General features: G+C 68.0%; 49 protein-coding genes (1 of these 49 running past the window's edge). 30 read left to right on the top strand and 19 right to left on the bottom strand.

Translation table 11 applies throughout. The annotated features are described in order from the left end of the window. Positions 1-78: 78 nt before the first annotated feature. On the bottom strand, positions 79-1,071 hold the full coding sequence (locus tag ACWDTD_RS15125) for a stage II sporulation protein M (protein ID WP_449747944.1): 993 nt from the start codon (positions 1,069-1,071) through the stop codon (positions 79-81). 233 nt (positions 1,072-1,304) lie between these two features. On the opposite strand from ACWDTD_RS15125, the gene ACWDTD_RS15130 reads away from it, so the two are divergent. Together ACWDTD_RS15130 and ACWDTD_RS15135 are read left to right on the top strand one after the other, a co-directional pair. Beyond that, positions 1,305-3,002: a DUF222 domain-containing protein gene (locus ACWDTD_RS15130; protein WP_449747945.1), complete on the top strand. Its 1,698-nt coding sequence runs from the start codon at positions 1,305-1,307 to the stop codon at positions 3,000-3,002. A 59-nt stretch (positions 3,003-3,061) separates the two neighbouring features. Continuing rightward, positions 3,062-3,904 (top strand): RDD family protein, encoded by an 843-nt coding sequence (locus tag ACWDTD_RS15135; RefSeq protein ID WP_449747946.1) that lies wholly within the window; start codon positions 3,062-3,064, stop codon positions 3,902-3,904. A 34-nt stretch (positions 3,905-3,938) separates the two neighbouring features. On the opposite strand, the gene ACWDTD_RS15140 is transcribed toward ACWDTD_RS15135, so the two are convergent. Then, the gene (locus ACWDTD_RS15140) at positions 3,939-5,138 is read right to left on the bottom strand and encodes an acyl-CoA dehydrogenase family protein (RefSeq protein WP_449747947.1); all 1,200 of its coding nucleotides are present in this window, start codon (positions 5,136-5,138) and stop codon (positions 3,939-3,941) included. A 72-nt stretch (positions 5,139-5,210) separates the two neighbouring features. Between ACWDTD_RS15140 and ACWDTD_RS15145 the strand changes: the two genes are divergently transcribed. Continuing rightward, the gene (locus tag ACWDTD_RS15145) at positions 5,211-5,543 is read left to right on the top strand and encodes a TfoX/Sxy family protein (RefSeq protein ID WP_449747948.1); all 333 of its coding nucleotides are present in this window, start codon (positions 5,211-5,213) and stop codon (positions 5,541-5,543) included. A 24-nt stretch (positions 5,544-5,567) separates the two neighbouring features. Here the strand turns inward: ACWDTD_RS15145 and leuS are convergent, their stop codons facing one another. Further along, positions 5,568-8,501: a leucine--tRNA ligase gene (leuS, locus tag ACWDTD_RS15150; protein WP_449747949.1), complete on the bottom strand. Its 2,934-nt coding sequence runs from the start codon at positions 8,499-8,501 to the stop codon at positions 5,568-5,570. A gap of 71 nt (positions 8,502-8,572) precedes the next feature. Between leuS and ACWDTD_RS15155 the strand changes: the two genes are divergently transcribed. Then, positions 8,573-9,151, top strand: a complete 579-nt coding sequence (locus ACWDTD_RS15155) for an SdpI family protein (protein ID WP_449747950.1) — start codon at positions 8,573-8,575, stop codon at positions 9,149-9,151. Positions 9,152-9,187: 36 nt separating this feature from the next. Here ACWDTD_RS15155 and ACWDTD_RS15160 read toward each other — a convergent pair whose 3' ends face one another. Together ACWDTD_RS15160 and ACWDTD_RS15165 are read right to left on the bottom strand one after the other, a co-directional pair. Continuing rightward, positions 9,188-9,799, bottom strand: a complete 612-nt coding sequence (locus ACWDTD_RS15160) for a DedA family protein (RefSeq protein WP_449747951.1) — start codon at positions 9,797-9,799, stop codon at positions 9,188-9,190. A 106-nt stretch (positions 9,800-9,905) separates the two neighbouring features. Beyond that, a complete protein-coding gene (locus tag ACWDTD_RS15165) occupies positions 9,906-10,580 on the bottom strand; it encodes a YqgE/AlgH family protein (protein ID WP_449747952.1) in 675 nt (224 codons plus the stop codon). 36 nt (positions 10,581-10,616) lie between these two features. On the opposite strand from ACWDTD_RS15165, the gene ACWDTD_RS15170 reads away from it, so the two are divergent. Next, entirely contained in the window at positions 10,617-12,014 is a 1,398-nt protein-coding gene (locus ACWDTD_RS15170; RefSeq protein ID WP_449747953.1) for an MFS transporter, read from the top strand. On the opposite strand, the gene ACWDTD_RS15175 is transcribed toward ACWDTD_RS15170, so the two are convergent. Next, a complete protein-coding gene (locus tag ACWDTD_RS15175; RefSeq protein ID WP_449747954.1) occupies positions 11,981-12,547 on the bottom strand; it encodes a hypothetical protein in 567 nt (188 codons plus the stop codon). The two genes, ACWDTD_RS15170 and ACWDTD_RS15175, sit on opposite strands and share 34 nt — an antisense overlap. A gap of 42 nt (positions 12,548-12,589) precedes the next feature. On the opposite strand from ACWDTD_RS15175, the gene ACWDTD_RS15180 reads away from it, so the two are divergent. Both ACWDTD_RS15180 and ACWDTD_RS15185 read left to right on the top strand, forming a co-directional pair. Beyond that, the gene (locus ACWDTD_RS15180; protein ID WP_449747955.1) at positions 12,590-13,681 is read left to right on the top strand and encodes an aminotransferase class V-fold PLP-dependent enzyme; all 1,092 of its coding nucleotides are present in this window, start codon (positions 12,590-12,592) and stop codon (positions 13,679-13,681) included. A 4-nt stretch (positions 13,682-13,685) separates the two neighbouring features. After that, positions 13,686-14,603 (top strand): diacylglycerol/lipid kinase family protein, encoded by a 918-nt coding sequence (locus tag ACWDTD_RS15185; protein WP_449747956.1) that lies wholly within the window; start codon positions 13,686-13,688, stop codon positions 14,601-14,603. Here the strand turns inward: ACWDTD_RS15185 and ACWDTD_RS15190 are convergent. Beyond that, complete coding sequence (locus ACWDTD_RS15190; protein ID WP_449747957.1) at positions 14,597-16,060, bottom strand: CCA tRNA nucleotidyltransferase; 1,464 nt, start codon at positions 16,058-16,060, stop codon at positions 14,597-14,599. The two genes, ACWDTD_RS15185 and ACWDTD_RS15190, sit on opposite strands and share 7 nt — an antisense overlap. 59 nt (positions 16,061-16,119) lie before the next feature. On the opposite strand from ACWDTD_RS15190, the gene ACWDTD_RS15195 reads away from it, so the two are divergent. From ACWDTD_RS15195 to ACWDTD_RS15215, 5 genes are all read left to right on the top strand, one after another. After that, positions 16,120-17,271, top strand: a complete 1,152-nt coding sequence (locus tag ACWDTD_RS15195; protein ID WP_449747958.1) for an NUDIX hydrolase — start codon at positions 16,120-16,122, stop codon at positions 17,269-17,271. Continuing rightward, complete coding sequence (locus ACWDTD_RS15200; protein WP_449747959.1) at positions 17,264-20,017, top strand: DUF6049 family protein; 2,754 nt, start codon at positions 17,264-17,266, stop codon at positions 20,015-20,017. Before ACWDTD_RS15195 ends, ACWDTD_RS15200 begins: the two co-directional genes overlap by 8 nt. Further along, entirely contained in the window at positions 20,014-23,880 is a 3,867-nt protein-coding gene (locus ACWDTD_RS15205) for a lipid II flippase MurJ (RefSeq protein ID WP_449747960.1), read from the top strand. Before ACWDTD_RS15200 ends, ACWDTD_RS15205 begins: the two co-directional genes overlap by 4 nt. A 75-nt stretch (positions 23,881-23,955) precedes the next feature. Beyond that, positions 23,956-25,338, top strand: coding sequence for an MFS transporter (locus tag ACWDTD_RS15210; RefSeq protein WP_449747961.1), 1,383 nt, complete (start codon positions 23,956-23,958; stop codon positions 25,336-25,338). Next, a complete protein-coding gene (locus ACWDTD_RS15215) occupies positions 25,331-26,848 on the top strand; it encodes a pyridoxal phosphate-dependent decarboxylase family protein (protein WP_449747962.1) in 1,518 nt (505 codons plus the stop codon). The genes ACWDTD_RS15210 and ACWDTD_RS15215 overlap by 8 nt, the downstream gene beginning before the upstream one ends. Here ACWDTD_RS15215 and ACWDTD_RS15220 read toward each other — a convergent pair. Further along, complete coding sequence (locus ACWDTD_RS15220) at positions 26,744-27,736, bottom strand: sterol desaturase family protein (protein WP_449748050.1); 993 nt, start codon at positions 27,734-27,736, stop codon at positions 26,744-26,746. The two genes, ACWDTD_RS15215 and ACWDTD_RS15220, sit on opposite strands and share 105 nt — an antisense overlap. A 115-nt stretch (positions 27,737-27,851) precedes the next feature. Here ACWDTD_RS15220 and ACWDTD_RS15225 point away from each other — a divergent pair, with 115 nt between their 5' ends. Genes ACWDTD_RS15225 through ACWDTD_RS15240 form a run of 4 tightly spaced genes read left to right on the top strand, consistent with a single transcriptional unit; the run spans position 27,852 to position 30,437 of the window. Beyond that, complete coding sequence (locus ACWDTD_RS15225) at positions 27,852-28,550, top strand: TetR/AcrR family transcriptional regulator (RefSeq protein WP_449747963.1); 699 nt, start codon at positions 27,852-27,854, stop codon at positions 28,548-28,550. 4 nt (positions 28,551-28,554) lie between these two features. Next, positions 28,555-28,956: a DoxX family protein gene (locus ACWDTD_RS15230; RefSeq protein ID WP_449747964.1), complete on the top strand. Its 402-nt coding sequence runs from the start codon at positions 28,555-28,557 to the stop codon at positions 28,954-28,956. Between the two features lie 2 nt (positions 28,957-28,958). Then, complete coding sequence (locus tag ACWDTD_RS15235; protein WP_449747965.1) at positions 28,959-29,387, top strand: PPOX class F420-dependent oxidoreductase; 429 nt, start codon at positions 28,959-28,961, stop codon at positions 29,385-29,387. Positions 29,388-29,438: 51 nt separating this feature from the next. Continuing rightward, positions 29,439-30,437 (top strand): 5'-methylthioadenosine/S-adenosylhomocysteine nucleosidase family protein, encoded by a 999-nt coding sequence (locus ACWDTD_RS15240; protein WP_449747966.1) that lies wholly within the window; start codon positions 29,439-29,441, stop codon positions 30,435-30,437. Between the two features lie 8 nt (positions 30,438-30,445). Here the strand turns inward: ACWDTD_RS15240 and ACWDTD_RS15245 are convergent, their stop codons facing one another. Next, positions 30,446-32,158, bottom strand: a complete 1,713-nt coding sequence (locus tag ACWDTD_RS15245; protein ID WP_449747967.1) for an alpha/beta hydrolase — start codon at positions 32,156-32,158, stop codon at positions 30,446-30,448. Between the two features lie 61 nt (positions 32,159-32,219). Between ACWDTD_RS15245 and ACWDTD_RS15250 the strand changes: the two genes are divergently transcribed. Beyond that, positions 32,220-32,990, top strand: a complete 771-nt coding sequence (locus tag ACWDTD_RS15250; protein WP_449747968.1) for a CPBP family intramembrane glutamic endopeptidase — start codon at positions 32,220-32,222, stop codon at positions 32,988-32,990. A 5-nt stretch (positions 32,991-32,995) separates the two neighbouring features. On the opposite strand, the gene ACWDTD_RS15255 is transcribed toward ACWDTD_RS15250, so the two are convergent. Next, positions 32,996-33,853 carry an acyl-[acyl-carrier-protein] thioesterase gene (locus ACWDTD_RS15255; protein WP_449747969.1) on the bottom strand — a complete coding sequence of 286 codons (858 nt, stop codon included), beginning with the start codon at positions 33,851-33,853 and terminating at the stop codon, positions 32,996-32,998. 125 nt (positions 33,854-33,978) lie between these two features. Between ACWDTD_RS15255 and sigM the strand changes: the two genes are divergently transcribed. The 5 genes from sigM to ACWDTD_RS15280 all read left to right on the top strand — a co-directional run bounded on the left by sigM (position 33,979) and on the right by ACWDTD_RS15280 (position 38,328). Continuing rightward, positions 33,979-34,539: an RNA polymerase sigma factor SigM gene (gene sigM, locus ACWDTD_RS15260; protein WP_449747970.1), complete on the top strand. Its 561-nt coding sequence runs from the start codon at positions 33,979-33,981 to the stop codon at positions 34,537-34,539. A 177-nt stretch (positions 34,540-34,716) separates the two neighbouring features. Further along, positions 34,717-35,469: an anti-sigma factor family protein gene (locus ACWDTD_RS15265; protein ID WP_449747971.1), complete on the top strand. Its 753-nt coding sequence runs from the start codon at positions 34,717-34,719 to the stop codon at positions 35,467-35,469. 177 nt (positions 35,470-35,646) lie between these two features. Next, positions 35,647-36,642 (top strand): thioredoxin-disulfide reductase, encoded by a 996-nt coding sequence (gene trxB / locus ACWDTD_RS15270; protein ID WP_449747972.1) that lies wholly within the window; start codon positions 35,647-35,649, stop codon positions 36,640-36,642. Between the two features lie 36 nt (positions 36,643-36,678). Further along, entirely contained in the window at positions 36,679-37,017 is a 339-nt protein-coding gene (gene trxA, locus ACWDTD_RS15275; protein WP_449747973.1) for a thioredoxin, read from the top strand. Between the two features lie 120 nt (positions 37,018-37,137). Then, the gene (locus ACWDTD_RS15280; protein WP_449747974.1) at positions 37,138-38,328 is read left to right on the top strand and encodes an N-acetylmuramoyl-L-alanine amidase; all 1,191 of its coding nucleotides are present in this window, start codon (positions 37,138-37,140) and stop codon (positions 38,326-38,328) included. A gap of 27 nt (positions 38,329-38,355) precedes the next feature. Here ACWDTD_RS15280 and ACWDTD_RS15285 read toward each other — a convergent pair whose 3' ends face one another. The 9 genes from ACWDTD_RS15285 to rpmH form a co-directional block, all read right to left on the bottom strand. Further along, entirely contained in the window at positions 38,356-39,225 is an 870-nt protein-coding gene (locus tag ACWDTD_RS15285) for a hypothetical protein (RefSeq protein WP_449747975.1), read from the bottom strand. A gap of 134 nt (positions 39,226-39,359) precedes the next feature. After that, positions 39,360-40,448 carry a ParB/RepB/Spo0J family partition protein gene (locus tag ACWDTD_RS15290; RefSeq protein WP_449747976.1) on the bottom strand — a complete coding sequence of 363 codons (1,089 nt, stop codon included), beginning with the start codon at positions 40,446-40,448 and terminating at the stop codon, positions 39,360-39,362. 46 nt (positions 40,449-40,494) lie between these two features. Beyond that, the gene (locus ACWDTD_RS15295) at positions 40,495-41,478 is read right to left on the bottom strand and encodes a ParA family protein (protein ID WP_449747977.1); all 984 of its coding nucleotides are present in this window, start codon (positions 41,476-41,478) and stop codon (positions 40,495-40,497) included. Between the two features lie 114 nt (positions 41,479-41,592). Beyond that, on the bottom strand, positions 41,593-42,294 hold the full coding sequence (gene rsmG, locus ACWDTD_RS15300; protein WP_449747978.1) for a 16S rRNA (guanine(527)-N(7))-methyltransferase RsmG: 702 nt from the start codon (positions 42,292-42,294) through the stop codon (positions 41,593-41,595). Between the two features lie 252 nt (positions 42,295-42,546). Further along, entirely contained in the window at positions 42,547-43,227 is a 681-nt protein-coding gene (locus tag ACWDTD_RS15305; RefSeq protein ID WP_449747979.1) for a Jag family protein, read from the bottom strand. A gap of 78 nt (positions 43,228-43,305) precedes the next feature. Beyond that, the gene (gene yidC, locus ACWDTD_RS15310; RefSeq protein WP_449747980.1) at positions 43,306-44,541 is read right to left on the bottom strand and encodes a membrane protein insertase YidC; all 1,236 of its coding nucleotides are present in this window, start codon (positions 44,539-44,541) and stop codon (positions 43,306-43,308) included. A gap of 7 nt (positions 44,542-44,548) precedes the next feature. Then, positions 44,549-44,968: a membrane protein insertion efficiency factor YidD gene (yidD, locus tag ACWDTD_RS15315; RefSeq protein WP_449747981.1), complete on the bottom strand. Its 420-nt coding sequence runs from the start codon at positions 44,966-44,968 to the stop codon at positions 44,549-44,551. Further along, complete coding sequence (gene rnpA, locus ACWDTD_RS15320; protein WP_449747982.1) at positions 44,965-45,396, bottom strand: ribonuclease P protein component; 432 nt, start codon at positions 45,394-45,396, stop codon at positions 44,965-44,967. Before rnpA ends, yidD begins: the two co-directional genes overlap by 4 nt. A 74-nt stretch (positions 45,397-45,470) precedes the next feature. Continuing rightward, complete coding sequence (rpmH, locus tag ACWDTD_RS15325) at positions 45,471-45,614, bottom strand: 50S ribosomal protein L34 (RefSeq protein ID WP_449747983.1); 144 nt, start codon at positions 45,612-45,614, stop codon at positions 45,471-45,473. 610 nt (positions 45,615-46,224) lie between these two features. On the opposite strand from rpmH, the gene dnaA reads away from it, so the two are divergent. The 8 genes from dnaA to ACWDTD_RS15365 all read left to right on the top strand — a co-directional run. Then, positions 46,225-47,745: a chromosomal replication initiator protein DnaA gene (gene dnaA, locus ACWDTD_RS15330; protein ID WP_449747984.1), complete on the top strand. Its 1,521-nt coding sequence runs from the start codon at positions 46,225-46,227 to the stop codon at positions 47,743-47,745. 536 nt (positions 47,746-48,281) lie between these two features. Then, positions 48,282-49,451: a DNA polymerase III subunit beta gene (gene dnaN, locus ACWDTD_RS15335; protein ID WP_449747985.1), complete on the top strand. Its 1,170-nt coding sequence runs from the start codon at positions 48,282-48,284 to the stop codon at positions 49,449-49,451. Further along, a complete protein-coding gene (gene gnd / locus ACWDTD_RS15340; RefSeq protein WP_449747986.1) occupies positions 49,451-50,401 on the top strand; it encodes a phosphogluconate dehydrogenase (NAD(+)-dependent, decarboxylating) in 951 nt (316 codons plus the stop codon). The genes dnaN and gnd overlap by 1 nt, the downstream gene beginning before the upstream one ends. Before the next feature lie 3 nt (positions 50,402-50,404). Next, positions 50,405-51,607, top strand: coding sequence for a DNA replication/repair protein RecF (recF, locus tag ACWDTD_RS15345; protein WP_449747987.1), 1,203 nt, complete (start codon positions 50,405-50,407; stop codon positions 51,605-51,607). Beyond that, positions 51,604-52,179: a DUF721 family protein gene (locus tag ACWDTD_RS15350; protein WP_449747988.1), complete on the top strand. Its 576-nt coding sequence runs from the start codon at positions 51,604-51,606 to the stop codon at positions 52,177-52,179. The genes recF and ACWDTD_RS15350 overlap by 4 nt, the downstream gene beginning before the upstream one ends. 354 nt (positions 52,180-52,533) lie before the next feature. After that, on the top strand, positions 52,534-54,579 hold the full coding sequence (gene gyrB / locus ACWDTD_RS15355; protein WP_449747989.1) for a DNA topoisomerase (ATP-hydrolyzing) subunit B: 2,046 nt from the start codon (positions 52,534-52,536) through the stop codon (positions 54,577-54,579). A 52-nt stretch (positions 54,580-54,631) separates the two neighbouring features. Then, complete coding sequence (gyrA, locus tag ACWDTD_RS15360; protein ID WP_449747990.1) at positions 54,632-57,118, top strand: DNA gyrase subunit A; 2,487 nt, start codon at positions 54,632-54,634, stop codon at positions 57,116-57,118. Positions 57,119-57,241: 123 nt separating this feature from the next. Further along, a protein-coding gene (locus ACWDTD_RS15365; protein ID WP_449747991.1) for a DUF3566 domain-containing protein crosses the window boundary here: on the top strand, positions 57,242-57,671 show its 5' end (the start). The gene runs 482 nt beyond the window's last position; the window shows 430 of its 912 coding nt (coding positions 1-430); its start codon is at positions 57,242-57,244; its stop codon lies beyond the right edge, outside the window.

The raw sequence follows: 57,671 nt of genomic DNA on the forward strand, positions 1-57,671 counted from the left end.
TCGCAACATCCAGATTTCCGGAGACCAGGGGCGCCTTACGTCACCGACACGCCGGTCCGCTGACCAGGCATTGCCCGCTCAACCTTGAAGAGCCGCGTATCCGCGTTCGGATTCGGTGAGATCACCGGTCTCACCGTCGTCATGGGCCCGGCGGCCGAGCACGAAGACATAACCGAGGAATCCCAGCCACACCACCACGCCGATCGCGATCCGCGCCCACGTCGGCAGACCCGACGGGGTCACGAAGGCCTCGATGAGCCCGCTGATGAGCAGCAGGCCCACCAGGCCGAGCGCCACCGCGATCGCCTCGCGGCCGCGGCGGGCCAACGACTCCGTGCGCGTCTGCTCGCCGGGCGACACCCAGGCCCAGAACACACGCAGACCCACCCCCGCGGCCACGAACAGACAGGTCAGTTCGAGCAGGCCGTGCGGTGCGATGAGCCCGAAGAACAGGTCGCCGCGGCCGTGCCGGATCATGATCGACGCCACGATCGAAACATTGAGGATGTTGCTGTACAACATCCAGATCACCGGCAGACAGAACACCCCCAGCGCGATGCACAGCACCGCGAGCCGGAAGTTGTTCGTCCAGACCTGAAACGCGAACGCCGACGCGGCATGTTCGCTGTAGTAGCTCTCGAAGTCGTTGTCGACCAACTCGTTGATCTCGGCCGGCGAACCGAGACTGCGTTCGACGTCGGGGTGCGCCAGCAACCACCAGGTGACCGCGACCGCGAACCCCACCGACACGGCCATCACCGACACCCACCACCACCGCATCGCGTAGAGGGCCGCGGGAAACGTGCGAGTCAGGTACCGGCCCACCTGCGACCAGGTGGACGCGGTGGTGCCCGCCGACCGTGAGCGGGCCCGGGCCAGCAGCGCCGACAGGTACCCCACCAGGGCGGCGTCGGGTGCGGTGGACCGGATCACCGACAGGTGGGTTGCGGTGCGCTGGTAGATGTCGAGGATCTCGTCGGCCTCCGCGCCGGTGAGTCGACGGCGACGCGAGAGTTCGTCGAGCCGATTCCAGGTGGGCGACTTGGCGCGTACGTAGGCGTCGAGATCCACCCGCCCAGACTAGCGGCGTCGCCGCGCGGAAGGGATCGCTCCCGCCCGAACGTCATTCGTGTGGAGCAGCATCCGCCGCCGGCAGACGGAGTGACGACCTTGCCCCCAGCCCGTGAGATGGTCGGCACCTGAGGTGATCGCTGTCGGCGACGCAAACGTCCGGGGTGTGATACTGTAGAACATACGTTCGATACTTTGGGTTGGGGGGTGAGGACGGGTTGGGGGGTGAGGATGTGTCGGCGACACCCGAGGTGATCACCCGGTTGCATGCGGTGCTCGATGAGATCGCCGCCACCGACGTGACCGCGTGGAATGACGACGAACTCGTCTCCGCGGCCACCGAACTCGAACGGGCTCACCACAGGATTCCGGCGGTGGGCAGCCGGGCGCTGGTGGAGATCTCTGATCGTGATATCCCTCGCAAACGCGGATTCCGCAGTGTGATCGCGTTCTTCTCCCACGCGCTGCGCATCACCGAACCGGTTCGCCGTAAACGGCTCCTCGAACACACCGCCCACTTCCATTCGGCCACCGGGCAACTGTTGGCACCGTCGTGTCCGACGTTGGCCGAGAAGTGCGCCGACGGCAGCGCCGGGATGGCCCACGCACTGGTGGTGCTCGACGTCCTCGACAAGATCCCGGCTGCAACGCCACACGACGTCACCGTCGCCGCCGAGCAGACGATGAGCAACTACGCGGCGACGCTGAGCCCGTCGGAATTGAGCCAGGTCGGGGCGCGGCTACTCGCCCACCTCGATCCCGACGGCCAACTCACCGACGACAACGACCGCGCCCGCCGTCGCAATCTGTGGCTCAACCGCCAAGACACCCAGTTGATGTCGAAACTCAACGGTCACCTCGACCCGCAGACCCGAGCCATGTTCGACGTGGTCCTCGACGCGTGGGGAAAGCCGGGCCTCAACAATCCCGACGACGACGCATCGCCACGAGGACCCGTCGGGGATGCCGACCCCCGCCAACTCGCCGACGCCGCAGGCCGCGACAACCGCTCACAAGCACAACGCAACCACGACGCGCTCCACGCCCTGCTCACCGCGGTACTCGCCGACGGAACGCTCGGCAAGAGTCACCGGGGACTGCCCGCGCACGTGATCATCAAAATCGACGAGAAAGACCTCCGCCGCCACGCCGGACTGGGTACCACCGCCTCCGGGGCGCTGCTACCGATCTCCGACGTCATCACCATGGCCGCCCGCTCACAGCAGTACCTGGCCGTGTTCGCCGACCACACCGCGGTGCCACTGTATTTCGGACGGTCACGTCGACTCGCCTCCCTGGGACAACGATTGGCGTCATTCGCCTCCGAAGGCGGCGAGATGTGTTCGGCACCCGACTGCACCCAACCGGCCACCCGCGTGGAAATCCATCACGCCCGCAACGACTGGGCCGACGGCGGACTCACCGACATCGACTCCCTGAAACCGGCCTGCCCCAAACACAATCCCATGGTCGGCCCCAACCCCGGCCAATACACCACCCGCATCATCGACGACGGCCCCGACACCGGCCGCGTGGCCTGGCAACTCAACACCCACCCCGGCATGCCCGCCAACCCCGAACACATCAACCGCCACCCCGACATCGGCACCGTCTTCGCCGAGACGTTGGATGCGGTTCGAGCCGACATCCACGGCCCACCACAGCAAGATTCGCCACCCGAGAAGGGTGTGCCACACGAGCAGGACTTGCCACCATACGATCCGGCGTCAACAAACGATCCGCCCGATCAGTCGTGGCAGGGCCCGCCAGATGAACCCAGATCGCCGGATGGGTTCACACAAGAATACGAATCCACGGTGGAATCCGCGCTGAAAATCTCACTGATCACACACGAATACACCCACGCCCACCTCACCTACATTCGCACCAACGAGGGAACCGACATAGTGCGCATTCACCACGCCAGCTGATTCCAAGGCACCGCGCAGAAGGGGTCGTGACGGTCTGAGGGTCATTCGCGTGGAGCAGCATGTACCGCTACGCACCGTACGACGTTACGCTGATCGTCATGTATCCGTCGGCGACGGTCGGGGTCGGCCGCAACGATCTCGTGTCCGGTGAGGCCGTCGCCCTCGATCTGCCCGCGGCCTCGCTCGGTCTGCGCATCTTGTCGGGGCTGATCGACGTCGTCGTGTCGGTGCTGATCCTGATCCTGTTGACGTGGCTGTCGTTCCGATTGGCGTTCGGAGTCGACACCGCGCTGCTCTACGGATTACTTTCGCTGTCGTCGATGGTGGCGTTGGTCGCCATTCCCACCACCCTGGAAACCGTGACGCACGGAAAGACGTTGGGCCACTACGCGCTCGGCCTGCGGACCGTTCGCGACGACGCCGGGCCGATCCGTTTCCGCCATGCACTGACCCGCGCGCTGGTGGGCGTGGTGGAGATCTACATGATGTTCGGGGTGCCCGCACTCGTGTGCGCCGCGGGCAGCCGCCGGGGCAAACGTGTGGGCGACCTGGTGGCGGGCACCTACGTGATCCGCGACCGTTTCACCCTGGTACTCACCGACCCGGTGCCGATGCCGACCGCGCTGGAATCGTGGGCGCGCACCGCCGACATCGCCTCGCTGCCGGATCATCTCGGACTGCTACTGCGGCAATTCGGCCAACGCGCACCCGGCCTGCGGCCGGAGTCCCGCGACGCACTCGCCGTCCGGCTCACCTTCGCCGTCGCACCGTTCGTTGCTCCCGCCCCGCCACCGGATGCCCCACGCAGCGATGTGCTGTTCGCCATCGCCGCCGAACGCCGACGACGCGACGCGCAACGCCTCGATCACGAGGACCGGTTGCGTGATCGCCTGCTGCGCTGACCGATCCCGGGCCGCAGACCCATCGAGGGTCCCGCTACTTGAGGTCGGCGCTCGACTTGCCGAGCAGGCGCCGCGCGATGATCAGCTGCTGGATCTGCTGGGTGCCCTCGAAGATGTCGAGGATCTTGGCGTCGCGGGCCCACTTCTCCAGTAGTCCGGTCTCGGAATAGCCTGCGGTGGCACCGATCTCGACGGCCTTGTTGGTGATGTCGGTGACGGTGCGCCCGGCCTTGGCCTTCGACATCGACGCCTCCAGCGAGTTCGGCTGCTTGTTGTCGGCCATCCACGCCGCGCGGATGGCGAGCAACCAGGATGCCTCCCAATCGGATTCGAGTCGGATGAAGTCGGCCACCGCCGCATGCTGTGCGGCCGCGGGCTGGTCGTAGTCGATGGTGTGCCCGGCGCTTTCGATGAGGCTGCGCAGTTCCTCGAGCGCGGCGCGACCCACCCCGATCGCCATCGCGGCGACCAGCGGGCGGGTATTGTCGAAGGTCTGCATCACACCGGCGAAGGCCTTCTTGGTGTCCACCTCCGGGGAGCCCAGCAGGTTGTCGGCGGGCACCCGGGCGTTCTCGAAGCGAAGCACGGCCGTGTCGGACGCCTTGATACCGAGCTTGTGTTCCAGGCGCACCACGGACACACCCTCGGTGTCCATGGGGACCACGAAACTCTTGATGGCGGCCCGTCCGGCGCTCTTGTCGACGGTGGCCCACACGACGACGTGGTCGGCGCGGGAGCCCGCGGTGACGAAGATCTTCTCACCGTTGAGGACATACTCGTCGCCGTCGAGGGTGGCGGTGGTCGACACGGCCGCCGAATCGGACCCGAAACTCGGCTCGGTGATCGCCATCGACGCCCAGACGTCGGAGAACCTCTCGAGCTGCTCGGGATTGGCCACCGCGGCGATCGCGGCGTTACCCAGACCCTGTTGCGGGATCGACAGCATCAGGGCGACGTCTCCCCAGCTCATCTCCACGCCGTGGAGCACGCCGCGGATGTTCGCGCCGTTGACCACGCCCGCCTTCGGCCCCGACGATTTGTCCGCGGCGTCGGCCTCACGTGCCTTCGCGCGGGCCTGCGCGGCCAGTTTGCCCAGCTCGTCGAGCTCCTTGGGGTACTCGTGCTCAGCCAGGTCGTAGGTGCGTGAGATCGGCCGGAAGAGGTGCTCGGCCGCCAGATGCGCCTGCTCGACCGCGGAATCGTACTTCTTCGGGAGCTCCAGGTTGATCGCCATGCGCACATCTTACTGTTGAGTAAGTTCTTTTCCAAGCCCCGGCTTCCACACACGGCGGTGCACAATCGACAGGTGGCCTACGACGAGGACCTCGCACACCGGATCCGGGCGCTGCTCACCAGCGAGCCGGACCTGCGCGAGAAGTCGATGTTCGGTGGGCTGGCGTTTCTGGTGAACGGCAACATGGCGGTCGCCGCCAGCGGCCACGGCGGACTCATGGTGCGGGTTCCCGCCGAGATCACCGAGTCGCTGCTCGAACACGCCCACACCGAGCCGATGATCATGTCCGGAAGACACGCGCGAGGGTGGCTGCGCGTCTCGGCCGACGGCATCCGCACCGAACGCCAGCTGCGCCGCTGGGTCACCATCGGCGCCGACCACGCCCGCAAACTGCCACCCAAGTGACGCCGACGAGCACCCGGCCCGGCGTCAGGGAACGACGTTGACCATGCGGCCGGGCACGACGATCACCTTGCGCGGCTCGCCGTCGAGGAGTGCCACGATCTTCGCGTCGGCCAGTGCGACCGCGCGCACCGTGGCCTCGTCGGCGTCGGCGGGAACGGTCACGCGGCTGCGCACTTTGCCCTTCACCTGGATGGGGATCTCGATCGAATCCTCCACCAGCCACTGCTCGTCGGCCACCGGGAACGGACCGCGCACCAGCAGTTCGTCGTGGCCCAGGCGCGACCACAGTTCCTCGGCGATGTGCGGGGCGAGCGGCGCCAGCATTAGCACCAGCGGTTCGACGGCCGCGCGCGGGGCACCGGACTCGAACTGCTTGGTGAGGTGATTGGCCAGCACGGTCAGCTTGGCCACGGCGGTGTTGTCGCGCAATCCGCCGAAGTCCTCGCGGACGCCGGCAATCGTCTTGTGCAGCAACCGAAGCGTCTCATCGTCGAGTGCGTCGTCGGTGACCCGCACCGCGCCCGACTCCTCGCCGACCACCAGTCGCCAGATGCGCTGCAGAAAGCGTTGCGAGCCAACGACATCCTTGGTGGCCCAGGGCCGCGACTGATCGAGCGGACCCATGAACATCTCGTACACGCGCAAGGTGTCGGCACCGTAATCGGCGGCGATGTCGTCGGGGGTCACCGAGTTCTTGAGCGACTTGCCCATCTTGCCGTACTCCTGGGTCACCTTCTCGTCGCCGTAGAAGAACCCTCCGTCGCGTTCGGCGACCTCTTCGGCGGGCACGTAGATGCCGCGTGAATCGGTGTAGGCGAAGGCCTGGATCATCCCCTGGTTGAACAGCTTTCGGTACGGCTCGCGGCTGGTGACGTAGCCCAGGTCGAAGAGCACCTTGTGCCAGAACCGCGAATACAGCAGGTGCAGCACCGCGTGTTCCACGCCGCCGATGTAGAGGTCGAGTCCACCCGGATCGTTCTCCCCGTGCAACGCCGGTCGCGGACCCATCCAGTAGGCCTCGTTCTCCTTGGCGCAGAACTCCTTCTCATCGGTCGGGTCGATGTAGCGCAACTGGTACCACGAGCTTCCCGCCCACTGCGGCATCACGTTGGCGTCGCGCCGATAGGTCTTGACGCCGTCGCCGAGATCGAGTTCGACGGTGATCCACTCGGTGGCCTTGGCCAGCGGCGGGGACGGCTCGCTGTCGGCGTCGTCGGGGTCGAAGGACACCGGCGCGTAGTCGTCGACCTCCGGAAGCTCGATGGGGAGCATCGATTCGGGCAGCGCATGGGCGTGCCCGTCCTCGTCGTAGACGATGGGGAACGGTTCGCCCCAGTAGCGTTGCCGCGCGAACAGCCAGTCCCGCAACTTGTACTGCACGGTGCCGTGGCCCGCGCCGTGCTGCTCGAGCCACTCGATGATCGCGGCCTTCGCCTCATCCACCCGCATCCCGTCGAGGAACCCCGAGTTCACGGCGGGACCGTCACCGACGTACGCCTTGTCGGCCACGCCGTCGGCGGAGCCGATCACCTCGACGATCGGCAGGCCGAAGGCCGAGGCGAACTCGTGGTCGCGGGTGTCGTGGGCGGGCACCGCCATGATGGCGCCGGTGCCGTACCCCATCAGCACGTAGTCGGCGATGAACACCGGAACGGCCTCGCCGTTGACCGGATTGGTGGCGAAGGTGCCGGTGAACACACCGGTCTTCTCCTTGTTCTCCTGCCGTTCGAGATCCGACTTGGCCGCGATCGACGCGCGGTAGGCGGCGATGGCCTCGGCCGGACTCGCCGCCGCCCCGGTCCACCGCTCGTCGGTGCCCGCCGGCCACTGCGCGGCGGTGAGACGGTCGACCAGCGGATGCTCGGGGGCGAGCACCATGTAGGTGGCGCCGAACAGGGTGTCCGGGCGCGTGGTGAAGACGTCGATCACCGCGTCGGCGCCCGATTCCGGACCGCTCGCTGCACTCCCGGCGCCGGGAATACCGGGTACCGGGAACCCCACCTGCGCGCCGCGGGAGCGACCGATCCAGTTGCGCTGCATGGTCTTGACCTTCTCCGGCCAATCCAGCAGATCGAGGTCGTCGAGTAACCGGTCGGAGTAGGCGGTGATGCGCATCATCCACTGCCGCAGGTGCTTACGGAAGACGGGAAAGTTGCCGCGGTCGCTGCGCCCGTCGGCGGTGACCTCCTCGTTGGCCAGCACCGTGCCCAGTCCGGGGCACCAGTTGACCAGCGAATCACTCAGGTAGACAAGCCGATAGGAGTCGACGACGGCTGCCCGATCCGTCGTCGACAGCTCAGCCCACACTCGCCCGTCGTCGAGTGGCCTTGCGCCGGAATCGAATTCGGCGATGAGCTCGTCGACGCGGCGCGCGCGGCCCGCGTCCTCGTCGTACCAGGCGTTGTAGATCTGCAGGAAGATCCACTGCGTCCACCGATAGAACGAGACGTCGGTGGTGGCCACCCGTCGCCGCTCGTCGTGGCCGAGGCCCAGGCGCCGGATCTGGCCGAGATACCGGGAGATGTTGGCTTCGGTGGTGGTGCGCGGGTGCGTGCCGGTCTGCACCGCGTACTGCTCGGCGGGCAGCCCGAATGAATCGAAGCCCATGGTGTGCAGGACATTCTTGCCGATCATGCGCTGGTATCGGGCGAAGACGTCGCTCGCGATGAAACCGAGGGGATGCCCGACGTGCAGTCCGGCGCCCGACGGGTACGGGAACATGTCCTGCACGAACAGCTTGTCGGGTGCGTCGGGTCCGCTGCCGTCGAAGGCACTCATGTCGCCGGCCAACGGGCCCACCGGGTTGGGGGCCTCGTAGGCGTGGCGGTCCGCCCACTCCCGCTGCCAGCGCGCCTCGATCTCGCCGGCCAGTTCTGCGGTGTACCGGTGTCCGGGCGTCGTCGCGGCGGAGCCGTCGGCGTCGGCGGGGGTGGTCGAGGAAACGTCGGCAGTACTCACGCCACCAGGGTAATTCGTGCGATCGGGCCACCGAAATCGACGTCACGTGCGGGCCCTCGTATGGTGATCGGGTGAGTGTCGTGTCGATCGTCGTGGCGATCTGCGCCTTTGTGCTTGCCGCACTCTGGGCGGTGGTCGGTGTGCTCGGGCTGCGCGGTGCGCTTGGGCGTAACCGGTGGTTCGGGGTGCGCGCCGATTCCACCATGCGCTCGGCCGACGCGTTCCGGGTGGCCAACCGTGTGGCCGCGCCGGGAACCCTGGGTGCCGCGGTGATCCTCGCCGCCGGCGGCATCCTGACGCTCGTGGTCGACAGCGGATGGTCGATCGTCTTCGGCCTGGCCGCGTTGTTCGCCGGTGTGGTGCTGGTGGGAGCGGTGAGCGGCTACGCCGTGCATGCGGCCGACTCGGTACCCGATCCGGGCGGCGACGACGGCTGCGGCTGCTGTTCGGGGGACGACCACGGCGGCGTCGCCGGCGCAGGCATCGACCCCGCGGGCATCGATCACCCCGCCGGCACCTCACGCGCGGACTCGCAGGCTCCGACGCCCGCATCGGACTGCGGCACCGACAGTTGCGCGTCGTGCACGCTGCGCGGCATCTGCTCCGCCGACGACGCACCGAGCGGGCTCGAACGCCGAACCCAGGCCTGACCCCGGCCTGACGATCCCGGCATTCACCCGCCGGGTCTACCCAGCCGATCTCCGTCGCCGCCACCAGCGCACTCCGTACCAGCCGACGACGAGCACCACGATGGCCACCACCACGTAGGCCAGCACCGACGCTCCGATGGCTGCCCCCGCGAAATAGCCGACCAGTAGGACGGCGGTCGCCCAGCTGACCGCGCCTATCGCGTCGGCCACCCCGAACCGTGTGAATCCCATCCCGGACATGCCCGCGATGCGGGGCATGATGGTCCGCACATAGCCCACCCATCGGCCCGCCGCGACCATCAGGACACTTTCCTCGACCCGGCCCCGCGCCCGCTCCCACCGGTCTTCGCCGAAGCGACGCCCCAGCGACGATTCCATCAGGCGCGGTCCGCCCACCTTCCCGAACAGGAAACCCGCCGCGTCACCGGCAACCGCGCACACGCACGTCACCGCGATGAGCACTCCGATGTTGGCCGGCCCGACCGCCGCGGCCACACCTGCCGCGAGCAAGAGTGCCTCGCTGGGCATGATGAGTCCGGCAAACACCACCGCCGTCTCGAGGAACACCGCTCCCCCGGCTATCAGGTACACCGCCCACACCGGCACCGACCTGACCTGGTCGATCAACCAGTCGGCGATGTGGTTCACCGACACCACGGTATCGGGTGTGCGGGACAGAAGTGGGCGTCCCCGGTTCTGGCCGACCTCGGTCCTGGCTGACGCCGGTCCTGGCCGACGTCGGTCCTGGCCGACGTCAGTTCTGGCTGACGTCGATCGGGTGGGTGGCCAGCAGCGGCATCGGCCACGGTTGGCGGCGCAGCACATCCGACCACACATCGCGGGTGGCGGGTGCCAGCAGGTCACGCGGCAGTGCCGACGCGAGCAGCCAGCTGTCCTGTTCGAGTTCGGCGTCGAGCTGCCCGATCCCCCATCCCGAATATCCGGCGTAGACGCGCACACCCTCGAGAACCTCGGCGAGTTCGTCGGGGTCGCCGTCGAGGTCGACGAGCACCACCCGGCCCGACACCGGACGCAGCGCGCTGAACGGTTCGCTGTCCACACCGTGGCGCATCACGCCGAGACACAGCGCCGCATCCTGCTTCACCGGCCCGCCGATGAACAGCGCCTGCGGCGTGGCCGACAGGTCGGTCCACTGCGGCAGCAGGTTATGCACCGCGGTCTGGCTCATCCGGTTGAGGATCACGCCGAGGCTGCCCGCATCGTTGTGCTCGATGACGTAGATCACCGTCCGCGCGAAGGTGGGTTCGTCGAGATCGGTGGACGCGATCAGCAACGTGCCCGGGCGCACCCGGTTCGCCGACTCGATGTCGCGGGCCGATCCGGACGCGCCAGGATTCTCGCCCGGCCCCTCGGGGGTGTCCGGGGGAAATTCGTCTGCGCTGTCACCGCCGCCCACAAAGACCATCATCGCATGCCGAGCCGTCCCCGTCGGTACTCTTATCCGGTGACCTCCCGTTCGACCGAAGCCGATCCGGAGACGGATGGCCGGTGGCGGGTATTCGTCTCGTCGCTGCGCAATTCGCCCGGTCTGCCGCGGCTGCTGGCAGTACGGCTCGCCAGCCAGCTCACCGACGGCATCTTTCAGGCCGCCCTCGTCGGTGGCGTGCTGTTCAATCCCGAACGCCACGCCGATCCGGTGGCGGTGGCCGGCGGAATCGCGGTGCTGCTGCTGCCCTACTCGCTGATCGGGCCGTTCGCCGGCGCACTCCTCGATCATTGGGATCGGCGGGCTGTTCTGCTGTACGCCAACCTGATTCGTGGTCTCCTCATCGGTGTGGTGGCGCTGGCGATCGCCCGCGGCGCACCCGACATGGTGGTGCTGTTCGGCGCGCTCGCGGTGACCGGGGCCAGTCGTTTCGTCTCGTCGGGCCTGTCCGCGGCGCTGCCCCACGTGGCCGAACGTGACGTCATCGTGGCGACCAATGCGTTGTTCACCACCCTGGGCGGCGCCATGCTCTCGCTGGGCGCCGTGCTGGCGGTGGGAGTGCGCGGGATGGTGGGCTCCGACAACAACGGCAGCGCCATCACGATGCTCGCCGGGATTGCGTTCGCGGTGATCGCAGCGGCTCTCGCCCACCGCTTCGCGCGGCTGCAACTGGGTCCCGATCATCCCGACGACCCGGGACGGTCGGCGGCCCACGCGGTGGCGGTGGGACTGCTGCACGGGGCGCGCGCGGTGGCCCGGTGCCGCCCGGTGGCGGCGGCGCTGAGCGCCATCGGCGCGCACCGCCTGGTGTTCGGCCTGAACACCCTGATGATTCTCGTGTGGGCGCGGCATTCGGGTTCCGGCGACGGACTCGACCGGGTGAGCATGGTCATCGGTTTCACCGCCGCGGGCGCGTTGCTCGCCGCGTTCGTCACTCCGGTCGCCGTGGACCGCATCGGCCGACGCCCGACGCTGATCGCCGCGCTGTCGGTGGGTGCCGTCGCCGAGCTGACGCTGCTGTCGTTCTCCATGCCGGTGTTCTGTGCGGCGGCATTCGTGCTGGGACTCATCGGGCAGGTCACCAAGCTGTGCGGCGACGCCGCGATGCAGGTCGACATCGCCGACGAGGTGCGCGGGCAGGTGTTCTCGGTGCAGGACGCGGTGTTCAACATCGCCTACGTGGGCGCCGTCGCCATCGCGGCATTCGTGATCGCTCCCGACGGCCGCTCCGCCGCACTGGTCGGTGTGGGGGTGGGAATCTACCTGGTCGGCGTGCTGGTGGTGCGTCTGCTGCACACGCCGCCGCACCGCGATCACCCGCACTACCGCGGCGCGCATCCGGCGCCGCACCCGACCGGATCGGACGCTCTCGCGCACGACGATCATCGCCGGAACTCCGGGGCATCGGCGTCGTAGCCGACGTCGGCGTCTCCGTCGCCGTCCCGGTCGACGAGGACGGTGTCGAGGACGCCGTCGCCATCGGTGTCGAGGTACAGACGCCGGGCACGCGCGGTGTCGGCGGTGCCCACCATCTCCGCGTCCACGCGGCCGTCACCGTCGGTGTCGACACGTTGGTGCCGCTCGGCAGGCGGCGTCTGGGGTCCAGGGGTCTGGGGTGCCGGGAGTCCGCGCCCCGAACCCGGCCTGTCGGGACCCGGTGACCCGGGGTCGAGCGCCACATCCCATACGCCGCGGCCCGAATCGCGGTAGTAGTGGTCGCCCGCCCCGTCGTCGTCCACGTCGAGGGCCACCACGTCGGCGATCGCGTCGCCGTCGGAATCCCAGAGCACGTCGTCGGTGATCCCGTCGCCGTCGAAGTCGAGACGCACACCGTCGAACGTGCCGTCACCGTCGACGTCGACATCGGCCACGCTCGACCAGCGGCTCAACGATCCGTCGCCCGTGCCGAACACATACTCGATCATCAAATCCATGTCGGTCAGACGCATCCGGGCACTCCCGGGGTTCCCGATCGCGGTAGGTTTTGCCCTATGTATGTGAGTGACCTCGGCGAGCAGTTTCACCGGGCGCGCATCAACCCGGCCGTCACCCACCTCGACTCGGCGTCGGCCGGGCGGTCGTCGAACGCCGTGATCGGCACCATCTCCGCGCACCTGTGGCGCGAGGCCGAACGCGGATCGTATGTCGCCGCCGACGACCGGGCCGCCGAGATCACCCGCGACAAACGCGATCTGGCCCAACTCATCGGCCACACCAGCGACGAACTCTCCTTCCGGGAGAGCGCGCGGGCGGCCCTGCGCGCGCTGCTGACCCACTGGAGCCTGCCGGTGTCGTCGACGGTGTGGGTGGCCAAGAACGAGTTCGGTCCGAACCTGGTGGAGTTCGAACGCCGCGGATACGGGGTGCGCGCGATGCCCGACGGCGACGTGTACGGCCACGTCGACACCGACGCACTGGAGAACATGCTGCAGTTCGAGCAGCCCGACTTCATCCACGTGTGCCAGATCGGGTCGATGTCGGGTGCGGTGCAGCCGGTCACCCGCATCGTGGAGATCGCCCACGCCGCGGGAGTGCCGGTGGTGGTCGACATGGCCCAGTCCGCCGGCCACGTACCCACCGTGACCGGGGCCGACGTCGTCTACGGAACCAGCCGCAAATGGCTGACCGGTCCGCGCGGCGTGGGATTCGTCGCGGTCCGCCGCGACGCGCTGCGCCACGTGGACATCGACAGTTCCGAGGCATTCGTCGCCGGGCGGCTCGGACTCGGGGTGGCGGTGTCGGAGATCCTGCAGACCGGGCAGCAACGGGTGTTCCGCGAACTCGCCGCCATCGGCCGCGCGGTTCGCGAACGCCTCGACGGCATCGGGAGCTGGGAGGTCCGCGAGCCGATCGACGAACCGTCCGCACTCGTCACCCTGGCGCCGCCGCCCGGATGGCAGTCCGCCGACGTCCACGCGGCGCGCGACAAACTCTTCGACATCGGCATCCTGGTGACCGCCGCCGACTCCTGGCGCGCCCCACTCGCCGGTGACGAACCCGTCCTGCGGATCAGTCCGCACCTCGACGTGACACGTGGGCAACTCGACGACCTCGCCGACGCCCTGCGCACGATGGGCTACTGATCCCATGTCCGATTTCTCGCATGTCACCGTCATCGCGAATCCGACCTCACGGCACGGCGCGGGGCGGCGCATCGCGGCCCAGACGGCCCACGCGCTCACCGCACGCGGTGTGAGCTTCGAGCTCCTGATGGGCGAGACCAGTGACGCCACCGCAGATCTGGCGGGTAAGGCCGCGCGTACCGACACCGATGCGCTCGCGGTGATCGGCGGTGACGGCACGTTGCGCGTGGTACTCGAAGCGGCGATGGGCACCGGCACCCCGATCGGATTGATCCCCGCCGGCAGCGGCAACGACACCGCGCGCAATCTCGGCATCCCGCTCGACGACGTCGACGGCGCGATCGACATCATCCTCGCCGGACGGTGCCGCTTCCTCGATCTGGGCCGCGCCACCTTCGCCGACGGCACCACCGCCGTGTTCGCCACCATCGCCGCCACCGGATTCGACGCCGCAGTGGCTGCCCGCGCCGGGGAAATGTCTTGGCCCAGTGGACAATCCCGCTACACGGTGGCCGCACTGCGGCAGCTGCCCGCACTCAACAACCACCACTACCAGGTGCGTGTGGACGACGCCGAACTCGAGGAAGACGTGGCGTTCACCGCGATCGCCAACACCACCTCCTACGGCGGCGGACTACCGATCGCCCCGGACGCCCGCATGGACGACGGCCTCTTCGAGATCACCGTGGCGCTGCGTCCCCGGCACTTCGCCCGTTTCGCCTTCGCCCGGGCGCTGGCCCGGCTCCGCGCGGGAAAGCACTCCGATCTCCCGATGGTGCGCACCCTGCGCGGCCGGGAGGTGGAACTCTACGGCGACCCGCCGGCCGAGGTGTCACTCGACGGTGATCTGCTCGGCACGCTGCCCGCGGTGTTCGACGTGGTACCGCGGGCCACCCGCATCCTGGCGCCGACGGCTCACTGATCGCCGCGCTGCGCCCACCACTCGCGCAGCGCGTCGACGGCCTCCTCGTGCGACAGCGGGCCGCGGTCGAGACGCAACTCCTTGAGATACCGCCACGCCTGACCCACCACCGGCCCGGGCGGCACGTCGAGCAACTCCATGATCTCGTTGCCGTCGATGTCGGGTCGCACCCTCTGCAGATCCTCGGCCGCCTGCAGGTGCGCGATGCGCTGCTCGAGATGGTCGTAGTCCTGCTGCAGCCGACGCGCGCGCCGCTTGTTACGCGTGGTGCAGTCCGCGCGCACCAGCTTGTTGAGTCGGTCGAGCAGCGGCCCGGCGTCGTTCACGTAGCGGCGTACCGCCGAATCCGTCCACCGGCCCTCCCCGTACCCGTGGAACCGCAGATGTAAGAAGACCAGCGTGGCGATGTCCTCGGTCACCGCCTTCGGATACTTCAGCGCCCGCAACCGCTTGCGCACCATCTTGGCGCCCACCACCTCGTGGTGATGAAAACTCACGCCGCCGTCGGGCTCGTGGCGGCGGGTGGCCGGTTTGCCGATGTCGTGGAGCAGGGCCGCCCACCTCAGCACCAGGTCGGGGTCACCCTCCTCGAGGTCGATCGCCTGCGCCAGCACCGTCAGCGAATGCTGGTAGACGTCCTTGTGCTGGTGATGCTCGTCGATGGTGAGTTTCATCCCCGGCACCTCGGGCAGCACCCGCTGCGCGAGCCCGGTCTCCACCATCACGTCGATCGCCTCGATCGGGTGGTCACCGAGGATCGTCTTGTCGAGTTCGGTGCGCACCCGTTCGGGCGTGATGCGCTCGATCTGCCCGCTCATCTCCGCGATCGCGTCGAACACCCGCGGGGCCGGCGAAAACCCCAGCTGGGAGACGAAACGCACCGCCCGCAGCATGCGCAGCGGATCGTCGTCGAAGGATTCCTGCGGCGTGGCGGGTGTGTCGATGATCCCGGCCAGCAACGCGCTCATCCCGTCGAGCGGATCGTGGAAGTCGGCGGGTCCGTCGGGGCCGATGGCCACCGACATGGCGTTGATGGTGAAGTCGCGTCGCACCAGGTCGCCGTCGAGGGAATCACCGAAGGTGACCTGCGGGTTGCGGCCCACCCGGTCGTAGGTGTCGGCGCGGTAGGTGGTGATCTCGATCATCATGTCGCCGCGGCGTGCGCTCACGGTGCCGAATTCGATGCCGGTGTCCCACACGGCGTCGGCCCACCCGGCCAGCAGTGCCGTGATGGCATCGGGACGGGCGTCGGTGGTGAAGTCGAGGTCGTTGCCCAGACGACCGAGCACCGCGTCGCGCACCGACCCGCCCACCAGGTGGAGTTCGTGCCCGGCGGCGGCGAATCGGGTACCCAACGGAACCAGGATGTCGGAGAGCGCTTGCAGCGACACCGCCGCCGCGGCGAGCAGCCGGGTACGGCGCTCGATCCGCTGATCGGCTGATGTCGGGTCGGTCACGGCTCGCCAGCCTACGGCACTGGGCAAACGCAAGGTGACCAGCAGCTAGCATCGAGATTGTGCCCGCCGACTCATCGACCAACCCCTCGGACGTCTCCGGTGACGTCTCGACGGGTGGCTCCGATGCAGGGCCGAGCACGCCGCGTCCCCGACGGCGCGGGCGGCGACGCAGGCGTGGCCAGGACAAACGCAAACGGGCGGGCAACAACGCCGACACCCGCACCGACCGTCACCAGAACCCCGACGCGCCCGGGTCTTCCGCCGGCGGGGACAAGAGCCGCCACCCGCCCTCACCCGCAGATCTGGCCAGGGCCAGCGCGCGCGGTAAACGCACCGAGGCGGGCATGGCCGATTGCGTGGATGATCCCGCCGACTGCGACGGGGAGACGTCCATCGAGGGCGCCCACGCCAAGGTGACCCCGCCCAAACCGTCGGATCTGGCGGTGGTCTCGGCCAAGATCACCAAGACGGGGCTCTCCCACGCGAGCACCGGCGGCGGGGCGAAGCCCACCCAGAATCGCAGCAGGCGACGCCCGGGGCGCGGTGAGCACAACGGCGACCGACTGCAAACGGTGCGGGAGACCTCGGCGGGCGGACTGGTGATCTCCGACCTCGACCTGCCCGTCGACGAGTTGTCGGCGGCGCTGATCGGGCGCACCGACCGGCGTGGTCGGCTGATGTGGTCGCTGCCCAAGGGCCACATCGAGACCGGCGAGACCGCCGAGCAGACCGCGATCCGTGAGGTCGCGGAGGAAACCGGCATCCAGGGCACGGTGGTGGCGCCGCTCGGCAAGATCGACTACTGGTTCGTCAGCGAGGGCCGGCGCATTCACAAAACGGTGCATCACTACCTGCTGCGCAGCACCGGGGGCGAACTGTCCGCCGAGGACTACGAGGTCAGCGAGGTGGCGTGGGTGCCGTTGCACGAGCTGCCGCGGCGGCTGACGTACTCTGACGAGCGGCGACTCGCCAGGATGGCGCGCGGCGTCATCGTCGATCTCGCCGCCGACCCCCAGCGGTTGGCCCAATCCGAGGCCGAGAGCAGCCGCACCGAACCCAACGCCTATGAGAGAGCCGCAGCCGCACGCAATCAGCGTCGCACCGAGTATCAGCACCGCACGGAGGTCACGCGTCGCGCCGACGTTCCTCCGGCGGGGCGCTCGCGACGGCGCCGCAGGCGACCGCGACGTCCGGCGTCCGGGGATGCGTGACGCGCTGCGACCCCATCTCGCACTGCCGCTGCATCCCCTCCTCGCACTCCTCGGGACGCTGGCACTGATTGCATTTCTCGCAGCCCCCGCGGCCGCGGCCCCCGGCGACACGGTGTCGGCCGGCAGCGGCGAGCGTTTCGCCGTCGTATCCGTCGACACACTCACCCCGACGATGGTGACCACCACGTCGGGTCCGGATCTGACCATCGACGGCCACATCCGCAACACCAGTTCGCGCACGCTGCGCGACCTGACGCTGCGCCTCGAGCGCGGCAACGCGGTGACCAGCGCCGCGGGTCTGCGCACCAGTCTGGCGATCGCGCATCCGCCGATCGCGGTGGCGAGTCCGTTCCGTTCCGTCGTCGACGAACTGAAGCCGGGCGCGCAGGTGTCCTTCTCGATCCGGATGCCGTTGTCGGGTGACGGCGGACTGCAGCTCGCACGCACCGGCGTGTACCCGCTGCAGGTCAACATCAACGCGGTACCCGACTACGGCTCGATGGCCCAGGTGGCCGGGTCCCGCACGCTGCTCCCCGTACTGTCGCTGCCGCCGAACGCGGACCGCGCCGCCGAGTACGCCGCCACCTCCGACGGCGCTCCGACGGCGCCGGGCGCCGGCGACGGATCGCCGGTCACGGGGTTGGGCGCGGACGGATCGATCTCGGCCGACACCTCGTCGCCCTCACGCCTGACGATGCTGTGGCCACTGGCCGCTCCCCCCCAGCTGGCGCCGGGCGGACTGGGTGCCCAGACCGAGCCGGTACGGCTGATCAGCGAGGACATGGCGCGGTCGCTGCAGTCCGGGCGGCTGCACAACCTACTCGACACCGTGCGCGGGTTCGGCGACCAGGACGCGGGATCAACCCCCACGAGCGAAACCCCCGGACCCGACGACGGCTCGTCGACCCCCTCCCCCGACACGTCCCCGACGCCGAATGCCGCCGCGCCCGCCCCACCGTCGGACCTGCAGCGCAGCATCTGCCTGGCCGTCGACCCGGACCTGCTGGTGACCGTCCGGGCGATGTCGCTCGGCTATGTGGTGACCACCGATCCGGCCGATCCCACCGCCCGCACGGTTCCGGGTACCGGGCAGGACGCCGCAGCAGCATGGCTCACGGAGCTGCAGGCGGTGGCCCAGCGGATGTGCGTGGTGGCGCTGCCGTTCGGTCAGGCAGATCTCACCTCGCTGCACCAGGTGGACAGTGCCGGCCTCACCGCCGCGGCCCTCGATTCGCCCGCCGACGTGGTGGACGCGATCCTCGGCATCCGCAGCCAGCGGGGGCTCACCATCCCGCCGCTGGGCGCACTCGACCGCTCCGGTGCGGCGGTGCTGCAGTCGTCGGGCCACACGTCCGTGCTGGCCGCGGCCACGACGGTGGGGCCCGTCGGGTCCCCGGCGGCATCGGGTGCCTACCGGGTGGGCGCATTGTCGGCGCAGACCTTCGACGAACCGGTCACCGAGGCATTCGGTGCCCTCGGCACCCGGCCCGTGGTTCCCGGTCTGACCCCACCCGACCAACGGGTCGATCTCGCGGCCGAGTCGCCGGTGAGCAGGCGCCAGGCCGCGCTCGGCGCTCTGGCGTACGCGTCGATCGGCACCAGCCCCGACTCGACAGCCGGCGCCGAATCGGGCGGTACCACGGGACGCGCGCAGGTGATCATGCCGCCGACCTACTGGTCACCGACCGCCGACGACGCTGCCGCCGTCTTCGACACGGCCACGGTGTTACTCGGGTCCAAGGCGGCGGTCGCCACGCCGGTGTCGGCGGTCACCGCCGCACTCACCACACCCGGGGCCCCGGCTCGGCTGATCGACCCGCCCGGGGTGGGACCGGTCACCGATCTCGGCCCGAATCTGCCGACCGCGCTGGCCGACCGCATCCGCGGGGCGGCCGAACTGAGCTGGCGGCTGCAGGGGTCGCTCGTCGATTCCGCCGACACCGACGCCACACCCGAGCGGTACCTGGCACCGCTCCGTGAGGATCTGCTGCGCGCGATCCGCCTGCCCGACCAGAACGACGACGCGACGCGGGCGGCCGCCGCTGCGCAACGCCAACAACGGGTGTCGGCGGTGGAGTCCACGCTGGAACGGATGCGGTCGGAGGTGTCGATTCTCGATCCCGGTGGGCGTTACACGCTGGCGTCCGAACGCAGTCCCCTGCTGCTGGTGGTGCGCAACGACCTCTCCCTGCCGGTGCGGGTACGCATCTCCAGCACCGCCCCGTCGGACCTGTCCATCGGCGATGTCGGGGTGGTGGAGATCCCGGCCCGCGGGACCCGACAGATCCAGTTGCCCACGCACGCACAGTCGTCGGAGTCGACGTCGGTGCACATCACGCTGGCCACCGCGACCGGCATCGACCTCGGGTCGCCGATCACGCTGTCGGTGTACTCCAATGCCTACGGCAAACCGCTGTTCATCATCACGCTCGTGGCCGGGGTGATCCTCGTGCTGCTCACCGCCCGACGCCTCTGGCACCGTTTCCGCGGTGAGCCCGACCCCGCCGACGCGGACCGGCCCGAACCCGACGAGGTGGAGCGGCTGCTGGCGTCGAGCACCTACCAGCAGCGGCGCCGTACCCTCCAACAAGAAGGTCCCTTCGAGGATCATCCGCCGCGGCAGCGGCCACCCGCCGAGGCGTCCGATCCCACCGGCGCCGACACCCCGGCAACCGACAACACCCCAGCAACCGACAACACCACAGCAACCGACAACACCACAGGAACCGACAGGACCGGGGCATGAGCGATCGAGGACCACGCGACGAACCGCCGCGCCGGGCCGCGCCGCGCCGCGTACCGCCCCGTGAACCGTCGACCCGCGGTGTACCGCCCCGCCAACCGTCGACCCGCGGCGTGCCGGCCCGTGAACCGTCGGGCCGGCGGGTGCCACCCGGCGCGCCCACCCGGTCGCCGACCCGTGATCGGCGGCCCGCGGCCGACGGCGCCCGTGCCGTTCCGAGCGTGCTGGAAACCACCGCCGAGAACATCGGGGTGTCCGACGAGTCGTCCACGGGGCTGTCCCGCGACTCCGACGCCAGCATTCTGCGCACCTCCGGGTCGATCGCGCTCGCCACGCTGACCAGCCGCATCACCGGCTTCATCCGCACCGTGCTGGTGCTGGCGATGCTGGGACCGGCGATCGCCTCGGCATTCCAGGCGGCCTACGTGCTGCCGAACATGATCGCCGAGGTGGTGCTCGGCGCGGTCCTCACCGCCATCGTCATCCCGGTGCTGGTGCGCGCCGAGGCCGAGGACCCCGACGGCGGGCGCGGCTTCATCAACCGCATCTTCACCCTCAGTGTGGTGACGCTGGGCACCGCGACGGTGATCGCACTCATCGCCGCACCGATACTGACCTTCCTCAACGTCGGCGACGGCGACGTCGACCGCCCGCTCACCACGGCGCTGGCCTACCTGCTGCTTCCCGAGATCCTGTTCTACGGCCTGTCCGCGCTGTTCATCGCGATCCTCAACATGAAGGGCTTCTTCAAGCCGGGTGCCTGGGCGCCGGTGCTGAACAACATCGTGCAGATCGCCACGCTGGTGCTCTACGCCGCGATGCCCGGGGAGATCACCCTCAACCCGGTTCGGATGAGCGATCCCAAGCTGCTGGTGCTCGGCATCGGTACCACCCTCGGCGTGGTGATCCAGGTGGCCATCCTGGTGCCCTATCTGCGGCGCGCCGGGGTGGCGCTGCGCTGGCAGTGGGGTATCGACGCCCGCCTGCGCAGGTTCGGCAACATGGCCGCGGCGATCGTGATGTACGTGGCGATCCTGCAGATCGGCCTGGTGGTCACCTACCGCATCGCCGCGCACGCCGACGCGTCGGGCATCAGCGTGTATGCCACGCACTGGCAGCTGCTCCAGCTTCCCTACGGCGTCCTGGGCGTCACCATTCTCACCGCGATCATGCCGCGCCTGTCGCGCAACGCCGCGGCCGACAACACAGGCGCGGTGGTCGACGACCTGTCACTGGCCACCCGGCTCACCATGATCGCGCTGGTGCCGACCGCGGCCTACATGACGTTCTTCGGCCCGGCCATCGGCATCGCGGTGTTCAACTTCGGCAAGTTCGACGCCGCGGTGGCCTCGCAGCTCGGTTCGGTGCTGGCGTGGGGTGCGTTCACGCTCATCCCCTACTCGATGACGCTGGTGCAGTTGCGGGTGTTCTACGCCCGCGAGGACGCCTGGACCCCCACCGCGATGGTGCTCGGCATCACCGCGGTCAAGGTCGGCGCATCGTATCTGGGGCCGGTGCTGTTCTCCGACCCCGACCTGGTGGTGCGGTGGCTCGCGCTGTCCAACGGGTTGGGCTATCTCGTCGGCGCGATCGTCGGCCACTATCTGTTGCGCGCGCGCCTGGGCAACGCCCACCAAACCGATGTCACCCGCACCACCATGGTTTCGCTGGTGGTGTCCATCGGTGTCGCGGGTGGGGTGTGGGCGATCGCCGAACTGTCCGGGCTGCATTTCCTCGGCACCGGCTACGGCAAGCTGGGTTCGCTGACCTATCTGCTGCTGACCGCCGTGGTGGTTTTGGGGTGTATCTACGCGGGCCTGGCGGCCGCCGGCCTCCCCGATGTGATCTCGATCTCGAATTCGGTGCGCCGCATGCTCGGTCGGTTCGTACCCGCACTGGCACCGCCCGAGAACAGCGATGTCACAGAATCGGCACCCACGATCACGGTTCAGTTTCCACGCGTCACCGGCGACGAACCCCTCCCGTACTCTGGTCAGGTACAGGTGATCCGGCGCTTCGACCGAGGCACCGCGACCTGGCAGTCCTACGCAGTGCACAGCGGCGGGGCCGCCGGTCACGGCGTTGCCGAACGGTCGCCGGCCGGGCAGCCGCGAGACATTCGCTATCGGAGGAAGGGAGCCCGTCGCGTGAGTGAGAGTGATTCGGGTCCGCTCGCTGCGCTCTCGGAGGAACCGGACACACCCGCGCCGTCGGTCGGCTCCCCCACCGAACCCGATCCGGTTGACTCCGAGCAGGTTTCGGCGGGCCCCTCGCCGACCGCTCCCGATCCCGATCGCGCCGAACCGATCATCCCGTCCCGCCTGCGGGGTCCGCGGCTGGTACCCGGTGCGGCCGTGGCCGGCGGACGTTACCGGCTGCTCGACCACCATGGCGGCACCCGCGGACTGCAGTTCTGGCGGGCACTGGACATCAACCTCGACCGTGAGGTGGGCCTGACGTTCGTCGACGCCGAGCAACTCGCTCCGCCCGCCACCCGCGACGAGCACAAGCACACCAAACTGTCCGACGAGGGTCCCCAGGCCGTGCTCACCCGCACGTTGCGCCTGGGCCAGATCACCTCGTCGGGCGTGGCCCGCGTGCTCGACGTGGTACGCGGCTCGTCCGGCGGCATCGTGGTGGCCGAGTGGGTGCAGGGATCCTCGCTCGCCGACGTCGCCCGATCCGAACCGTCGCCCATCGGTGCCGCCCGTGCGGTGCGTGCGCTGGCCGCCGCCGCCGAGGCCGCCCATCGATCCGGCGGCGCACTCTCGATCGATCATCCCGACCGCATCCGCGTCAGCAACGACGGCAACGCCGTGCTCGCGTTTCCCGGCACGCTCGCCGGCGACGACAAGTCGTCGGACGTCCGCGGGCTCGGCGCCGTGCTCTACGCGCTGCTGCTCGCCCGGTGGCCGCTCGACGGCGCCACCGGATCCCGCCTGATCACCACCGCCGAGACCACCACTCCGGTCGGCGGACTGCCCATCGCGTCCCCCGGACCCGACGGCGAGCCGATCGAACCGCGAGAGGTGCGTGCCGGCATCCCGTTCGAGATCTCCGCGGTCGCCGCCCGGGCGCTCGACGGTTCGCGCGGCATCCGCACCGCGGCCACCGTGCAGCATGTGCTCGACCAGGCCACGGTGCTCGATCTGAAGACCGACATGCTTCCCGCCATCGACTCCGATGCCCCGCCGGTACGCATGGGCACACCGGCGACGCCGGAATCACCGGAGCAGGGCCGACGCAACATGGCGCTGTTGGCGGGTGCCGGGTTGCTGGCGCTGTTCGTCGTGATCGCGCTGGTGGTGTGGATTTCCGGGGCGCTCGGTGGGGGTGGCAAGGACACCAACATCGACTCGATCCTGACCACCACCACGTCCGCACCCGCCGCGCCCGCCCCACCCGCGGCGCCCGGTGCGGGTGCGCCGATCGCGCTGCAGTCGGTGTCCGTGGTCGACGTCTCGTCCCAGCCCGCCGACGGTGCGGCGAACGTGGCGAACGTGATCAGTGGGGCACAGCCGGCCTGGCGGACCGATGTGTACCGCTCCTCCCCCAACTTCGCGGGTCTCAAGAGCGGGTTGGGTCTCATGTTCGACCTGGGTGGCGACAAGTCGGTGAAGACCGTCACCATCAACTCCCCCACACCCGGTTTCACCGTCGAGTTGCGAACCTCGCCCACCGCGACACCCACCACCCTCGGGCAGACCACGCCGGTGGCACAGGGCAGTGTGGACCAGACGTCGACGACGCTGACCATCGCCGATCCGCAGTCGAGCCCCTATCTCATGGTGTGGATCACCTCGCTGCCGGCAGCGCCGAACGGTGGATACCAGGCGCAGATCGCGCGTGTCACCATGACGAGTTGAGCCAGCGGTAACCGCACACGGATGGGGGAATCATCGGTGACCGGCGACAACAGTCATGGGGCCCGGTCTTCGGGCGTGTTGAGCGCAAGCACCGTCGCGCGCTACGGCACCGGTTCGCTGGGCACCGGCGGCTACACCACCCTGCCGGGCCTGGTGCTGGTCTACTACCTCACCGACGCCCTCGGGATCGCCGCGGTGGCCGCGGGAATCATTCTGGGTGTCGCCAAGATCTGGGATGTGCTCATCGCCCCCGCGATCGGCGCGCTCAGCGACCACTCCGCGGCGCAACGGGGCTCGCGCAGGCCGCTGATGACGGTCGGGGCACTATCGCTGCCGATCTTCTTCGCACTGACCTTCGCGGCCCCTCCGGGCTGGCCGCTCGGGTTCAAGGCCACCTGGGTCGCCATCGCATTCTTGTTGTCGGCCACCGTCTTCAGTCTCTTCCAGGTTCCCTACGTCGCGCTGCCCGCCGAGCTGACCTCCCGCTATCACGAACGCACCCGACTTCTCACCGTCCGGGTGGCCGTCCTTGCCCTGGCGATCCTTCTGTTCGGTGCGGGCGGTCCCGCCCTGCGTGACATCGGCGGTTCGGAGACCACCGGCTACCTGGTCATGGGTGTGGTCACCGGCCTCGCCATGGGGGTCGCGATGTATGTGGCATCACAGACCGCGACGCTGGCCCGGCCACCGGCGGGTACCGCCACCTCGCACCGGCACGCGCTCACCGCGGGCTACCGCGACGCCGGTGCGGTGCTCCGCCGCAGCTCGGCGTTGCGATTGCTGTTGACCGCCGGCGCCCTCCAGGCGCTGGCCACCGGCATGATGCTGGCCGCCGCCCAGTACGTGGCCACGTGGGTACTCGATTCGCAGTCGGCCATCTCGGCGCTGTTCGTGGCCCTCATCGGCCCCGCCCTCGTCTTCGCCCCGGTGTGGGGCCTGGTGGCCCGCCGGGTCGGCAAAGAGGCCGGTTTCGCCGCTGCGCTCGCGCTCTTCGCCGCTGCTGCCCTCGGCCTGCTCGCGTTGTGGTGGTCCACCGGGTGGTGGATCTATCCGCTGATCGGACTCGCCGGCGTCGCGTACGCCGGCATCCAGACGCTGGCTCTGGCCATGGTGCCCGACGTGATCTCGCACGACGAGCGCACCCACCACGCCAGTTCGGCCGGGGTGATCGGCGGCATCTGGACCGCCGCGGAAACCGGCGGTATGGCACTGGGAGCCGTCGGCCTCACCGTGATCCTCGCCTTCGGCGGATACGTGTCGTCCACCGAAGGCTCCGACGTCACCCAACCCGATTCCGCACTGCACGCCATCGTGCTCGCCTTCAGCGTGGTGCCGGCGCTGCTCACCCTCGCCGCGCTCGCATTCATGCTTCGATATCCGTTGCGGCAGAAGGATATCGACGACGACTTCGATGCCCTCCCGGGTACGGCCGCACACACCGGTGACACCCATGCGTGACGCCGACATCGAGGCGGTACTCGCCGCGCTGAGCGCGCTGCGCATCGACGACGCACCCACGCACGGGGGCCGGGTGCTCTCCTACGTCTACGACTCGGGTCTCGCCGAACTCGACGAGCTCGCCGCCCGCGCGGCCACGTCGGTGCAATCGCTCAACGGCCTCGATCCCACCACGTTTCCGTCGGTGGCACGGATGGAACGCGAGGTGATCGACTTCGCATCCGACCTCGTGCACGGCGATCCAGCCCATCCCCCCGTCGGGTTGGTGACCAGTGGCGGCACCGAAAGTTGTCTGCTCGCAGTGAAATCCGCGCGAGACCGGTGGCGGGCGCGGCAGGCCGCGGACGCTTCGCAGCAGGGAGTCACCGAGCGGCCCGTGCTGGTGGCCCCGGTGACCGTGCACGCCGCGTTCCACAAGGCGGCCCACCTGTTCGATCTCGACCTCGACCTGGTCCCGGTGGACACCGACGGCGTGATGAACGCGCAAGCGATGTATTCACGACTGCGCCCCGAGGTCGCGCTGGTGGTGTTGTCGGCGCCCTGCTACCCGTTTGCCGTCCTCGATCCGATCGGCGAGATCGCTCCCCGGGCGGCCGCCGCGGGTGTGCCTGTTCACGTCGACGCCTGCATCGGCGGCTGGGTGCTCCCGTTCTGGGGCGCTCCACATGCCGGACTCCCCCCGGAGTTGCTGCCGCCGTGGGATTTTCGGGTGGCAGGGGTCACCAGCATCTCGTTGGATGCGCACAAGTACGGCTATGCCCCCAAGGGCGCGTCGGTACTGCTGTTCGCCGACCGCGACGCCAAGCGGGCCGCCTCGTTCGCCACCACCCGCTGGCCCGGATACCCGGTGGTGAACCCGACGTTGCTCGGTAGTCGGTCGGCGATGTCACTGGCGGCGGCGTGGGCGGTGGTGGCCTACCTCGGCCGCGCGGGATTCCAGCGACTGACCGACCGCGCCCACGCGGCCACGTCCGCGCTCCGCGAATGTCTCGACGCGATCGAGGGTCTCACCGTGGTGGGCGATCCGGTGGGGCCGCTCCTGGCCGTCGCGGCCGACACCTCGGTCGATGCCGCCGCGCGCGTCGATCCGCACCATTGGGCCGATGCGGTGCATGCGCAGGGATGGACACTGCAGCCACAACCGGGACTGGATCAGCCCGGGGGAGTACACCTTCCGCGTACCACCCATCTCACGGTGACGCCGGTGACCGCCGATCACCTGCCCGCGCTCACCGCGTCGCTGACTTCCGCGGCCGACGAGGTACGCGGCCGCGAACCGGTGGATCTCAGTGGCCTGCTCGACGCGATCCCCGAACTCGGTGCCACCGGACCGCTCGATTCGGTTGCCGCCGAGAGGATTCTGGAGTCCCTGGGGCTTGCCGGGAGCAACGGAGTGCCGGCGGCGCTACCCGCTGAACTCGCGCCCGTCATGGCGTTGCTCGACGTCATCCCGGCCGAACGCGCCGAGCAACTGCTGACCGAACTGCTCGCGCGGCTCAACGAGCGCTGAGTGCTGCGGCACGGCCGCGGCGGCGGGCGTCCACCCGGGCGGCCCGAACACATACCCCAGTCGCGCCCGCCACGAGCCGGCCGTGCGTACGTCGCGGGCGATCGCGGCGTACTCGTGGGTCTGCAGCCGCCAGATGTTGTATGTGCCCACCGGTTTCGTCAAACCATAGGTGGGACGGTGGGTTTCGGGGGTGAACGAGCCGAACAGCCGGTCCCACACGATGAAGGTGCCGCCGTAGTTCTTGTCGAGGTATTCCGGATCGCTGCCGTGATGCACCCGGTGATGCGACGGCGTGTTGAAGACGAATTCGAAAGGCCGCCACAGCTTGTCGATGTGCTCGGTGTGAATCCAGAACTGGTAGATGAGGTTCAGCGAGTATGTCGCGAACACCAGTGCCGGTGGTACCCCGAGCAGGGGGAGGGGCAGCCACATCACCAGCGCCGCGGTGATGTTCCACTTCTGCCGCAGTGCGGTGGCGAAGTTGAAGTACTCGCTGGAGTGGTGCGCCTGATGCGTCGCCCACACGAGCCGCACCCGGTGGGAGACGCGATGCGACCAGTAGAAGAGGAAATCGACACCGAGGAAGGCGATGACCCAGCTGTACCAGGCAGTGGCGGGCAGATGCCACGGGGCGAGATAGGCGAAGATCGCGGTGTAGGCCAGCAGGCCGAGGAACTTCCAGGCGGCGCTGGTCGCGATGGACACCACGCCCATGCTCAGGCTCGCCCTGGCGTCGCGGCGTTCATAGGCGCCCGCCGGGCTGCGCTGCTCACCCTCGTCGTGCTCGAGTTTGGCCGCGGCGCACCATTCGATCACCAGCATGGTGACAAAGAACGGGATCGCGATCACCGTGGGTTCACGCATGGCCTCGGGCAGCAGGTCGAGCATCTCGCAATGCCTCCTCACCAGGCAGAGGATCTGACACCCCTACGTGTCAGATCGATGTGTGACACGATAGCGTGTCAGATAGGTTCCGTCTACAGCCGCACAGAAGAAGGCCCCGTTGCTCGACAACGACTCATCCACGCTCGATGGAGCGGGCAGGCGCTATGCCGGCACCGACGCCGAGCAACGCCGCACCCGTCGACGTGCCGCCCTGGTCGACGCCGGACTCGACTTGTTCGGCAGCGAAGGCTACGCCGCGGTCTCGGTGAAACGGGTATGTGAACACGCGGGGCTGACGCAGCGCTACTTCTACGAATCGTTCACCGACCGGCCCGCCCTGCTGGCAGCGGTGTACGAGCACTGCGTCGCGGTGACCCGTGGGGCCACCGTCGACGCCGCCGCCCCGTATCTCGGCGTCGATCACCGCATCAACCCGTCACGCTTGCGGGCCGCGGCCCACCACACCCTCGACGCCTTCCTGCGCTGCCTCACCGGGGATCGTCGGATGGCGCGGATCATCCTGGTGGAGGTGGTGGGCGTCGACCCCGCACTCGAACGCCTGCGGATGGGGGCGATCCACGACTGGGCGGGATTGGCCCTGGCGCTGGTCGGCGGGGAGCGCGACGTCCCGGCGCAGGCGCAGCTCACCGCGGTCGGCGTCATCGGCGCGCTCACCCAGCTCCTCGTCGACTGGTATGTCCGCACCGACGCCGACCCGGAGTCGCGCGAACCCGCAGCACAGGTGGACATGATCCGCGACGTCTGCGTCGAGCTGTTCGTGGCCGCCCACCGTCAGCTCACCACCGGCGTAGGCTGACGCCATGGCATCCCGCGCAACAACCCTGGGCCCCGACATCGCCCGCATCTCGCTCGGATCATTCCTCGCCCTCGCCGGAATAGGGCATATGACGTTCCAGCGCAAGGAATTCCAGGCGCAGGTTCCCGACGCCATCCCGCTCGACCCCGATGTCACCGTGCTGGCATCCGGGGTGGTCGAGATCGGCCTGGGCACCGCCTTCGTCGCACTGCCCCGGTATCGCCGGATCATCGGTGCGCTGCTCGCCCTGTTCTTCGTGGCGGTGTTCCCGGGCAACATCCACCAGTACGTCAACCACATCGACGCGTTCACGCTCGACACCGACCGCAAACGACTCGTCCGCCTGTTCTTCCAGCCCGTGCTCATCGCGCTGGCGCTCTACGCACGCGGACCGAAGAAGGCCTGAACGTGGGCGGCCCCGAGCTGACGCCCGAGGTGGTGGAGTTTCTCCAGTCGGGCACCCGCACCGGCAAACTCGCCTTTGTGGCCGCCGACGGACGCCCGCTGGTCGCACCCGTCTGGTTCGTCGTCGAGGGCTCCGAGCTGGTGTTCAACACCGGTGCCGGCACCGCCAAAGGCCGTGCCCTGCACCGTGATCCGCGGGCCACCCTGCTCGTCGACGACGAGCGCCCGCCGTTTTCCTACGTCCAGGTCCAGGGGACGGTGACGGTGTCGGAGGACCCCGCGGAACTGCTGCGCACCGCCACCGTCATCGCCGCGCGGTACATGGGTCCCGACCTCGCCGAACAGTACGGCAGACGCAACGGCGTACCGGGTGAGCTGGTCGTGCGATTGCGCCCCACCAAGGTGCTCGCCGCATTCGACATCGCTGAGTGATCTCCGTCGCCTCGCAGCGCACCGCCGGGCGGTCGCTGCGAGCATGAAGCGATGCGACCTGTGTTTCGTCTCGCCGCCCTGTGTGCCGCCCTGCTCTGTTCCCTGGTTCCCGCCCTGGTCGCGAGCACCGGTCCGGCCGCGGCCGCACCGGCGTCGTGTCAGCCGGTGACGGTGGTGCTGTCGGCGTATCCGGCCGAGTTGTCGGCGGTGCTGGCACGCTCCTCGGGGGTTCGGGAGACCTGGACGCACAACAACGTCAGCTTCTACCGCACCGACATCGGCGGTGCGCCGGTGATCGCGGCGATGACCGGCGTCGGCATCACGAATGCGACGAACACCGCCGACACCACCGGCAAGGTACTCACCTGCGCCGCACACGGTGTTCGAGTGCAACGAATCCTGTTCTCCGGCAACGCAGGCGGCATGCCTCCGGCCGGCATCGGCGACGTCACCGTGCCGTCGACGTGGTTCCTCGGCCGCACCGGGAGACCGCTACCGGCCGATCCCGCTCTGCTCACCGCCGCGCGCACTGTGCACCCCGCACTGAAGCACGCCACCGGCACCGCGAATCCGCTCTCCCCGTGCGCATGTGACCTGCCCTGGACCGCACCCATCGATCTGCACCGACAGCCGCGGATCGTGGTGGGCGGCCGAGGACTGTCGAGCGATCCCTACCGCGGCTACTCATTTCCGTGCGTCCCGGGCGGGGGCGCGATCACCGGGTGCCGACCCTGCGCGCTGGCCGACCGCACCACCGACCGCGCCGACCTCGACCGGCTCGCCGCCACCGATGCCCGGGTGCTGGCGACCCTGCTCGACGACGTCGACCCGGGCACGGGCTATCTCACCTCCGACATGGAGACGGCTGCGGTGGCGCAGATGGCGGCCCGCAGCCACATCCCGTTCCTCGGCCTTCGCGGCGTCTCCGACGGACCCGACGACCCCAATCGGCTGCCCGGGTTCCCGGTGAGTTTCCTTGTCTACCAGCAACTCGCGGCCACCAACGCCGCAGCCGTCGCGGCCGCGGTGATCACCTCGACCGCGCGGTGAACCCGGGATCAGTCGCGGCTGAGGTGGGGGAGTAGCGCCGCTGTCTTGGCGTCGGTCCACCCGGGAGGCTGCAGGATCTGCGCCCACGCGTAGGGAATCGCGTCAAGGTAGTGGTGCCCGTGACCGTCGGGGACGTTCACCGCGACGGCCATGTCGGCCGACACCTGCAAGAAGGTGATGAACGGAATCCAATGCACGGAATCGAGGACGTCGCGGCCGTGGGGTTTGTTCAGCCAATCCGGTTTGTTGAGGATCAGCGAGGGCGACCACCAGGTGATGGGGTCGGAGGCATGTTGGAGGTACACCACCCGACTGCCCGGCCACGGCGCATCGGGCCGGTCGAGGTCTTGCTTGTCGGCGATGAAGCGGACCTGTCGACCGCTGTCGTAGATCGGGAGCCACTGCGGGGACCCGGGGTCGCGGGCGGCGGTGGCATCCTGCCATAGGGAGTTGCTGAACGTGGGACCCGAGAGCAGTGCGCCGTCGGTGCGGGCGGCCATCGTCGGCACGGTACCGAATGCTGCTTCGGCACCGAAGGATCCGAGGCTCTCACCGAACACCACGATCTTCGGGCGTTGCGCCTCGGGTAGTTCGCGCACCCTGGCGTCGACGGCCTCGAACAGCGCGCTGCCCGCCTGCCGCGCACGTTCCTTGTCCACGAGGAACGAGATCCAGCTCGGCAGATACGAGTACTGCATGGCCACGGTCGCCACGTCGCCGTTGTACATGTATTCCAGCGAGGCCACGGTGCCCTTGTTGACCCAACCCGATCCGGTGGTGGCCCCGATGGCGATCACCTTGCGCTGCAGGCCCCCGGCCCGCACGAGTTCGTCGGCGGCCAGTTGCGCGTTCGCGCGGGCGTTGTCGCCCGAACCGAGCCCCACGTATGCACGGATCGGTTCCTTCGCGGGTGCGTTGTTGAAGACCGACAACGCCCCGGTGTCCGGGCCGCCGGACACGAACACGCGCCCCTCCCGGCCCAGCGATTCCCAACTGACCAGCGACTCGGGGCCGCCGGAGCGCATCGTCGACGGAGGTGGCGTCGAGGTGGGGCGCACCTCGTCGTTGGCCAGCGCGAAACTGCTGTTGAGCCATTTCATCGAGTATTTGGCCACCACGCCGTTGAGGATGAACACGGTGAGCAGCACGAGCACCAGCAGCGAGGCCACGGCCGAGATCCGGGGCGGCACATGACGGTTGGTCCGACGCACGAGGAAGGCCAGCGCGCTGGCCCACGCCTGACCGATGAACATCAGCACCACGAACACGATGAGCGCGATCACGATGATCTGCGGATAGGCGGTCCACGACAGGTTGGCGACACCCATCAGGTTGCGAATCTCCGTCTGCCACATCGAGTACCAGTAGAACATCACGGTGGTGCCGATCGCGAAGGTGACGCCCAGCCCGATCCACACCGCTCGTGGCGGTGTGGGCCACCGCTCATCTCGCGACAACATGAAACGGATGAGCCACGCCACGAATGCACCGATGGAGTAACCGAGCGCGGCGGCCGCCCCGCTGATGATGCCCTGAAACAGCGGACCGCGGGGGAGCAGGGAGGGCGTGGCCGACAGCCACAGGAAGACTGTGGCAAACAGCAGACCCGCGAAGCTGATCCGGGTGCGGTAGGACGACCAGAAACGACGGAACCGGCCGGGCCGGGGGGCATCGGTCGGTTCCTCGTCCGCGTTCGTGCGTTCGTCGACGACCTCGGACACCCGGTGCCTCCATATTCTCGCCGTACGCACGTGATTGCGTTCCTGTGCGAGGGTACGTGGTGTGACGTCGTCCGGACCACCGCTTCCACCCGCCTCGCATGATCCGCCTTCGGCGGTGGTGAACGCACGTGCCCGTCGTCGTCTCTGGTGGGCGCTCGGCGTCGGCGGTGCGCTGATGCTCGGCGCCGAGATGGTGGCGCATTTCGAGCCGGTCCGCGGCGCCGGTTGGGCGGTGTTGATTGCCGCCGTGCTTGCCGCGTGTATCGCCATATGGGCGGGCCTGATCGCCGCAGACCTGGGTCTCGGACGTGCGTCGTTGGGCAGGGGCCTGCGCTACGCCGCCGCGATCGTGCTGGTGGTGTCGGCGGTGGTGCTGATCGGCGTGGGTCTGCCATGGACCCGCGATCTGTTCCTCAACGACCGATACGCGCAGCTGGGGCCCGCCATCCTCGCGGCGGCGGTGATCATCCCGCTGCAGACCGTGGTGCCCGAGGAGGTGTTCTTCCGCGGGGTGGTTCTCGGATCCCTCTGCCGACTGACGACGGTCCGCCGTGCGGTGCTGGTGCAGGCCGTGCTGTTCGGGCTGTGGCATGTGGTGTCATCGCTCGACCTCACCGCAGGCAACGCGGGCTTGACGGCCGTACTCGGTCATGGCACCGGGGCGCAGCTGATCGGGGTGGTGGGTGCTGTGGTGGTGACCGCTGTGGCCGGGGCGGTGCTCGCGTGGTTGCGGCTGCGGTCGGGCAGCCTGCTGGCACCGATTGCCCTGCACTGGACGCTCAACGGCGTCGGCGCGATCGGGTCGGCGTTGGCCTGGTATCTGTCGCGCTGACCCGATCAGTCGTCGTCGGTGGGCAGCGGTGCGGTTCCGGTGGGCAGGGGGCTCACCGATACCGTTGCGGCGGAGACCAATTCGCCGTCGTCGCCGGGCATCAGCAGCCAGACGAGCAGCCTGTCGGCGTCGCGTATGCGGCGCACGGTGATGGGGGTGCCGGGCACCACGGGGCGCAGGTATTCGATCACCGCGCGATGCGGTGCCTCCACCAGATCGGGGTGATCGACGAGCTCGTCTTCGACGGCCTCCCAGTAGGCGGCGTTGTTGAGGTGTTTGAACGGGTCGAAATCGGTGATGCGCAGCACGTGCTCGCGGTCGGGAAGGGCGAGTTCCTCAGCGGCGGGCGCCTTCTCCGGATTCATCGACTTCCATCGCAGTCGGTGCTCGTCGGTCATCGACGAGAGCATCTCGAACGCCTCGTCGGTGAGGCGCGACGGCATGCCCTGCTCGTTGACGTTGATCCAGAACGCCTCGGTCTCGATGAGCCCGGGCTCGCGTGGTTCGGGGTTGAATCGGTTGGTCTCGTGGTCGGCGGTCAGGCGCACCCGCATGTTGGTCCATCGGGTCGACAGTGCCCCGCACCAACGCTGCGCGGTCAGACCCGCCGGCCAGGTGATGGGGCGGATCACGTCGATCACCGTGCGCCGGACGATCCAGAAGGGGTCGGTGGCCCCGAAGTCGGTGGCCTCGATGTTGTCGTTGGCCACGTCCTGCAGGAACCGGGCCACCCCGTCGAGACGCAGTCGCATCTCCTGGTCGATGTCGCCGGTGCGGACCCGGTAGTTGGCCTCGAAGAAGCGTGCGCCCGCCTTGCGGTCGGGCAGCGGTTGGTGGCCTCGATCGGTGGATGCAGCGCTCACCGGATTCCCTTCGGTGGAAGTACGCGGGTCACCTTACCGCTCCGGCCGGACCGGCATCTGCCGGGATTGTCCACAGGAGTCGAACGGCTCCGATCGACCGGCCCAGGCTGCACTACCCTCATCCCATGCCCGGGGGAGATGGCGACACACGCAGCGACGAAGAGCTGCTCGCCGCGCACCTCGCCGGCGATCCCCACGCCTTCGCCACGCTCATCCACCGCCACCACAATCACCTCTGGGCACTGGCCTACCGCACCCACCAGCACCCCGAAGACGCCGCCGATTCACTGCAGGACGCCCTGCTCAACGCACACCGGATGGCGCACACCTTTCGCGCCGACGCGCGCGTGTCCACGTGGCTGCATCGCATCGTCGTGAACGCCTGCCTCGACCGCATCCGTCGAAACAAGTTGCGGCACACGGTGGCGCTGCCGGAGTTCGATGTGGCCGCCCTCGGTGCCGGAGCCGATCAGTACCGCGCCGTGGACCTGTCGATGTCCATCGGTGAGGCGCTCGGCGAACTTCCGCCCGATCAGCGCGCCGCGATCGTCGCGGTGGACGTGGAGGGCTATTCGATCGCCGAGGCCGCCGAACGCCTCGGGGTGGCCACCGGCACCATCAAGAGTCGCTGCGCCCGCGGTCGGCTGCGGCTCGCGCAGATCCTGGGGCATCTGCGCGATGACTGAGCCGCAGCGCAGAGAACGGCGGCAAGAAAAGCGGCGGCAAGAAGAGCGGCGCCAAGAAGCCGGAACAGGTCGGGGGAACCCGACGGCGCTTCCTCGCGTCGTATGTCACGAGCAGTATTCAGACCGCGCCACCTCGAGGGGTGGGGCTGCCGTGTCGAGGAGTGGGACAGTACAAGAATGAGCACGACGTATCGGGATCCCCCGTATCCGGATCCCCCGTATCCGGTGGATCTCCTCGCCGATTTTCACGCCGGCGTGCTTCCCGACGACGTCGCCGCGCACATCCGGTCACGCCTGCCGGACGATCCGGCGGCCCGGCACGTTCTCGCCGCGCTCGATCAGACGCAGGCAGAGCTGCGCGAGCTCCCCGTCGAGCCGATTCCGGCGCCTGCGGAGGTCCGGGCCCGCACCGAACAAACGCTCGACGCGGTACGCGCCGAGGTGGATGCAGCGTCGAGTCCGGCGCGTCGGCGGGCCGCGTCCCGCTGGGGCCGGACGCCCACGCCGGTGCGCGCCTCGGTGATCGCGCTGGCGGCGGCCGCCGTGGTGGCGGTGCTCGCCGGGGTGCTGATCGCGGTGCTGCCCCGCACCGGCGACGACGCGGCGGGCGTGCAGGCCGGAGCCACTTCGACGCCCGCGGCCGGAGCATCGCTCGACGGTACCGAACGTGCTTCGGCGCTCACCGTGCTCGGCGACTCCTCGGCGCGCCCGTTCGGGTCCGAGTCCGCGCTGCGGCGATGCACCGCGGCCAACGGCGTGCCCGCATCCACACCGGTCCTCGGTTCCGGCGACATCGTCGTCGCCGGTGTGCCGCGCATCGTGATCCTGCTCGGAACAGGGGTGGCCGGACGGTTCGACGCGCTGGTGGTGGAGCGGGGCTGCGACACCGGCAATCCCGCCACGGTGTCGAACACCACGATCGGCGGATGACCACACACCCCTGACCCCACACCCCTGACCCCACACCCCTGACCCCACACCCCTGACACCGACCGGACGACGGCCCCCGCGCCAGGGGAACATCTGCCCTTAGGCTTGTGTTGAAGCAGCGGGAACCGGACCGCCACCAGCGCGTGGTGTCCCGCGTCCACGAGCACGGAGGATGGATTGACTCACACAGACAACCCGCAGGTCCACAATCTGATCATCGTCGGGTCGGGCCCGGCCGGATATACCGCTGCCGTGTACGCGGCACGCGCCGAACTGGCGCCCGTGGTATTCGAGGGCACACAGTTCGGCGGTGCGCTGATGACCACCACCGAGGTGGAGAACTTCCCGGGTTTCCAGAACGGGATCCAGGGTCCCGCGTTGATGGATGAGATGCGCGAACAGGCGATCCGCTTCGGCGCGGACCTCCGCATGGAAGATGTCGACGCGGTGCGGCTCACGGGAACCGTCAAGGAGGTCGACGCCGGTGGGGAGACCTATTACGCACATGCCGTGATCCTCGCGATGGGTGCCGCCGCCCGCTACCTCGGTATCGAGGGTGAACAGGAACTCCTCGGTCGCGGTGTGTCCGCCTGCGCCACCTGCGACGGGTTCTTCTTCCGGGATCAGGACATCGCGGTGATCGGTGGCGGCGACTCGGCCATGGAGGAGGCGACGTTCCTCACCAAGTTCGCCCGCAGCGTCACCCTGGTGCACCGTCGCGACGAGTTCCGTGCCTCGCGGATCATGCTCGACCGCGCCAAGGCCAACGACAAGATCCGCTTCGTCACCAACTCGGCGGTGAAGTCGGTGGTCGGCAATGGATCGGTCACCGGACTCGAACTCGAGGACACGCGAACCGGTGACACGCAGGTCATCGACGTGACCGGCATGTTCGTCGCGATCGGGCACGACCCCCGCAGCGAGCTGGTGCGCGGTCAGGTGGATCTCGACGCCGAGGGCTATGTCAAGGTGCTGGGACGCACCACGTACACGTCCGTGCCGGGTGTCTTCGCCGCCGGCGACCTGGTGGATCACACCTATCGCCAGGCGATCACCGCGGCGGGCAGCGGATGCTCGGCCGCGATCGACGCCGAGCGTTGGCTCGCCGAGCAGGGTGACGTGGCACCGATGCCGGCAGAGGGCGATGTGATCGCCGTCGAGGCGAACATCTGATTCACTCGAAACGAAAGAACTGTCAAGGAGGACACCATGGGTGCAAACACCGTCGCCGTCACCGACGCGACCTTCAAGGATGAGGTACTGGGCGCCGACAAGCCCGTACTGGTCGATTTCTGGGCCACCTGGTGCGGTCCGTGCCGCATGGTGGCCCCCGTCCTGGAGGAGATCGCCCGCGACCACTCCGACAAACTCACCGTCGCGAAGCTCGATGTGGATGCCAATCCCGCGGTTGCCCGTGACTTCAAGATCATGTCGATCCCGACGCTGATCCTGTTCGAGAACGGCCAGCCGACCAAGACGATCGTCGGTGCGAAGGGCAAGGCCGCGCTGCTGCGCGAGCTCGATTCCGTCGTCGGCACCTCGGCGTAGTCGATCCCCGCGAGTTTGGACCCGGGCCGCCGGACCTGAGACAATGCTGCTTGTCGTCCTCCGCTGAGGTTGTCGTACCCGCGGAGGACGCGCAGTGCGGCACCCGACCGAGGAGATCACATGCCAACGTTCCGACATGGGGATCGGGGGTCGGCCGTCGCCGAGATCCGTTCGATTCTGTCGGGACAGGGTCTGATGGTCGCCAACCGCGGTCGTCACGCAGTCACGTCGTCGGCAGATGCAGAACAACCCGCTTCGGTGGCCGATGCGGTGTTCGACGACGACACCGATCACGCGGTGCGCGCCTTTCAGCAGCAACGGGGACTGATCGTCGACGGTGTTGTCGGGCCCGCCACCTATCGCGCGCTACGCGAGGCCTCCTATCAGCTCGGGGCACGCGTGTTGCTGTACCGGCTGTCGGCGCCGATGGTCGGCGACGACGTCTCCGCGCTACAGGGCCGCCTACAGAATCTCGGCTACTACACCGGTCTCGTGGACGGTGTATTCGCCGAGGGCACCCACAACGCGGTGTGCCTGTATCAAAGTGAATACGGATTGTCGGCCGACGGTATCTGCGGTCCGTCGACACTACGGTCACTCGACCGTCTCGGCACCCGTGTCACCGGCGGCTCGCCCTATGCGATCCGCCAGGAAGAGCACGTACGCCGGTCGGGTCCGCGGCTCTCCGGCAAACGCATCGTGATCGACCCGGGAACCGGTGGCGGACACGAGTATTCGACCGGGGAGTTGGCCGAGATCGAGTCCCGCGTGCTGTGGGATCTCGCCGCCCGACTCGAGGGTCGGATGGCTGCGGCGGGGATGGAGACATTCCTGTCGCACGACGGCCGGGGCGAGCCCACCGATGACGAACGGGCCCGTGTGGCCAACATGGTGGATGCCGACATGATGATCTCGCTGCGCTGCGGGCATCATCCGACGTCGGCGGCCAACGGTGTTGCGTCGTTCTATTTCGGCAACGCGCGCGGATCGTACTCGACCATCGGTCGCACCCTCACCGACTTCATCCAGCGCGAGATCGCTGCGCGCACACCACTTGTCGACTGCCGAACGCATGAACGCACCTGGGAGATCCTGCGGCTCACCCGGATGCCGGTGGCACTGATCGACGTCGGGTACATCACCAATCCGCACGACGTCGAGGTGCTCGAGGATCCCAACTACCGCAACGTGATCGCCGAGGCCATCCTCGTCGCGGTCAAGCGGCTGTATCTGCTCGGTGAAGACGACCGCCCCACCGGCACATACACGTTCGCCGATCTTCTTGCGGCCGAACGGATTTCAGGCTTCTAGGAAGCTCCGGCTGTCGGACCTCGGGCGTCAGAACACGTTTCGGCGTCGCGCCACCGGTACAGCGGTGCGTTCTCGGCCGGCCAGGTCGATGGCCGCCATCACCACCAGCTTGTCCAGGGCGCTTTCCACCTCGAACTTCCAGCCCAGTCCCTCGTCGAGTTCGAGTCGGAACCGCGGGAACCGCGGATGCGACGACACCACGTCGAACGCCGAATCCTTCAGGAACGCCGCGTCGATCATGCACTGTGTGCACAAGTCGCCCTGCGGGCTGTCCAGGATCTCACGCGCCACCTCGACGATCGATTCCTCCGACCAGGTACTCAGATCGTTCGGCACGGCGAGCAGGGGTGCTTCACCGGCGGCGGGGTCCGCCGCGTCGCCGGACTCGGGGTAGGCGACTTGCCGACGTGGCGTGCGCACCAGCCCGAACGCCTCCACCGCACGTACACCGCGTCGGATCAGATCACCGAGCGTCGCATCCAAGAGCAGACCGGCTGCCTCCTCGAAACCCGGTTCGGTGCGGATCGACGTGAGCAGTACCGCGTCGGCGCTCACCGGCGAGGTGGGGAAGGAACGAGACCGCGGCACCCGACCGGGCGGGGAGTAGAAGGCGGTGCCCACCACCACGCCAGTGCCGGCGTCGATGGCCACCTGCCCGCAGGTGCCCCATTCCAGAAGCACCGAGGAGATCCACGCCTCCTTGTCGAACTCGCTCTCGAAGCGGTCCGCCGAGAATGCGGCGAGCGGATCGCTCGGCAGCGCGGGGGACGACTCGTCAGAAGGCGCCGTGAGTGCCGAATCGACCGGCGGACCGACCTCCCAGAAGACACATCGGCGGGTGTGCGACGGCAACGACTCGAATGCTTCGAGATCCAGCCGCGTAACCGTCAGATTCACCGTGTACCGCCCTCGCTGGTCACCCGAGGCGCGCCCTCGCATACCAAAGGTGTTGTGTACCAAAGCCTTTGGCGGTTGAGCTGCTTCCGGTGATGATCAAGTGTCACTGTGACGTAACTTCCGCATGTCCTAGGTCAGGGTTTTGCCGCGGTTGGTGGGTCGATGGTTTCGACAATACGTTCCAGATCGTCCACCGACCCGAACTCGACGACGATCTTGCCCTTGCGCTTACCCAGGCTCACGGTGACCCGGGTGTCCAGGGTGTCCGAGAGCCGTTCGGCCACCTCCTGCAGCCCCGGCATCTGCATCTGACGACGCCGAGGAGGCGTCGGCGTGGGGGAGGCGGGGCCATCGCCGCGATTGGCGAGCGTCACCGCCTCCTCGGTTGCCCGCACCGACAATCCCTCGGCGACGATGCGCGCGGCCAGTACCTCTTGCTGATCGGAGCCCGTCTCCAGAGACAGGAGTGCCCGGGCATGGCCGGCGGAGAGGACGCCCGCAGCCACCCGTCGTTGCACCGGGATCGGCAGCTTGAGCAAGCGGATCATGTTGGTGATCACCGGCCGGGACCGTCCGAGCCTACTGGCGAGTTCCTCGTGGGTCACCCCGAACTCATCGAGCAACTGCTGATAGGCCGCCGCTTCTTCCAGCGGATTGAGCTGTGCACGGTGAATGTTCTCCAAGAGAGCGTCGCGCAGCATGTCGCCGTCGGCGGTCTCGCGCACGATCGCCGGGATGGCGTCGAGTCCGGCCTCCTGGCTGGCACGCCAGCGGCGCTCACCCATGACCAGCTGATACCGCACTCCGTTGGACGTCGGTGTCTCGAGTTTGCGCACCACGATGGGCTGCATGAGCCCGAACTCGGAGATCGAGTGGACGAGTTCGGCCATGGCCTCTTCGTCGAAGACGGTCCGCGGCTGATGTGGGTTGGGTTGGATCGCCGCGGGCGGGAGCTCCTGATAGACCGCGCCCACTTCGTCGGGGGTGCCCACATCGGGCACCCTCGGCTGGTCGGCCACCGCGGTGGTGCCGGCTCCGGACGCGGCTGCGCTCGCACCGGCCGCACCGCCGGACCCGCCGGAGCCCTTGCCGATCACCACATCGGCCGCCGCCGATCCCAGCTTCGGAGCGGTGCTGTCGGTGTCCGGGGGACCGGTGGGGATGAGGGCGGCGAGACCTCGGCCGAGTCCGCCGCGTCGGGGTGCGGTGTCGCGCTGACTCACAGCATTCCTCTCGATGAATCAATGGGGCGATAGCTGGGACGTGCGTTCACGCGGAACCCCCCGTGTCCGCGGTCGGCGTCGCATCGGCTTCGGCCTGCGCCCGCAGCGCCACCTCACGTGCGGCGTCGAGGTAGCTCATCGCTCCACGTGAACCCGGATCGTATTCGATGATCGTCATGCCGTAACCCGGCGCTTCCGACACCTTCACGCTGCGCGGGATTATCGTGCCGAGCACCTTGTCACCGAAGTGGCGTCGGACTTCCTCGGCCACCTGATCGGCGAGCTTGGTGCGGCCGTCGTACATGGTCAACACGATGGTCGACACGTGCAGGGTGGGATTCAGATGCGCCTGCACCAACTCGATATTGCGCAGCAACTGTCCGACACCTTCGAGTGCGTAGTACTCGCACTGAATCGGAATCAGGACCTCGCGCGCGGCCACCATCGCGTTGACGGTCAACAGACCGAGCGAGGGCGGGCAGTCGATCAGCACGTAGTCGAATCCGAACTCCGCGATCGCGTCGGCGTTGAGCGCGTTGCGCAGCCGATTCTCGCGTGCAACGAGACTCACCAACTCGATCTCGGCACCGGCCAGGTCGAGCGTGGCCGGGACACAGAAGAGGTTCTCGTGGCTGGGGCTCTGCTGGATCGCCTCCCGCAAACTGACCTCGCCGAGCAGCAACTCGTACACCGATGCGATGTCGGGGGCGCGGTGATCAATTCCCAGGGCCGTGCTGGCGTTGCCCTGTGGGTCGAGATCGATCACGACCACACGGAGCCCGTGCAGGGCCAGCCCCGCCGCCAGGTTCACCGCCGTCGTCGTCTTACCGACGCCGCCCTTCTGATTGGCCACGGTGATGATGCGCGTCTGTGGGGGGCGGGGGAGCTGGCCGGTTCCCCCCGGTGTCAGCACCTGACTGGCTCGTGCCGCAGCTGCCGCGATCGGGGTGTCGTCGTAGGTCGGCGTCGGAGTGGACGCACCGACGTGCCGGACGGTTTCACGTGAAACATCCGGATCAGCTTCCGTCACGCCTTGGCTCCTCTGCCCTATCCGATACTCGTCGGCACTCACTCAACTCGCCCCTGTCGTGGTGGTGCATCGTCGTTGTCGTCCATTCTGCGCCCTCCGAGTCTCCGTCACCAACTACCGGCCGTTCCGCCGTCGTGCACGTCCGGGTCGTGTCTTGCCGTCCCCGGGCGATCGCCGACGATCCCCGACGATCACTGTTGTCGGCGGGTCCAGATGACCGACACCACAGTGTTCGACGCGCAACCCGACAATCCCGTTCCGCGCGGCCGCAGCCTCGTCACGAGCGATCTCGTCGACGGCCGACGATCCCTTGATCGCCACCAGTCGGCCGCCGTCGCGAATGAGCGGCGCCGACCATCTCGAGAGCCGCTCAAGCGGCGCGACTGCACGCGAGGTGACGACGTCCGCGAGGGGCACCGCGGCGCGCACCGACTTCTCCTCGGCCCGGCCGCGCTCTACGCGCACCGCCAGCCCGAGATCGACAACAGCGCGCTCCAGAAAGGTTGCCCGCCGTAACAGAGGCTCGATCAAGGTGATCGCCAGATCGGGTCGGGCGATCGCCAGTGGGATGCCCGGAAGGCCCGCACCGCTCCCGATATCCACCACGGCGCAGTCAGCGGCCACCTGCTCCTCGATCACTGCACAGTTGAGGATGTGGCGCTCCCAGAGGCGCGGGACCTCCCGCGGTCCCATCAATCCGTGCTCGATGCCATCGGTCGCAAGGATCACGCAGTAGCGTTGCGCCAACCCGAGCCGATCACCGAACACCTCTGCCGCGAACGGGGGAGGGGAGGACGCAAGGGAGGCGGCATCCACCGCTTCCTCTGGGGCGCGGCTCTGAAGGGGTGGACCGTCCAGCGGCCGGCCCTGCTCGTTCGGCTCATGTTTCACGTGAAACCTTCGCGCCTTACTGTCGCTCGACAATCGCGGGTCTGCCGCGTCGACGTTTCACGTGAAACATCCCACCGGTCCGCGAACAACATAGGTGTAATTCAGTCTGCACAAACGAAAGAAGTCCCGGCCGAAGCCGGGACCTCATCGTACTAAGGAGTGCGCGCTCGGACGTGACTAGTTCGTCCGGAGCACCACCACGCGGCGCTTGGGCTCGGCGCCTTCGCTCTCGCTCATCACGCCGTCGACAGCCGCAACGGCGTCGTGGACGATCTTCCGCTCGAACGGGGTCATCGGATCGAGCTCTTCACGATCGCCGGTGTCACGCACGCGCTCGGCAACCTCCTGGCCCAGACGGGCAAGGCGATCGCGACGGTCGGCGCGCCACCGGGCGATGTCGAGCATCAGTCGACTGCGATCACCGGTCGCTTGCTGCACGGCCAGTCGAGTCAACTCCTGCAGTGCGTCGAGCACCTCGCCCTTGCGGCCGACGAGCTTGGACAGGTCGTCCCCACCGTCGATGCTCACCACCGCGCGGTCGCCGTCCACATCGAGGTCGATGTCGCCGTCGAAGTCGAGCACATCGAGGAGCTGCTCGAGGTAATCGCCGGCGATCTCACCCTCCTCGACCAACCGCTCTTCGTCATCGAGTTCATCGTCGGTGTCGGTGTCGTCGGTGTCGTCGGCATCCGCATCCGCATCCGCACCGCCGGTGACTTCCGCGGTGACCGCCTCAGTGCCGTCCGCAGCGGCATCCCCGTCAGCGGTCGCCTCGGCCGACGTGTCCACCGCAGTGCCCGCGGTCTGCGTCTGCTCGTCCACCGTCGGGTCGGTCTGGGTCGCGGTTTCTGCTGTCATCTCAGTTGCACCTCGCTGTGTGTGTTCCGGTCAAAGTCTCTGGGAGGGAAAGTTCTGTGGGGGAGGGGAGTGTCGCGGCTACCGCCGGCCGCCCTTGCGGCCTCCGCCGCGTTTGCCTCCGCCGCGGCCCGCTCCCTGCTTGCGGCTGCCCGGACCCGACCCGGCGGCACTCTTACCGGCCGACGACTGTCCCGGCTTCTGCCCGGCTTTCGGTTTGTTGCCCACCACGTGCTTGGTATCCGGACCCGTCGACTCGGCCGCGGCCCCATCCGAGCCACCCGACTCCGAGCCACCCGACTCCGATGCCGCAGTTCCCGACGAACCGTCGCCCGAGGTCGTCGCGGTCGCATCTCCGGTCGGGGCCGACCCGTTCACCTCGGGGTGCTTCTTGGCTCGGTCCGGGCGCGCACCCGGCTTGGGGGCGTTGGCCTTCAGCTTCTCCTGCTTGGCCTGCCGAGCCTCTTCTTCTTCCTTCTCGATCCGGCCGAACACGATGTGCTGCTGGCCGTAGGTCCAGATGTTGTTGCTCATCCAGTACAGCAGGATGGCGACGGGGAAGAACGGGCCCGACACCAGGATGCCGAGGGGGAAGACGTAGAGCGCCAGCATGTTCATCATGCGGGTCTGCGGGTTCTCCAGCGCCGCCTCGGGCTGCCGTGCCACCGACGCGCGCGAGTTCATGTGCGTCGCGATCGAGGCGATGATCATCATCGGGATCACCACGATGGCGATGTTCATCCGGGTGAAGTCGATGGGCGACCCCACCTGGACGAACGCTTCCCACTGAGCCTTGGGCTGGGTGATGTACGCCGACAGCGGCACACCGAACAGACGAGCGTCGAGGAAGTTCTGCACCTGCTCCGCGCTGAAGAAATAGTTCGCGGCGCCTCGCGTCTCCTGCGGCGACATGCCCAACTGTCCGATGCCGGTCGCGGTGCGGTTGAACGAGCGCAGCACGTGGAACAGGCCGATGAACACCGGGATCTGCAGCAGCATCGGCAGACAGCCGAGGAGGGGATTGAACCCGTGCTCCTTCTGCAGCTTCTGCATCTCCTCGGTCATTTTGACCCGGTCTTTGGCGTACTTCTTCCGGATCGCCTGCAGCTGGGGGTTGATCTCCTGCATCTTCTTCGTGGTGCGGATCTGCTTCACGAAGGGCTTGTAGAGGATCGCGCGGAGGGTGAACACCAGGAACACCACCGACAGCGCCCAGGCAACACCGTTGCCGCCCGGAGTGTTCGGCGTGATGAAGTCGAAGAGCCAGTGCCAGACCCACATGATGCCGGACACCGGGTAGTAGATGAAGTTCAGCACGGGTCAGTTACCCCTTACTCCCGTTGGCGGCACCACGGTGGGTGTGGTGCTCTCGAGTCGTACATGATGACTGGTTTGTGTGGGACGTTGTCCGCGACGACGATGGCCACCGGATCTTCTGCTCGGGAACCGGGTCGTAACCGGGTTTGTGCCAGGGCCCGCACTTGAGAAGCCGGATCACCGCGAGCGTCCCGCCGTAGAAGAACCCGTGCCGCTCAAGGGCCTCCACCGCGTACCCCGAGCACGTCGGCTCGAAGCGGCAGGTCGGCAGCCGTAGCGGCGACACCCACGTGCGGTAGAGCTCGACGAGAAAAATGACGATGCGTCGCGGCAAGAGGTGCAGCCACCGCGCGGTCGTCGACAATGCCCGCCGCCACCCTGGTGCCGGCGTGACGGTCTCGTGCTCCGACGTGGTGGGCGCGGTCATCGCGGGCCGCCGACGGAGATCGCCCCGGAAGTGTCGAGTGCCAGGCGTCGTGCCCGGCGATCGGCGAACACGGTCCGCAGTTGTTCGGCGAGGTCGGGTGCCGACCGCTCGGCGGCACCGGGCAGCGCACGGATCACGACGGCGGTCTCCGGGCTCGGGCAGTCCGCGGCCACCGCGGCGAACGCCGACCGCAACCGGCGCGCCACTTGGTGCCGGGTAACCGCCGACCCCACTGCCTTGCTCACAATCAAACCGAGCCACGGACCACCGGTCGTCGCGACATCGACCCGCCGACCCGCAGCGTCGGGCCACTCGCGGGGCGTCACCAGGAGATGGACCACCACGTCATGCGCGGAGATCCGCACGCCACGTTTCAGCGTGCGGGAAAAGTCGGATCTGCGTGAGATCCGATGAGATGCTGCCGTCATCGACCAGTCACCACCGACCACATTCGCACCCGGTCGCCGGTGGGACCGGACGCGGCGTGGGTCGTGCTCGACGATCAGGCCGTGAGCTTCGCGCGGCCCTTGCTGCGGCGGCTGTTGACGATCGAACGGCCCGCACGCGTGCGCATGCGCAACCGGAAACCGTGCACGCGTGCACGACGACGATTGTTCGGCTGGAAGGTCCGCTTGCCCTTGGCCACGGCTGAACTCCTTGTGCTCGGACGTGGACGCACCGAACTTCGTGCGCAACCCACGCTGTACTGGGTGGTCTTGCTGATCGAGGCTGCGGTGCCGGACTGACGCCGGTTGGGTGCCCCGCTCTCAAGGACGGATCGAGGGCTTGCACCCCGACCCGTCGGTGAACAACGCTTGACACCGCGCAAATCCGCATACCTGGATGACCCGTCGAGACTACTGGACCGGGGCCATCCAAATCAAACGAGCGACCATCCGTACGCCTGCTGACCTGCGTGAATCCGGATTCCGGTACGTCCGTCGTCCCGCGTCCACGCGCGGCGTCGGACAGATCGGTGCAAGTCGGTGATCGGCTTTGTCACCCGAACGAGCGCAATTCGGGCTTCCGTTATCGATGTCGTTCGGGGTCTGTTAGCGTCGAATGATCGCCGGCGGGCACGACCCATCCCGTCCACCCGCTCACGGGCAACCGCTCCGCCCACAGCGGTGACGTTCTGTTCCCAACCAGTTGTACACATTTGTGGATAACCGTGTGGACAAGTCCCGTGGACCCTCGACATGGTTGAGACCTTCGATGCCGATACTGGTAATTTCTCCCGGCAGGAGGGCCGTACCGTGAGCACAGATCGCGACTCGTTCGGGGAGGTCTGGCAACAGGTCGTCGCCGAGTTGAACGACGATGCCGGATCCCACGAGCACGAACCCCTGACCCGGCAGCAGAAGGCCTGGCTCTCACTGGTCCAGCCGCTCACGCTGGCCGAGGGATTCGCCTTGCTCACCGTTCCCACGCCGCTCGTGCAGGAACAGATCGAACGCAATCTGCGTGACACCATCCGCGCCGCGCTGTCGCGCCACCTGAATCAGCCGGTCGATCTCGGGGTGCGGATCTCGACGCCGACGCCGCTGCCCGACACTCTCGCCGAGTCCGTCGCCACTGCCGCCGGTTCCCCGGTGCTCGAGACCGCACCTCCCGACGCCGCGACCACAAACGCCGTTGGCGTCCCGGCACCGGCCTCCGACGCCGGCGCCGACACTGCGACGACTTCGAACTCCTGGCCCTCCTACTTCGCCGAGCGGCCCACCACCTCATCGGCCACCGGCACAGGTGCCAACCTCAACCCGAAGTACACCTTCGACACCTTTGTCATCGGGGCCTCCAACCGATTCGCCCATGCGTCCGCCGTCGCCGTCGCCGAGGCACCCGCACGCGCCTACAACCCCTTGTTCATCTGGGGTGAATCCGGACTCGGGAAGACCCACCTCCTCCACGCCGCCGGCCACTACGCGCAGCGACTGTTCCCCGGCATGCGCGTCAAATACGTGTCCACCGAGGAGTTCACCAACGACTTCATCAACTCACTGCGCGACGACCGCCGGGTGGCGTTCAAACGCCGCTACCGCGACGTCGACGTGCTGCTGGTGGACGACATCCAATTCCTCATCGGTAAGGAAGGCATCCAGGAGGAGTTCTTCCACACGTTCAACACGCTGCACAACGCCAGCAAACAGATCGTCGTCTCCTCCGATCGGCCTCCCAAACAGCTTGCAACACTTGAGGATCGGCTACGCACTCGATTCGAGTGGGGTCTGATCACCGATGTGCAGCCGCCCGACCTCGAGACACGCATCGCGATTTTGCGCAAGAAGGCGCAGATGGACAGCATCGTGGTGCCCGACGACGTGCTCGAGTTGATCGCGTCGAAGATCGAACGCAACATCCGCGAACTCGAGGGCGCGCTGATCCGGGTGACCGCATTCGCCTCGCTCAACAACACCGAACTCGACAAGTCGCTGGCCGAGGTGGTGCTGCAGGCGTTGCTGCCCAATTCCGGCACGCTCGAGGTGAGCGCGGCCAGCATCCTCGCCATCACCGCCGAGTACTTCGACATCTCCGTCGACGAACTACGCGGGCCCGGCAAGACCCGGTCGATCGCCCAGGCCCGCCAGATCTCCATGTATCTGTGCCGTGAGCTCACCGATCTGTCGCTGCCGAAGATCGGCGAGACCTTCGAACGTGACCACACCACGGTCATGTACGCCGAACGCAAGATCCGCAAGGAGATGGCCGAGCGCCGCAAGGTGTACGACCACGTGCAGGAACTGACCGCGCGGATCAAACAGCGCGCCGTTCGCTGAACCCTGCACACCTCCGCTTTTGCAGCGGGATCAGGCCGCGTGCCGACCGCCAACTCTCGACTGTCACCGCAGGGTTGCTGTCGCATCCGACGGCATCCGCGCCGTGTCCACCCATCGTCGGTACACAATGTCACGCATCCATGTGCCCTGTGGATGAGTTGTGACCAACCCGTCGGCGAATGTGTACGGCGCGTGCACAGGATTCGAACAACACCACACCATCCCACAACCTGGCCGCTCGATTCGATGTGATTCCACGGCTCCTGCACACCCGCACCACGCTGCGGGCCACGGCTTTTGGGTGCTTCTCCACAACTTCCACAGGCCCTATGACTGATATGGATCCCTCTCTTGAAAGACTCTCTTTTAAGAAGGATCTGTGCACACACCCGCCGATGCCGACCGCCGTCGCCGATGGTGACACCGCGCATCGAGGCAACACGGCGTGGCGACTTGACCCCAACCACCACCGATGTCGTGGCGTCGTTCTACAGTGGGTATCCCTGGCGAGTTCAAGAGAAGGGCAACCACCGAGCATGAAGTTCCGTGTCGCGCGCGATCAGTTCGCCGATGCCGTTGCCTGGGTTGCCCGCAGCCTGCCCACTCGCCCGCCCGTTCCGGTGTTGGGGTGTGTCGTGTTACTTGCCGACGATTCCGGGCTCACCGTGTCGGGATTCGACTACGAGGTCTCCGCCCAGGAGACCATCGCGGCCGAGATCGCCGAGCCGGGTCAGGTACTGGTGTCCGGGCGACTGCTGGCCGACATCACCAAGGCGCTGCCCGCCAAACCGGTCGACGTCTCTCTGGACGGATCCCGCGTCGCCATCACCTGCGGCAGTGCGAAGTTCTCGTTGCCGACGATGCCGGTGGAGGACTACCCGCAGCTGCCCGACGTTCCGGGGGTCACCGGAACCATCCCGGCGCAGATCTTCGCCGAGGCCATCTCGCAGGTCGCCGTCGCCGCCGGCCGCGACGACACCCTGCCGATGCTCACCGGTGTGCGCGTGGAGATCGAAGGCAAGACCGTCGTCCTGGCCGCCACCGACCGGTTCCGCCTCGCGGTGCGCGAATTGGAATGGGATCCCACCGATGACGCCGCGTCCGGTGCCGTCCTGGTACCCGCGAAGACCCTCTCCGACAGTGCTCGGACCGCGGGATCCGAAGGTACTGGCGATGTTTCGTTGGCGTTCGGTAGCGGCGCCGCCCTCGGGGGCGAGGGCATCCTCGGCATTCTCGGCGAGAACAAGCGCACCACCACCAGGCTGCTCGACGCGGAGTTCCCCAAGTTCCGGCAACTGTTGCCGGCCAGCCACACCGCGGTGGCCACCATCGACAGTTCCCCGCTGATCGACGCCATCAAGCGTGTGGCACTCGTCGCCGAACGCGGTGCTCAGGTCCGCATGGAGTTCACCGACGGATCGGTACTGCTCACCGCCGGAGGTGACGAGGCGGGTCGTGCCGAGGAGGAACTGCCGGTGCAGTTCCACGGCGAACCGTTGACCATCGCCTTCAATCCCACCTACCTGCAGGACGGGTTGTCGGCGATCGGGGTGCCCACCGTCGACTTCGGTTTCACCACCCCGAGCCGGCCGGCGGTGCTGCGGCCGTCCACCGGAGACGAGCCCGTCGCCGACGAATCGGGCGCGTTCGTCGCGCCCGACAGCGCATTCACGTATCTGCTCATGCCGGTGCGTCTGCCGGGCTGATGCAACTCGGGCTGATCGGGCTGGGCAAGATGGGTGCCAACATGCGCACCCGCATCGAACGTGCCGGTCACCAGGTGATCGGATACGACCCGCGGCCCGAGGTCACCGACGTCGCCTCGCCGGCGGAGTTGGTGGCGGCGTTGGACGCTCCCCGGGCCATCTGGATCATGGTGCCGTCGGGGGAGCCCACGCAGAGCACGGTGCGACAACTGGCCGACCTCCTCGAACCCGGAGACATCGTGGTCGACGGCGGAAACTCCCGATACACCGATGACGCCGACCACGCAAAGATCCTGGGCGCCAAGGGAATCGGTTATATCGACTGCGGCGTGTCGGGCGGCGTGTGGGGTCTGGAGAACGGATACGGGCTGATGGCCGGCGGATCCGACGCCGACATCACGCGACTCATGCCGATCTTCGACGCACTGCGACCCGAGGGTGAGCGCGCCGACGGTTTTGTCCACGCCGGACCCGTCGGAGCCGGGCACTACGCCAAGATGGTGCACAACGGCGTCGAGTACGGCCTGATGCACGCCTACGGCGAAGGCTACGAACTGCTGTGCGCCGAACCGTTGATCGCCGACGTCGAGGGCACGCTGCGCGCGTGGACGCACGGTACGGTGATCCGGTCGTGGCTACTCGATCTGCTGGTACGCGCGTTGCAGGAAGATCCCGGTTTCACCGAGATCTCGGATTACACAACCGATTCCGGTGAAGGCCGATGGACGGTGGAAGAGGCCATCCGGCACGCGGTGCCCGCCAACGTGATATCCGCAGCGTTGTTCGCGCGATTCGCGTCCCGTCAGCAGGACGGTTCTCCCACGCTCAAAGCCGTGTCTGCGTTGCGTAACCAGTTCGGCGGGCACTCCGTGCACAACACCGCAGGCCGCAGTGTCGGCGAAACCTCGACGCCGAAAGACGAACCGCCGCAACGTCCATCGACGGACTGATCTGTGTTCGTCCGTGACCTGCGGCTGCGCGACTTCCGGTCCTGGCCCGATGTCGAGCTGAGCCTGGAACCGGGTCCGACGGTGTTCACCGGCCGCAACGGGTTCGGCAAGACCAACCTGATGGAGGCCCTGTACTACCTGGCCACCCTACGGTCGCATCGGGTGAGTACCGATGCGCCGCTGGTGCGTTCGGGTACCGCGTCGGCCACGGTCACCGCGACGGTCGAGAACGCCGGGCGTGAACTCACCGCCACCCTGCAGATCAACGCCGAGGGCTCGAACAAGGCGTGGCTCAACGGATCTCCTGCGCGGCGTCCGCGCGAACTGCTCGGCGTGCTGCGCACGGTACTGTTCGCGCCGGAGGATCTGCTGCTGGTGCGCGGCGACCCGGGTGACCGTCGACGATTCATCGACGAGCTCGTCGCGCAGCGCGGACCACGGTGGGCCGCGGCCCGCGCGGACTACGACCGGGTGCTGCGGCAACGTTCGGCGCTGCTGAAGACCGCGGCCGCAGCACTGCGACGTGGGGGTCGCGACGGCGACTCGGTGATCAGCACCCTCGACGTGTGGGACGGACAACTCGCCGATCTCGGCGGCCAGGTGACCGCCGCCAGAATTGAGGTTCTGGGCGAGCTCGAACCACATTTCGCGCGGTCGTACGCGTCGATCGCCCCGCACTCGCGACCCGCGACCCTGCGGTACCGGCCCGCGGCCGGCGGCGACATCGTGCCCGCCGCCGGAGATTCGCCCGACGCCGGGCGCATCGCCGAGCAACTGCTGGCGCGCCTGGCCGAACTGCGCAGCAAGGAAATCGAACGCGGTCTGAGCCTGATCGGCCCGCACCGCGACGACATCGACATCGTGCTCGGCGACGAGGTGGCCAAGGGCTACGCCAGCCACGGCGAGTCCTGGTCGTTGGCGCTCGCGCTACGCCTCGGCTCGGTGGAACTGATCCGCGCCGACGGCATCGAACCGGTCATCATGCTCGACGACGTGTTCGCCGAACTCGACGCCGCCCGCCGTCGCAAACTGGTCGAGCACACCGCGGGCGCGGAGCAGTTGCTCATCACCGCGGCCGTGGCCGACGACATCCCCACCGAGATCGGTGGGCGCCGCATCGGGGTGGACGTGACCGAGGATTCTGCCGGCGGCCGGCACTCGGTCCTGCTGGATTCGTCGGACCGAAGCGGGAGAATGTCCTCATGACCCCTGCCGACGGAAACGCTGCGGACGGAAACGCTGGCAACGGGGACGAGTCGTCGGCCGGCCTCGGTGGTTACGAACGTGCGCGGAAGGCGCTGGAGGAGGCGCGTGCGTCGGCCCGGGCGGCGGGAAAGTCGGTGGGTCACGGCCGGGCGTCGCCGGTCCGCCGTCCCCGGCCCCAGGGAAGTCGCCGACGGTGGTCGGGCGCGGGTCCCGATTCGCGGGATCCGCAGCCGTTCGGACGGCTCGTCGGCGGGATCGCCCGCGATCGTGGGTGGGACCCGCACATCGCCGAAGGCACGATCTTCGGCCTGTGGCCGCAGATCGTGGGCCCCGACATCGCGGCTCATGCTCAGCCGGAATCGTTGCGCGACAAAGTATTACATGTACAGGCGGAGTCCACCGCCTGGGCCACGCAGTTGCGGTATGTGCAGTCGCAGATTCTCGCGAAGATCGCCGCATCGGTCGGCGACGGGATGGTCACCTCGTTGCGCATCACCGGGCCGAAGGCCCCGTCGTGGCAGAAGGGACGACGTCACGTGCGTGGTCGCGGGCCGCGCGACACCTACGGCTGAACCGTGATTCCGGGTCGGCGGCGGCCCGTATCGGAGGGCTCCGACAGATTCTGGGCAGAAAGCGCGTAGACGCCGGTTTTATCCCCAGACCACCGTCGACCGCGCCGGAGTCGGAAAAAATCGATCTGAGCGCGCGTTAGCGGCCCCGGATGCGTATCCCAGCATGGATGAGGCAGTACACTGTGGAGAGTTGTCCCGACAGGGATATGAGGTGACCGTTGGCGACGGGTTTTCGGTGGTACGTGGACTCGTCGACTGCGGTCGCCCGTGCGCGCATCACGGCCGTCGGCAAGCATACCGGCCGAAGGCGACCAGACAGAGCAGTCCTGAGCAGCAGAGGAGCGGACGAACCCCGTGGCCGACACGAACGACAAGAAGAGCCGGAAGAAGCCCGGTGAGTACGGCGCCGATTCGATCAGCATCCTCGAAGGACTCGAGGCTGTCCGCAAACGGCCCGGCATGTACATCGGGTCCACCGGTGAACGCGGCCTGCACCACCTGATCTGGGAGGTCGTCGACAACTCCGTCGACGAGGCGATGGCCGGCTACGCCAGCAAGGTCGACGTCACCCTCCTCGCAGATGGTGGCGTCGAGGTCATCGACGACGGCCGCGGTATCCCCACCAGCATGCATGCCACCGGCGTTCCGACGGTCGAAGTGGTGATGACGCAGCTGCACGCGGGCGGCAAGTTCGATTCCGACGCCTACGCGGTGTCCGGCGGCCTGCACGGCGTGGGTATCTCGGTGGTCAACGCGCTGTCCACCAAGGTGGAACTCGAGATCAACTACGGCGGTTTCCACTGGGAGCAGACCTACGACTACGCCAAACCCGGGCCGCTGATCAAGGGCGACGCCACCCGCAAAACCGGCACCATCGTGCGTTTCTGGCCGGACGCGGCGATCTTCGAGACCACCACGTTCTCCGCGGAAACCGTGGCCCGGCGGCTGCAGGAGATGGCGTTCCTCAACAAGGGACTGACCATCACCCTCACCGACGCCCGCCCCCAGGCCGCGCCGGATGCGGCCGAGGAATCCGACGACACCGCCGAGAAGGCCAAGACCGCACTCGAGCAGGCCGCCGAGGAGCAGTCGCCGCGGCCGGTGAAACCGCGCACCCGCACCTATCACTACCCCGACGGCCTCGTCGACTACATCAAGCACCTCAACCGCACCAAGCAGCCGATTCATGCGTCGGTCATCGGGTTCACCGGGCAGGGGACCGGCCATCAGGTCGAGATCGCCATGCAGTGGAACTCGGGCTATTCCGAGTCGGTGCACACCTTCGCCAACACGATCAACACGGTCGAGGGCGGTACCCACGAGGAAGGGTTCCGTGCGGCGCTCACCTCGACGGTCAACAAGTACGCCCTCGACAAGAAGCTCCTCAAGGAGAAGGACGGCAAGCTCACCGGCGACGACATCCGGGAGGGACTCGCAGCGGTCATCTCGGTGAAGGTGTCCGACCCGCAGTTCGAGGGCCAGACCAAGACCAAACTCGGCAACACCGAGGTCAAGAGCTTCGTGCAGCGCACCTGCAACGAGCACCTCGGTCACTGGTTCGAGGCCAATCCGGCCGAGGCCAAGATCATCGTGAAGAAGGCGGTCGACTCCGCGCAGGCCCGGATGGCGGCGCGCAAGGCGCGAGAACTGGTGCGGCGCAAGACCGCCACCGACATCGGCGGGTTGCCCGGCAAGCTCGCCGACTGCCGCAGCAACGACCCCACCAAGTGTGAGGTCTACATCGTCGAGGGTGACTCGGCGGGCGGGTCGGCCAAGTCGGGCCGCGATTCGATGTATCAGGCGATCCTGCCGATCCGCGGCAAGATCATCAACGTCGAGAAGGCGCGCATCGACAGGGTGTTGAAGAACACCGAGGTGCAGTCGATCATCACCGCGTTCGGTACCGGCATCCACGACGAGTTCGACCTCGCCAAGCTGCGGTATCACAAGATCGTGCTGATGGCCGACGCCGATGTGGACGGCCAGCACATCTCGACGCTGCTGCTCACCCTGTTGTTCCGGTTCATGCGACCGCTGATCGAGAACGGTCACGTCTACCTCGCGCAGCCGCCGCTGTACAAACTCAAGTGGCAGAAGTCGGAGCCGGAGTTCGCCTACTCCGACCGCGAGCGCGACGGTCTGCTCGAGGCCGGTCGCGCCGCGGGCCGCAAGATCAACGTCGACGACGGCATCCAGCGTTACAAGGGTCTCGGTGAGATGAACGCCAAGGAACTGTGGGAGACCACCATGGATCCGTCCGTGCGGGTGTTGCGTCAGGTGACGCTCGACGATGCCGCGGCGGCCGACGAACTCTTCTCGGTGCTGATGGGTGAAGACGTGGCCGCGCGCCGCAGCTTCATCGCGCGCAACGCGAAAGACGTTCGCTTCCTTGATGTCTGAGTGACATCCCAGTCCATCATCCACAGACCAGAGTCTCTAGAGAAGGTCACGAATGACTGACACCACCCTGCCACCCGGCGGCGAAGCGGGCGACCGCGTCGAGCCCGTCGATCTCGGCCAGGAGATGCAGAACAGCTACATCGACTACGCGATGAGCGTGATCGTGGGCCGGGCGCTGCCGGAGGTCCGCGACGGACTCAAGCCGGTTCACCGCCGTTTGCTGTACGCCTCCTACGATGCCGGGTTCCGGCCCGATCGCAGCTATGTGAAATCGGCGAAACCCGTTGCCGAGACGATGGGTAACTATCACCCCCACGGCGACAGCGCCATCTACGACGCGCTGGTGCGCATGGCCCAGCCGTGGTCGATGCGCTATCCGCTCGTCGACGGACAGGGCAATTTCGGTTCCCGCGGCAACGACGGTCCCGCCGCCATGCGCTACACCGAGGCACGCCTGACGCCCCTGGCCATGGAGATGCTGCGCGACATCGACGAGGAGACAGTCGATTTCACGCCGAACTACGACGGCAAGACCAACGAGCCGACCGTCCTGCCCGCCCGCATCCCGAACCTGCTGATCAACGGTTCCGGTGGCATCGCGGTCGGCATGGCCACCAACATCCCGCCGCACAACCTCAATGAGGTCGCCGACGCCGTCTTCTGGTCGCTCGAGCACCCCGACGCCGACGAGGAGTCCCTGCTCGCGGCGTGCATGGAGGCCATCAAGGGACCCGATTTCCCCACCGCCGCACTCATTGTCGGGGGCCAGGGCATCCGCGACGCCTACACCACCGGCCGCGGCAGCATCCGGATGCGCAGCGTGGTGGACATCGAGGAGAACAAGGGCACCACCATCCTCGTCGTCACCCAGTTGCCGTACCAGGTGAACCCGGACAATCTGATCGCGTCCATCGCCGAACAGGTCAACGAGGGAAAACTCAAGGGCATCAGCCGGATCGAGGATCAATCCTCCGATCGCGCCGGTATGCGGATCGTCATCACGTTGCGCCGCGACGCGGTGGCCAAGGTGGTGCTGAACAACCTCTACAAGCACAGCCAGCTGCAAACAAGCTTCGGCGCCAACATGCTGTCCATCGTCGACGGGGTGCCGCGCACCCTGCGTCTGGACCAGATGATCAGCTACTACGTCGCGCATCAGATCGACGTGATCGTGCGGCGCACCCGTTACCGGTTGCGCAAGGCGGAGGAACGCGCACACATTCTGCGCGGACTGGTCAAAGCCCTTGACGCACTTGACGAAGTGATCGCATTGATCCGTGCGTCGGCGAACACCGAGGAGGCCCGGCAAGGGCTGATCGGGCTGCTCGACATCGACGAGATCCAGGCCGACGCCATCCTCGCCATGCAGCTGCGCCGGCTGTCGGCGTTGGAGCGGCAGAAGATCATCGACGAACTCGCCGAGATCGAACGCGAGATCGCCGACCTCAAGGACATCCTGGACAAGCCGGAACGTCAGCGCGCCATCGTGCGTGACGAGCTGAAGGTGGTCGTCGACAAGTACGGCGACGAGCGGCGCACCAAGATCATCGCCGCCGACGGTGACGTCACCGACGAGGACCTGATCGCCCGCGAGGACGTGGTGGTCACCATCACCGAGACCGGGTACGCCAAGCGCACCAAGACCGACCTGTATCGCAGCCAGCGCCGCGGCGGCAAGGGAGTGCAGGGCGCCGGCCTCAAACAGGACGACATCGTCAAGCACTTCTTCGTGAGCTCCACCCACGACTGGATCCTGTTCTTCACCACGAAGGGCCGGGTGTACCGGGCCAAGGCGTACGAACTGCCCGAGGCCAACCGCACCGCGCGTGGCCAGCATGTCGCCAACCTGCTGGCGTTCCAGCCCGAGGAGCGCATCGCCCAGGTGATCCAGCTGCAGTCGTATGCCGACGCGCCGTATCTGGTGCTGGCCACCCGCAACGGTCTGGTGAAGAAGTCGCGGCTGGAGGACTTCGACTCCAACCGGTCCGGCGGTATCGCCGCGATCAACCTCCGCGGCGAGGACGAACTCGTCGGCGCCCAGTTGTGCAGCGCGGACGACGATCTGCTGCTGGTGTCGCAGAAGGGGCAGTCGATCCGGTTCCACGCCGACGACGAGACGCTGCGCCCGATGGGCCGGCAGACCTCCGGCGTGCAGGGCATGCGGTTCAACGGCGACGACACGCTGCTCTCGCTCAACGTGGTGCGGGAGGGCACGTACCTGCTGGTGGCCACCTCCGGCGGCTACGCCAAGCGCACCGGCATGGACGACTACCCGGTGCAGGGTCGCGGCGGCAAGGGTGTTCTCACCATTCAGCACGACCGCAGGCGCGGCGAGCTCATCGGCGCGATCATCGTCGACGACGACTCCGAGCTGTACGCGATCACCTCCGGTGGCGGCGTGATCCGCACCGCCGCCAAGCAGGTTCGCAAGGCCGGACGGCAGACCAAGGGCGTACGGCTGATGGACCTGGCCGAGGGCACCACACTGATCGCGATCGCCCGCAACGCCGACGAGCCGGAAACGGACGGTTCGGACTGACGCCACGTCGCGACGGTGCTGTGACCCCTGCAACCGTTAGGGTGGGGGTCACAGCAGTCGCCGGCGCGGCCGGTCGCAGAGCGGGCAAAGACCGACACGGGTAAGCCGAATGAGGGAAGACGAGTGAGCACACCGAACGACCCGGACAAGAACCAGCCGACGTCGCCGCCGAATGGAACCGGACCGGCGTCGGGATCGGCCGGTGCGTCGGGGGCGGGTGCCTCGGGCACACCACGCTCGGGTGGCCTCGTTCCTCCCTGGCAGCGGGGACCGAAAGACATTCCGGCCGGCGGGGGAGAGTCGTCGCCCAACGAGGGATCCCTCAACGGCAGTTCCCGTCCCGGGCCACCGCCGCGGGGTGTGGTGAGCGCGGGATCTCCGGCACCGTCGGCGCAGGGCGCCAACGGCGCGCAAGCGCCGGTGACCAAGCTGGACTCCAGCCCGCGCCCGGCTCCCTCCTCGGGTGGCACCCCGGGTGGCGCCTCGTCACCGAAATCGGCAGGCGGCTTCGTCGAATCGCCGACGCGCACCATCGTGCGGGATCCGTCCGACG

It is taken from the genome of Gordonia sp. NPDC003425, from assembly GCF_053588635.1.

What these genes read in the sequence shown, in the direction of transcription:
- ACWDTD_RS15175 (WP_449747954.1), bottom strand. Translation starts at nt 12,547, where the DNA reads ATGCGTCTGACCGACATGGATTTGATGATCGAGTATGTGTTCGGCACG.
- ACWDTD_RS15135 (WP_449747946.1), top strand. Translation starts at nt 3,062, where the DNA reads ATGTACCGCTACGCACCGTACGACGTTACGCTGATCGTCATGTATCCG.
- ACWDTD_RS15265 (WP_449747971.1), top strand. Translation starts at nt 34,717, where the DNA reads ATGAGCACGACGTATCGGGATCCCCCGTATCCGGATCCCCCGTATCCG.
- ACWDTD_RS15200 (WP_449747959.1), top strand. Translation starts at nt 17,264, where the DNA reads ATGCGTGACGCGCTGCGACCCCATCTCGCACTGCCGCTGCATCCCCTC.
- sigM (WP_449747970.1), top strand. Translation starts at nt 33,979, where the DNA reads ATGCCCGGGGGAGATGGCGACACACGCAGCGACGAAGAGCTGCTCGCC.
- ACWDTD_RS15280 (WP_449747974.1), top strand. Translation starts at nt 37,138, where the DNA reads ATGCCAACGTTCCGACATGGGGATCGGGGGTCGGCCGTCGCCGAGATC.
- gyrA (WP_449747990.1), top strand. Translation starts at nt 54,632, where the DNA reads ATGACTGACACCACCCTGCCACCCGGCGGCGAAGCGGGCGACCGCGTC.
- ACWDTD_RS15185 (WP_449747956.1), top strand. Translation starts at nt 13,686, where the DNA reads ATGTCCGATTTCTCGCATGTCACCGTCATCGCGAATCCGACCTCACGG.
- yidD (WP_449747981.1), bottom strand. Translation starts at nt 44,968, where the DNA reads ATGACCGCGCCCACCACGTCGGAGCACGAGACCGTCACGCCGGCACCA.
- ACWDTD_RS15230 (WP_449747964.1), top strand. Translation starts at nt 28,555, where the DNA reads ATGGCATCCCGCGCAACAACCCTGGGCCCCGACATCGCCCGCATCTCG.
- ACWDTD_RS15205 (WP_449747960.1), top strand. Translation starts at nt 20,014, where the DNA reads ATGAGCGATCGAGGACCACGCGACGAACCGCCGCGCCGGGCCGCGCCG.
- ACWDTD_RS15305 (WP_449747979.1), bottom strand. Translation starts at nt 43,227, where the DNA reads ATGACAGCAGAAACCGCGACCCAGACCGACCCGACGGTGGACGAGCAG.
- ACWDTD_RS15220 (WP_449748050.1), bottom strand. Translation starts at nt 27,736, where the DNA reads ATGCTCGACCTGCTGCCCGAGGCCATGCGTGAACCCACGGTGATCGCG.
- ACWDTD_RS15165 (WP_449747952.1), bottom strand. Translation starts at nt 10,580, where the DNA reads ATGATGGTCTTTGTGGGCGGCGGTGACAGCGCAGACGAATTTCCCCCG.
- ACWDTD_RS15140 (WP_449747947.1), bottom strand. Translation starts at nt 5,138, where the DNA reads ATGGCGATCAACCTGGAGCTCCCGAAGAAGTACGATTCCGCGGTCGAG.
- ACWDTD_RS15215 (WP_449747962.1), top strand. Translation starts at nt 25,331, where the DNA reads ATGCGTGACGCCGACATCGAGGCGGTACTCGCCGCGCTGAGCGCGCTG.
- dnaN (WP_449747985.1), top strand. Translation starts at nt 48,282, where the DNA reads ATGAAGTTCCGTGTCGCGCGCGATCAGTTCGCCGATGCCGTTGCCTGG.
- ACWDTD_RS15240 (WP_449747966.1), top strand. Translation starts at nt 29,439, where the DNA reads ATGCGACCTGTGTTTCGTCTCGCCGCCCTGTGTGCCGCCCTGCTCTGT.
- ACWDTD_RS15350 (WP_449747988.1), top strand. Translation starts at nt 51,604, where the DNA reads ATGACCCCTGCCGACGGAAACGCTGCGGACGGAAACGCTGGCAACGGG.
- ACWDTD_RS15180 (WP_449747955.1), top strand. Translation starts at nt 12,590, where the DNA reads ATGTATGTGAGTGACCTCGGCGAGCAGTTTCACCGGGCGCGCATCAAC.
- trxA (WP_449747973.1), top strand. Translation starts at nt 36,679, where the DNA reads ATGGGTGCAAACACCGTCGCCGTCACCGACGCGACCTTCAAGGATGAG.
- gnd (WP_449747986.1), top strand. Translation starts at nt 49,451, where the DNA reads ATGCAACTCGGGCTGATCGGGCTGGGCAAGATGGGTGCCAACATGCGC.
- rnpA (WP_449747982.1), bottom strand. Translation starts at nt 45,396, where the DNA reads ATGACGGCAGCATCTCATCGGATCTCACGCAGATCCGACTTTTCCCGC.